Raw genomic sequence first — 55,170 nt, forward strand, 5'->3', positions numbered from 1 at the left:
ATAAAGGCCGTTGCGCGGGCCGGGTCATGGCGGCTGAGATCGCGGACCCACCAAGCGATGGCCTTTTGCATGATGCCGTTCTTGACGGGCAGGTAGCCTTCGGCCCAGCCAAGGACGCGTTCGCGGGCGGCGAGTTCTTCCGGTTTGGGGTGGTTTTGCTTGGTCCAGGGCAGGGTGGCCACAAGGGCCGCACGACGGGTCCACAGGTGGTCGGACTGGGTCCATGCTTCGACCACGTCCAGGCGATCGGGATCGGCGATCAGGCGTTTCTGCACGGCCATGCAGACATGATCCGCGATGGCCCAGCTGTCGAAGTCCGATACCCAGCTTTGCATCAGCTGCCATGCGGGTTCGTCATCGGGGCGCAGGCGTGCCTGGGTCAGCAATTTGGCAGCGGCGAGCCGTGCCTCGAAGATGTCGGTTTGCCAAAGGGCGTCGGCCAGGGTGACGCGATCCGCCAGATCAAGGTCGGTGCGCCAGGTCTTGGTCAGGTCGTTGATCTGCGGATTGGTCACGCCAAGATAGACACGGTCCATCTTGTGATAGTCCTGCATTTGCGGCACGCGGGCTGGGTCGCCGAGAGCGGTCAGCTGCGCGAGATAGGGATCAAGCATCGACGTCTCCTGTATCAGCGAGGATATGCGTTGGCATCCCGTCAATCGTGGCGCGATTGCGTTCGTCCCAATAGGTGGCGATGCCGGTTTCGCCCTTGTCTTCGGCCCATTTGCTTAGCACGTCGCGGTCTCCGGCATGATGATAGAAAGGGACGGCATAGCCGCAGCTGGTTTGCAGCATCTCGACGCGCATATCATAAATCTGCCGCGCGCCAAGGGCTGTCGGGAACAACGCGTTCAGCGCGGCAAACCCCGCATCGCGCGGGTGCAAGACCTGTGCATCGCCATAGGCGCGCATGATCATCGGCTGCTTTTCAAAGCCGCACCACATCAAGGTCATGCGGTTTAGCCGCGCCAGATGGCCTGCGGTTTCATTGCCCGATCCCGTCAGGTTCCGCCAGACGATCCGGTTCGGCCCCATGACGCGCAGGCTGTCCATTCCTTTGGGTGAAATGTTGACCCGTCCGTCAGGCGCGGCACTGCCGCAAAAGAACATGTGCTGCGCTTCAATGAAGCTGCGATGGCTGTCGTTGATCTGGTCGAATTGCTTCGCCACTATTCAACCGTCACGGATTTGGCGAGGTTGCGCGGCTGGTCCACATCGGTCCCCTTGGCAATCGCCGTATGATAGGCCAGCAGCTGCGCGGGGATCGCATAAAGGATCGGGGCCAGCGCATCGGCGACGGGTGGCATTTCGATCGTGGCCCATGTGCCCTCTGCTTCTTCTTTCAGGCCGGATCTGTCAGAGATCAGGATGACCTTGCCCTTGCGCGCCATGACTTCTTGCATGTTGCTCACCGTCTTGTCGAAGAGGTTGTCCTTGGGGGCCATCACAACCACCGGCACATTTTCATCGATCAGGGCGATAGGACCATGCTTAAGTTCGCCTGATGCATAAGCTTCGGCATGTATGTAGCTGATTTCTTTAAGTTTAAGCGCGCCTTCAAGGGCGAGGGGGAACATCGGGCCACGGCCCAGGAACAGCACGTCGCGGGCAGAGGCCAGCTTGTAGGCGGCGTCACGGATCGCTGTGTTCTGTTCAAGTGCGGTGTTGATCAGCGACGGCATCGCCCGCAGGCCCGAGATATGATCGGCAAGTTGGTCGTCGCTGATTACGCCACGGTCCTGCGCGGCCTTCAGCACCATCAGGAACAGCACGGTCAGCTGGCAGGTAAAGGCTTTGGTCGATGCCACGCCGACCTCTACGCCCGCATGGATCGGCAGGGCCAGATCGCTTTCGCGTGCAATCGATGATTCAGTGACATTGACAACCGATGCGATCTTGGCCGCCTTGCCTTCGCAGAAACGAAGTGCTGCAAGGGTATCGGCGGTTTCACCTGATTGACTGACGAACATCGCCAGGGTGCGCGCCGGAATCGGCGGTTCGCGGTAGCGGAATTCTGAGGCGAAATCTACCTCGACCGGCAGGCGCGCAATCTGTTCGAACCAGTATTTCGCGGTCAGACAGGCGTAGTAGGCCGTTCCGCAGGCAACCATGGTGATGCGGTCGACCGTGGAGAAATCCAAACCGGGGTCGGGCAGAGAAATCTCGCCTTTGGCACTGAGGTAGTGGGTGAGGGCTGCACCGATCACGCCGGGTTGTTCGGCGATCTCCTTGGCCATGAAATGCTTGTGGCCTGCCTTGTCGACGCGCGTATTGTCCAGACTGATGGTCTTGATTTCCCGGTTGGCGCGGTTGCCATCGGCATCGTAAATCTCGACCGAGCTGCGGGACAGAATGGCACGGTCGCCTTCTTCAAGATAGGTGATGCGGTCGGTCATGGGCGACAGGGCGATGGCATCGCTGCCCAGATAAACCTCGTTGTCGCCATACCCCACGGCGAGGGGGGCACCTTTGCGCGCGCCGATCATCAGATCTTCTTCGCCGTCGAACAGAAAGGCGAGGGCAAAGGCACCGTGCAAGCGCGACAACGTCTTGGTCGCGGCTTCAATGGGGCCAAGCCCTTCGGCCATGTGCTGCTGGGTCAGCAAGGCGACGGTCTCGGTGTCGGTTTCCGTGACGAATTCAACGCCTTTTGCGGTCAGTTCGGCACGCAATTCGCGAAAGTTTTCGATGATCCCGTTGTGCACAACGGCGACAGGTCCCGCCTGATGCGGATGCGCGTTGGTGACCGACGGCGCACCATGGGTGGCCCAGCGGGTGTGACCGATGCCCGATTTGCCGGCAAGCGGTTCATGTACCAGCAGATCGGACAGGTTGACCAATTTGCCCACAGCACGGCGGCGGGAAAGGTGACCGTTGTTGATCGTCGCGATCCCGGCGCTGTCATAGCCGCGATATTCAAGACGTTTCAGGGCCTCGACAAGGATCGGGGCGGCTTCGTGCTGCCCGAGTATTCCGACAATACCACACATACTCAGCTGCCTCTCTGCTGTTTCGCCTTTTTGGCTTTCAATATTTCAAACAATTTCCGCGCCATGCCGGGTTTTTCAACCTGTGGCGCGCGCGACAGGGCCAGGGCGTCTGCCTCGACGTCTGATGTGATGACGGACCCTGATCCGGTCATCGCCCCGTCGCCAATATGAACGGGGGCCACCAGCATGGTGTTGGACCCGATAAAGGCATTCGCGCCGATATGGGTATGGTGCTTCATCACACCGTCATAATTGCAGGTGATGGTGCCTGCGCCGATGTTGGCGCGGGCCCCGATTGCAGCGTCGCCGATATAGCTGAGGTGATTGACCTTGGCCCCTTCGGCGATCTGGGCATTCTTGATTTCAACAAAGTTGCCTATGCGCACATCTTCAGACAGTTCCGCACCGGGGCGCAGGCGCGCATAGGGGCCGATGATGCCGCCACGGGACACATGGCAGCCCTCAAGGTGGCTGAAAGCGCGGATCGTGGCACCGGATTCGACTGTGACACCGGGGCCGAAGACGACGTTGGGTTCAATCACCGTATCGCGCCCGATATAGGTGTCGCGGGCGAAATAGACCGTGTCCGGTGCCATCAGGGTGACGCCGGTTTCCAGCATCTGCGCGCGGGTGCGGGCCTGAAATGCCGCATCCGCAGCAGCCAGATCGGCGCGCGAATTGACGCCCATGGTTTCCGCCTCGATGCAGGTCACGGCAGTCGCTTTCAATCCGCGTGCGCGGGCGATGCCGATGATATCGGTAAGGTAATATTCCTCGGATGCGTTGTCGTTGCCTACCGCATCAATCAGATCGAACAGCAGTTCGGACTTGCACGCAACAACGCCGCTATTGCAAAGGGTTATGGCGCGTTCTTCATCTGTTGCGTCCTTGAATTCGACGATCCGGTCCAAGCTGTCGCCATCCATGACCAAACGGCCATAGCGCGCGGGAACAGCGGCCTCGAACCCCAGAACAACCACGTCGTTGTTGGTCAGGGCGGTGCACATTGCCTCGAGAGTTTCGGATTGGACGAAAGGCGTGTCGCCATAAAGAACGATGGCGGTCCCTTCGAACCCTGCCAGCGCATGGCGCGCCTGGGCGACGGCGTGGGCGGTGCCAAGTTGCTCGTCCTGCACCACGACGACGGCTTCTTCGTCAAATTCCTGCGCGGCGGCGCGCACCAGATCGGCCCCGTGGCCAGCGACCACGACAGTGCGCGCAGGCTCGAGCGCCGCGCCGGACGCCATTGCGTGTTCAAGCAAGGGGGCGTGGGCGATAGGGTGCAGAACCTTGGGCAGATCCGATTGCATCCGCGTGCCCTTGCCTGCGGCCAATAGGATCAGTGCAACTTCCATGGGTAATCTCTTTAATGAATTGATATCAGCTCTCTTTACCTTTTTCCCATTTATGCGCAAGGCTGCCAGCCATCAAAGAAGATTTCGACCTGCAACAACTCTCAGCAAAGGAACGCCGATGAAAACGGTAGTATTCGATCTCGACGGGACCTTGGCGGACACCAGCGGCGATTTGATCGCCGCGGCCAATGCGTGTTTTCGCGACATGGGCGCGGGCGATCTGTTGGAGGCGGGGCGCGATGCGGGCACGGCGCTGAAGGGCGGGCGCGCGATGCTGCGGCTGGGCATGGAACGGCTGGGCCGCGCTGATGACGTGGCGACGATTGACCGCTACTATCCTGTATTGCTCAAGGCCTATGCGCAGGACATTGATACGCATACGGTCCTCTATCCCGGCGCGATGGACGCGGTCGAGGCGTTGAAGGTCGCGGGGTACCGCGTGGCGATCTGCACCAACAAACCCGAAGGGCTGGCCGATACCTTGCTGACGCGGTTGGGCGTGCGCGATGCCTTTGGGGCGATGTTGGGGGCGGACAGTCTGGCCGTCAAGAAACCCGATCCGGAGCATCTCTACGAAACCGCGCGCCGTGCCGGGGGCGACCCTGCGCAATGCTGTCTGGTGGGGGACACCAATACTGACCGCAAGACAGCCGCAGCGGCCAATGTGCCTTGCATTCTGGTCACTTTCGGCCCCTCGGGCGAGGATATGGCCGCCCTGAACCCCGACGCGCTGCTTGAAGATTACGCGCATTTGCCCGCGCTGGTGCCGACGTTGATCGGGGCCATGTAACGTCATGGACGTGTTCAAAGGCAGCTTTACCCAACAAGAACCCATCCCCGAAGACGCGATAGAGGCAGCCGTAGCCGTGATGCGCCACGGACGGCTGCACCGGTATAACACCGCAGGCGACGAGATCGCCGAAGTGGCGATGCTTGAGCAGGAATTTGCCACGATGGTCGGCGCGCAATATTGCCTTGCCGTTGCGTCGGGCGGTTATGCGATTGCCACGGCCCTGCGCGCGGTCGGGGTGAAGCCGGGCGACACGGTGCTGTCGAATGCCTTTACACTGGCCCCGGTACCGGGGGCGATTGCCGCTGTCGGGGCCAAACCTGTGTTCGTCGGTGTGACAGAGGGTCTGGTGATTGATCTGGACGATCTGGCCGGCAAGTTGGACCAGGCACGCGTGTTGTTGCTGAGCCATATGCGCGGACATATCTGCGACATCGACGCGCTGATGGCGCTGTGCGACGGGGCAGGCGTGACGGTGGTCGAAGATTGCGCCCACACCATGGGGGCCGCGTGGCATGGCGTGCCATCTGGGCGTCACGGGGCCGTGGGGTGCTATTCCTGCCAGACCTACAAGCATGTCAATGCGGGCGAAGGCGGTTTGCTTGTCACCGATGATGCGGAAACAGCTGCCCGCGCGATCCTGCTGTCGGGATCTTACATGCTGTATGAAAAGCATCTGGCCGGTCCGCCGCCGGAAGCCTTTGACCGGATCAGGTACGAGACCCCCAATATATCGGGGCGGATGGACAACCTGCGTGCGGCGTTGCTGCGGCCACAACTGCGCAATCTTGATGCGCAGGTGGCGCGGTGGAACGAACGGTATTTCACGATCGAAGCAGGATTGCGCGACACCCCCGGCCTGACAGTGATCGACCGCGCGGCGGGCGAAAGCATCGTCGGATCATCCATCCAGTTTCTGCTGCAGGGCTGGGCCCCAGACAAGGTGCGCGATGTATTGGGCCGGTGTTTCGCCCGCGGGGTTGAACTGAAATGGTTCGGCGCGGCAGAGCCTTTGGGCTTTACCAGCCGCTATGACAGTTGGCGCTATGCCCCCTCTGCGCCGCTGCCCAAAAGCGATGCGGTGCTGGCCGGGCTTATCGACATGCGGGTGCCGCTGACGTTCAGTATTGATGATTGCACCCTGATCGCCCGCATCATCCGCGCGGAAGTCAACGCCGTCTTTCAGCAGGCGTAACGCATGAAAAAAGGGCGCTCGAAAGCGCCCTGATTTCCTTGGGGTTGCCGAAACGGTTTAGAACCGGACGGTGCCGTGCTGCCCCATGTCCGGCTTTTCATCAGTCAGGTGGGCCTTGGCGATTTCGTACAGGAACGACAGGCTGCCACCGGTTGCCCAGACTTCAGCCGTCGAAAGGTCCATGCGGACCAGTTGGACGTCGTCATCCTGACGGCCATCTTCAAACCACGCGCCAGCAATGGCGGACCACAGTTCGTCCAGCTTGGCGGGATCGGTCACGGCCTGCACTTTTCCATCAACACGGGCATAGAGATGTTCGTCATTGCTGATGATGACGTATTCAGCCGATGCGCCCGACTGTGCGGTTTTCGCCAGATCGGTGCCATTCGCCGTGATGAACCACAGCGCGTTCGCGTCCTTGTCAACGTAATGGCTCATCGGGACGGATCGCGCCTCGTCCGTGCCCAACATGCCGGTGCGGATGTCTTCGATCCGGTCCCAGAATTCTTCTTTCAATGACGTATTCATTTTCAACTCGTCCTTTCACACTCGTTCTATGTGCTAACAGCGGGGTGAGGGATCGGGTTCCATGCGACTTGGATTTGCTTGACCGAATCTTCTTAGGGTGTAAAGTAATGAACAACTGTTCAATAAACTCTGGGAGGGGTCCATGTTCAACGCCAGCATGAAATTCGATTTGGGCGACGATGTGAATGATCTGCGCGACATGGTGCACCGCTGGTCGCAAGAGCGGGTCAAGCCGATGGCCGCCGGTATCGATCAGAAAAACGAATTTCCGCCCGAGCTTTGGAAAGAGATGGGCGATCTTGGTCTGCTGGGCATGACCGTGGATGAAGAATACGGCGGTACCGGCATGGGGTATGTCGCCCACACCGTCGCGGTCGAGGAGATCGCACGGGCGTCGGCGTCTGTGTCCTTGTCCTACGGTGCGCATTCCAACCTCTGCGTCAATCAGATCAGCCTGAATGGCACCCCTGAACAGAAAGCAAAGTTCCTGCCGGGATTGTGTTCAGGCGCGCATGTCGGTGCACTTGCCATGTCCGAACCGTCCGCAGGCAGCGACGTGGTGTCGATGAAGCTGCGTGCCGAAAAGCGCAACGATCACTACCGTCTGTCCGGCAATAAATACTGGATCACCAACGGCCCCGATGCCGATACGCTGGTGGTCTACGCCAAGACCGACCCCGACGCGGGGTCCAAGGGGATCACGGCCTTTCTGATTGAGAAATCGATGAAGGGTTTCACCACCAGCCCGCATTTCGACAAGCTCGGCATGCGCGGGTCAAACACCGCCGAACTGATCTTTGAGGATGTCGAAGTCCCGTTCGAGAATGTCTTGGGCGAAGAGGGGCGCGGCGTACGTGTCCTGATGTCCGGTCTGGACTATGAACGCGTCGTTCTGGCGGGCATCGGTCTGGGGATCATGGCCGCGTGTCTGGACGAAATCATGCCCTACATGGCCGAGCGCAAACAGTTCGGGCAACCCATCGGCAGTTTCCAACTGATGCAGGGCAAGATGGCCGATATGTACACTGCGATGAATTCCGCCCGTGCCTATGTCTACGAGGTTGCCAAGGCTTGTGATCGCGGCGAGGTGACCCGCGCGGATGCCGCTGCCTGCTGTCTCTATGCCTCGGAAGAGGCGATGAAACAGGCGCATCAGGCGGTGCAGGCCATGGGCGGCGCAGGCTATCTGTCCGACAATCCCGTGGGCCGCATTTTCCGCGATGCCAAGCTGATGGAGATCGGGGCGGGCACCTCGGAAATCCGCCGCATGCTGGTGGGCCGCGAGATGATGGGAGCGATGGCGTGATCCGTCTGGTTGCCGCTGTGGCGCTGTTGGCCACGCCGGTCATGGCGCAAGAATTGCAGTACACCGACAGGGTGACACAAAACTGTCTGGAAGGGGCCGAAAGCTATGGCACCAAGATCGATTGCGCCGGTGCGTCGGCGGGGCAGTGCATGGACGACACGCCCGGCGGCAGCAGCACCGTTGGCATGGGCGGCTGCCTGGAGCGGGAATTGGCCTATTGGGACGGCTTGTTGAACAGCCACTACAAAGCGGCGATGGCGCAGGCGAAAAGCCTTGATGCCGACCGCCCGGCGTCGATGAAAGACCTGCCGGGAGCCGCGACAGCCCTGCGTGACATGCAGCGTGCCTGGATCCCGTTTCGCGACAAGGCCTGCGCCTACGAGGCGTCGCTTTGGTCCGGTGGCACAGGACAGGGGCCTGCGGCACTCAGCTGTCTTTTGCAGCAAACCGCCAAGCAGGCGCTGACGCTCGAGCCTTGGGGCTAGCCGATGGCTGAAGCTTTGCCCGGTCTGGATATGTCGGGTGCGTGGGACCTTCCTGCGCGGTTGAACATGGCGGCGCAATGTCTGGGGCAGGATGCAGGGCGCACGGCGATCATTGATCTGACGGGCGACGCACGGCGCGATGTAAGCTATGGCGCGCTGTCCGCGATGGCCGATGGCTTGGCGCGCAGCCTGCTGCCCCGCGTGCAGGCAGGTGACCGCGTCGGCGTCTTGCTCAGCCAAAGCCCGTGGTGTGCAGCGGCCCATCTGGCGATCTGGAAAATCGGTGCGATTTCAGTGCCTTTGTTCAAACTCTTCAAGCATGATGCCTTGAAGTCCCGCGTGCAGGATGCAGGCATCACGCTGGTTTTGACCGACGCGGAAGGGCGCGATCTGCTGGGCGATCTGGCTGAAGCCTGGATGGCAGAAACGGCGGGCATCTCGGGCGATCCTGTGCCCTTTGCCGATACCGGCCCCGACGATCCGGCGGTGCTGATTTACACTTCGGGTACCACGGGCAGCCCCAAGGGCGCGTTGCACGGCCACCGTGTGCTGACCGGCCATCTGCCCGGTGTGTCGCTGAGCCATGATGTGCTGGGCCGGCCCGGTGACTGCCTCTGGACCCCCGCGGATTGGGCGTGGATCGGCGGGCTTTTCGATGTGCTGATGCCCGCGCTGGCCTTGGGCGTTCCTGTGGTGGCAGCACGGCTCCCTAAGTTCTCGCCCGAGGACTGCGCGCGCATCATCGCCGATGGCGGCGTGCGAAACGTGTTTTTTCCCCCTACAGCCTTGCGCATGCTCAAAGCGGCGGGGGCGACGATCCCCGGTCTGCGGTCGGTCGCGTCGGGCGGCGAACCCTTGGGTGCGGAAATGCTGGCATGGGGGCAAACTGCCTTTGGCCTGACGATCAACGAATTCTACGGACAGACCGAATGCAACATGGTCGCGTCAAGCTGCGGCACATCATATCCTGCGCGCCCCGGATGCATCGGCAAGGCGGTGCCGGGCCACACGCTGGCGGTCTTGACCAAGGACGGTGTGCCAACCACCGACGAGGGCGATGTCGCGGTCCGGCGCGGATCTGCGGCGATGATGCTGGGCTATTGGCAGCGGCCCGACGCGACAGCAGAGAAATTCAAAGGCGATTGGATGATCACCGGAGACCGAGGCATCTGGGAAGGCGAATATTTGCGCTTTATCGGCCGCGAGGATGATGTGATCACCTCCTCCGGCTACCGCATCGGCCCGGCCGAAATCGAAGACTGCCTGCTGACGCATCCGGACGTTGCAACCTGCGGCGTCGTTGGTAAACCAGACGCCCTGCGGACCGAGATCGTCAAAGCCTATGTCGTGCGCAAACCCGGCAGCACCGTTGACGGTGCGACCCTGCAAGACTGGTGCAAATCCCGTCTGGCCAGCTATTCCTATCCCCGCGAAATCACCTTTCTGGACGCGCTGCCCATGACCGTAACGGGCAAGGTGATCCGCAAGGACCTCAAGGCGATCGCCATTGCCGAGCAAACCCCATGACCGCCGCCATACTGACCCACTCAAGGAGACCCACATGAAGCTGACCTCGCAGGCGCTGCCCTCATCGGCAGGCTTCAAAGCCAACGAAGCCGCCCATCTTGAAGCGTTGCAAACCGTGCGTGAAGCGGCCGAAGCGGCGGCATTCGGGGGCGGTGAAAAATCACGCGCCCGCCACGAAAGCCGGGGCAAGATGCTGCCGCGCGAACGCGTGGCGAACCTGCTGGACCCCGGATCGCCCTTCCTCGAGGTCGGCGGGCTGGCGGCGCATGGCCTCTATGGTGGCGCTGCCCCGTGTGCAGGCGTGATCGCCGGTGTGGGGCAGGTGCATGGCGTTGATTGCATGATCGTGTGCAATGACGCCACGGTGAAGGGCGGCACCTATTTCCCGATGAGCGTCAAGAAGCACCTGCGCGCCCAAGAAATCGCAGAGGAAAACCATCTGCCTTGCATCTATCTGGTCGACAGCGGCGGCGCGAACCTGCCCAATCAGGACGAGGTTTTTCCCGACCGCGACCACTTTGGCCGGATTTTCTATAACCAGGCCCGGATGAGCGGCAAGGGCATTCCGCAAATCGCGGTCGTGATGGGGTCGTGCACGGCCGGCGGGGCCTATGTGCCCGCCATGTCCGACGTGTCGATCATCGTCAAGGAACAGGGCACGATCTTTCTGGCAGGCCCGCCGCTGGTCAAGGCCGCGACCGGAGAGGTCGTCACTGCCGAGGATCTGGGCGGCGGCGACGTGCACACGCGCCTGTCCGGTGTGGCCGATTATCTGGCCGAGGATGACGCCCATGCGCTGGCCCTTGCGCGCCGCGCTGTCGCGGGGCTGAACCTTGCCAAGCCTGCGACCGTTCAGTGGCAGCCAAGCGAAGACCCCGCCTATGACCCCGCCGAAATGCTGGGCGTCGTCCCCGCCGACCTGCGCACGCCCTACGATATTCGCGAGGTGATCATGCGGCTGGTCGATGGCAGCCGCTTCGACGAATTCAAGGCGCGCTTTGGTGAAACGCTGGTCTGCGGCTTTGCCCACGTCAAAGGCTGCCCCGTCGGCATCATCGCTAACAACGGTGTGTTGTTTTCGGAATCTGCCCAGAAAGGCGCGCATTTCGTTGAGCTATGTTCGCAGCGCAAGATCCCGCTGGTGTTCCTGCAGAATATCACCGGTTTCATAGTGGGCCGCAAATACGAGAACGAAGGCATCGCGCGGCACGGGGCCAAGATGGTGACCGCCGTCGCCTCCACCAACGTGCCGAAAATCACCATGCTGGTGGGCGGATCATTCGGCGCGGGCAACTATGGCATGGCGGGGCGGGCCTATTCCCCGCGGTTCATGTGGACGTGGCCCAATTCGCGCATCTCGGTGATGGGGGGCGCGCAAGCGGCTGGGGTTCTGGCCACGGTCAAGCGCGACGCGATTGAACGGGCTGGCGAAAGCTGGAGCGCAGAGGACGAGGCCGCTTTCAAGCAGCCCACGATTGATATGTTCGAAGAACAGTCGCATCCTCTCTATGCCTCGGCGCGGTTGTGGGATGACGGGGTGATCGACCCGCGCAAAAGCCGCGATGTGTTGTCCCTGTCGCTGAGGGCAAGTTTGAATGCACCGATCGAGGATACACGCTTTGGCGTGTTCCGGATGTAAGGGGATCGTCATGACACGGACATTGCAGCAGATCGTCGATGCCAACCCGGACGCGGAAACATTCCGCTTTGGTGACAACCCGAAACTATGTGCCGAGATCATTGCATTGGTGCGTGCCGGCCGTAAAACTGCCACTTGCGAGGCCGCATCGGCCTATGGCCAAGGCGGCGATGCCTACCCCGAGATCGGCCGCCGCGACATCGCGCTGAACTGGGATGGCACGCCTGCCTTCATGATCGAAACGGTCGAGGTGTCGACCCGCCGGTTCAACGAAATGGACGCCGAATTCGTCGCCGCACAGGGTGAATTCCGCGATCTGGACCACTGGGGTGCCAGCTACGAAGCGTATTTCCGGCGCTCCGGCGGGTTCGCGCCAGACATGAAGTTGATGTGCGAACGCTTCACCCTAATCGAGGATTACGCCGATGTTTGACACCATATTGATTGCAAACCGGGGCGAGATCGCCTGCCGCGTGATGGAAACGGCGCAAACCATGGGCGTGCGCTGCGTGGCGGTTTATTCGGATGCGGACCGCGGGGCCAAGCATGTCGCGATGGCCGACGCCGCGGTGCATATTGGCGGGTCGGCCCCGGCGGAAAGCTATCTGCGCGGCGATGTGATCATTCAGGCGGCCTTGGATACGGGCGCGCAGGCGATCCATCCGGGCTATGGCTTTCTGTCCGAGAACCCTGATTTCGTCGAAGCGGTCGAGGCGGCGGGTCTGGTATTTATCGGACCATCTGCCAAGGCGATCCGCGCGATGGGATTGAAGGACGCGGCCAAGGCATTGATGATCCAAGCTGGTGTGCCGGTTGTTCCGGGCTACCACGGCGCGGATCAGGACGATGCGTTGCTGGCCGCCGAGGCTGCCAAGATCGGCTATCCGGTGTTGATCAAGGCCGTTGCAGGCGGCGGCGGCAAGGGCATGCGCCTGGTCGAGGCGGCGGATGGCTTTCAGGCGGCGCTGGACAGTGCGCGCTCCGAGGCGAAAACCGCCTTTGGAAATGCGGATGTGCTGGTCGAGAAATTCGTGACCAAGCCGCGCCACATCGAAGTGCAGGTTTTCGGTGACGGCACCAACGCGGTGCATCTGTTTGAACGCGATTGTTCACTTCAGCGGCGTCATCAAAAGGTGATCGAGGAAGCGCCAGCCCCCGGCATGACACCCGAAATGCGCGACGCCATGGGGCAGGCGGCGGTGACGGCGGCCGAAGCGATCGGCTATGCCGGTGCGGGCACGATCGAATTCATCGTTGACGGGTCCCACGGGCTGCGCCCTGACGGTTTCTTTTTCATGGAGATGAACACACGCTTGCAGGTCGAACATCCGGTGACCGAAGCCATCACCGGCGTCGATCTGGTCGAATGGCAGTTGCGGGTTGCCGCAGGAGAGGCCTTGCCCAAGCGGCAGGAGGCCTTGGGCATCCAGGGACATGCCTTTGAAGCGCGGCTTTATGCCGAAGACGTGCCGAAGGGGTTCTTGCCTGCCACGGGCACGCTGACCCATCTGGCGTTCAGCGACGGGTGCCGCGCGGATAGTGGCGTGCGGACGGGCGATACGATCAGCCCGTTTTACGACCCGATGATTGCAAAGGTCATCGTCCATGGGGCCACCCGCGCAGTGGCCTTGTCCAAGCTGCGCGCGGCGCTCAAGGGCTGCGACGTGGCGGGGACCGTGACGAACCTTGCGTTTCTGGGGGCGCTGGCAGGGCACAAGGGCTTTGGCGCGGGGGATGTGGATACCGGCCTGATCGGACGCGAGATTGACAGCCTGACCGTCGCCCCTGATGTGCAGCCGCGCCATGCGGTGCTGGCGGGAATGGCGGCGCTTGACCTGCTGGACCCTGCGGGGGGGGCGGGGTTCACCCTGTGGCAACCGCTGCAACGGCAGGTCGGGTTGCGCTGGAATGACGCGGATCACCTGCTGAAGGTTCAGGTGATGTCGGCGGATGCGCAGCTTTGGCAAGTGGACGGGGCAGAGATCGCGGCGCAACGCGTCGGCGGGCACTGGAAGATCGGCGGACATCTGGCCCCGAAGGCCCATGTTTCGGGTGACGACGTGACGGTCTGGGACGGCTACGGTCTGATCTTCAAGGTAATTGACCCGCTGGCGCGGGCGGCGGGCAGCCACGGGGACGGCAACCTGATCGAGGCACCGATGCCGGGACTGGTCCGCGCGGTTGACGCGCAGGTCGGTCAGGCCGTTGCCAAAGGGGACCGGTTGGCCGTGCTTGAGGCGATGAAGATGGAGCATAGTCTGCTGGCAACCCGTGACGGGATCGTGGCCGAGGTGCTGGCGGCTGCGGGGGACCAGGTCGAAGCAGGGGCCGCCCTGGTGCGGCTAGAAGCCGAAGCCGAGGAGGCTGCGGCATGATCACGCTGCACCACGTCCCGCAAAGCCGGTCGATGCGCACGCTTTGGTTGCTGCATGAGCTGGACGTGCCGTTTGAAGTGGTGCAGCACCCCTTCGACAAATCCCTGCGCGACCCGGCCTATCTGGCGCTTTCGCCTGCGGGTCGTGTGCCATCGCTTGAGATCGACGGCGAGGCGATGTTCGAAACCGGTGCTATTGCCGAATATCTGTGTGAACGGTTCAGCCCAGAGGGTCTGGGCCGTATGCCCGGCACGCCGGAGCGCAAGGACTGGCTGGTGTGGATGCATTTCGCCGAAACGGTCAGCCAGCATTGCGCCGCGTTGACCCAACAGCACGTCGCCCTGCGCGATGACACGATGCGCAGCCCCATCGTCATGAAACTTGAAGCCGCACGGATCATGAAATGCTATGATGCGCTTGAGGCGCGGCTGGAGGGGCAGGATTATCTGCTGTCCAGTGGTTTTACCGCCGCCGATATCGGAGTGGGGCAGGCGGTCTATATGGGACAGTTTTTCGCCAAGACGGATCAGCACCCGCGGGTGGCCGCATGGTTCGGGCGGATTTCGGGGCGCGAAGGCTTCGTGAAGGCGCTGCCTGCGGGCGTGTCCTTGTTTGAGCAGTCGTTTTTCGAACCCTGGCCGGTCATCTGAGGCAGACCTTGGGATTTTGAGTTTATTTGGCAAAATGAAGGGGAGGGACGGACATGGACAAGGGCTATTGCGAGATTTTCGAGGTGGGGCCGCGCGACGGGCTTCAGAACGAGGCGCGTGAAATTCCGGTGACCGAAAAGATTGCTTTGGTCGATTTGCTTAGCCGGGCCGGATTTTCCCGGATCGAGGTGGCAAGTTTCGTAAGTCAGAAATGGGTGCCGCAGATGGCGGGATCAGGCGCGGTTCTGGACGGGATCAAGCGGGCAGAGGGCGTGCGCTATGCCGCGCTGACGCCCAACCTGCGCGGTTATGCCGATGCGGTCTCGTCAAAGGCCGATGAGATTGCGATATTCGCCTCGGCCAGTGAAGGGTTCAGCCAAAAGAACATCAATGCAAGCATCGAAGAGGCGTTCGAGCGGTTTGCACCGATCCTCGAAGAGGCGCGCCATGTCGATATGCCGGTGCGCGGCTACGTGTCTTGCGTGGTCAAATGCCCCTATGACGGGGTGATCGCGCCTGACCAGGTTGCAAAAGTGGCGGACCGTTTGTTTTCGATGGGCTGCTATGAGGTGTCTTTGGGCGACACCATAGGGGCGGGTACGCCGGATACGATTGCCAAGATGTTGCTGGCCGTGCGCGATGTCGTGCCCGTTGGCCGTTTGGCGGGGCATTACCACGATACCAACGGGCGCGCGATGGACAACATCGATACGTCCTTGTCGATGGGCGTGCGGGTTTTCGACGCCGCTGTCGGGGGGCTGGGGGGCTGCCCCTTTGCGCCCGGTGCTGCGGGCAATGTGGCGACCGAGGCGGTGAATGCGCATCTGACGGCGCTTGGATATGTGACGGGGCTGGATCAGGCGCTGATCGAAGAGGCCGCCGCCATGGCGCAGCAGATGAGGGCCGGTTGATGTACGAGACGATTAAGGTCAGCACGGATGCACGCGGGGTGGCGGTTCTGACCCTTTCGCGGGAGGAGAAGCACAACGCCATGTCGGCGCTGATGATTGCCGAACTGACAGCCGCCGCCGCGCAGCTTGCGGGCGATGACGCCGTGAGGGTCGTGGTTCTGACCGGCGCGGGCAAGTCGTTTTGCGCGGGCGGTGACCTGGGGTGGATGCAGGCGCAGCGCGATATGGATGCCCCTACACGGTCCGCCGAGGCAGGCAAGCTGGCAGCGATGTTGGGGGCATTGAATACTTTGCCCAAGCCGCTGATCGGGCGGGTGCAGGGCAATGCCTTTGGCGGCGGTGTGGGCATGGCGGCTGTCTGCGATGTGGCCATCGGCGTGGAGACGTTGAAGATGGGCTTTACCGAAACGCGGCTGGGGATCATCCCGGCCACCATCGGCCCCTATGTGCTTGCGCGCATGGGCGAGGGGCGGGCGCGGCGGGTGTTCATGTCGGCGCGGCTGTTTGGTGCGGCCGAGGCGGTTGATCTGGGATTGCTGTCAAAGGTCGTGCCTGCGGATGGTCTGGATGCAGCGATCGAGGCCGAAGTCGTGCCCTATCTGTCCTGCGCGCCCGGTGCGGTGGCTGCGGCCAAACAATTGGCGCGCGATCTTGGCCCAAGGATTGATGCAGAAGTCGTGGATCACACCATTGCAGCCCTCGCCGCGCGGTGGGAAACAGAAGAAGCCGCCGAGGGAATCGGTGCGTTTTTCGACAAGCGCAAAGCGGCGTGGATGGCCTGATCGTAGGGCCAGCGGCTTTGAACACATATGGGGGATGTTATGCGTATTCTATTTACCGGCGGGACCGGCAAGGCCGGGCGGCATGTCATTCCCTATTTGCTGGCGCAGGGCCATCAGGTTCTTAACGTCGATCTGGTGCCGTTCGATCATCCGGGCGTCGATAACCGCATCGCCGATATCTCGGATGCGGGGCAGATGGCCGATGTGATGCAAAGCTATGCAAATTTGGCCGAACTTGACGCCGGTACCGGCATGCCCAGGTTCGATGCGGTCGTTCACTTTGCCGCGATCCCCCGCATTCTGCTGCGGTCTGACAATGAAGCGTTCCGGATCAACACGATCGGCACCTACAACGTGATTGATGCCGCGCTCAAGGCCGGCATCCGCAAGGTGATCTTTGCCTCGTCCGAGACGACCTACGGCATCTGTTTCGCCGATGGCGAGATCAAGCCAGACTATATCCCGATCGACGAAGACCACCCCACGGTGCCCCATGACAGCTATGCCATGTCAAAGGTCTGCAACGAGGTGACAGCCCGCAGCTTTCAGGCGCGCAGTGGTGCGGATGTTTACGGGCTTCGAATCAACAACGTCATCGAACCCGATGAATATGCGCAGATTTTTCCAGATTTCATCCATGATCCGGACCAGCGCCGCCGCAATATCTTTGCCTATATCGATGCGCGCGATCTGGGGCAGATGGTTGAATGCTGCTTGCAAAAAGACGGTTTGGGTTACGAGGTCTTCAATGTCGCGAATGATGATCATTCGGTTGATCTGACCACGTCCGATCTGATTGACCGCTATTATGCAGACGTCCCGAAAACCCGCGAAATGGGCGAAAACGAGACGTTTTTCAGCAACAAGAAGGCCCGTGATATGGTCGGCTTTGCGCCGCAGCACAGTTGGCGCGACCAGATCGGTGTGACCGGAAAATAGGCATTCGACCCTGCCGGAAACCCGCGTTCACGATGCCTTAAAACAGAACAGTTCAAATGTGGCGGGCTTGGTTGACCCTGACAAGACGGCGGAGTAAACCGAGAACCATCAAGTTCACAGCTTGATGGGCAAGGTGCGATGCCGCGCCACACACGCAAAGGAGCCTCCCCTTGGACGAGATGATGCGGGAATACCTTCCGATCCTTATTTTTCTGGCTGTGGCCGTTGGTCTGGGCCTGGTGCTGATACTCTCTGCGGTGGTGCTGGCCGTGCGCAACCCTGACCCTGAAAAGGTGTCGGCCTACGAATGCGGGTTCAACGCCTTCGACGATGCGCGGATGAAATTCGATGTGCGGTTCTACCTCGTGTCGATCCTGTTCATTATCTTCGACCTCGAAATTGCATTTCTCTTCCCTTGGGCCGTCGCGTTCCAGGATGTGAGCATGGCAGGGTTCTGGTCGATGATGGTCTTTCTGGCGGTGCTGACCGCCGGCTTTGCATATGAGTGGAAAAAGGGAGCATTGGAATGGCAGTAGCAGCCGCCGGGGCCAATGTGGCCGGGATGGACCGCGATGTGGCCACCCAGAACCTGAACAAGGAATTGCAGGACAAAGGGTTCCTGCTGACCTCTACCGAGGATATCATCAACTGGGCGCGGACCGGATCGCTGCACTGGATGACATTCGGTCTGGCCTGTTGCGCGGTCGAGATGATGCACACTTCGATGCCGCGCTACGACCTCGAGCGTTTCGGGACCGCACCGCGCGCATCCCCGCGCCAGTCCGACCTGATGATCGTTGCGGGGACGCTGACCAACAAGATGGCACCGGCTCTGCGCAAGGTTTATGACCAGATGCCGGAACCGCGCTACGTGATCTCTATGGGGTCCTGCGCCAATGGCGGTGGCTATTACCACTACAGCTATTCCGTCGTGCGCGGTTGTGACCGCATCGTGCCGGTCGATATTTATGTGCCCGGTTGCCCGCCCACGGCAGAAGCGTTGCTGTATGGTATTCTGCAATTGCAGCGCAAAATTCGCCGTACCGGCACAATTGTTCGCTAAGGGGCTGATATGTCAGAACAACTGAACGAACTGGGTGCCTATCTCGAAGCAAAGCGCCCCGATTGCATCCTCGGCTGGGACATTTCGCATGGCGAGCTGAATATGGATGTGACCAAGGCAAATCTGCCGGGTCTGGTGGATTTCATAAAAGGCGATGCGACCTGCAGGTTCTCGTCCTTGGTGGATATCACGGCGGTAGATTATCCTGGTCGGGCAAAACGCTTCGACGTGGTCTATCACTTCCTGTCGATGTACCAGAACCAGCGGATCCGCCTGCGCGTGGCCATCCGTGAAGAAGACATGGTTCCCTCGATCGTCGACATTCATCCGTCGGCCAACTGGTTCGAGCGCGAAGTCTTCGATATGTTCGGCATCCTGTTTTCGGGTCATCCCGATTTGCGGCGCTTGCTGACCGATTACGGGTTTCGCGGTCACCCGCTGCGCAAGGATTTCCCGACCACGGGCTATACCGAAGTTCGCTATGACGAGGCGGAAAAACGCGTTGTCTATGAACCGGTGTCGTTGGTTCAGGAATACCGCCAATTTGATTTCATGTCCCCTTGGGAAGGGGCCGAATACATCCTTCCCGGCGACGAGAAAGAGGCGGCCAAGTAATGGGCGGCATCTGGTGGTTCATCCTTTCGGCTCTGACGATCATTCCGATGGTGAAGATTCTGCCGTTTTTTGGCATTAACAAATACTGGTCCGTGGCCTGCGTGGTCCCCTTTGGCACGATTGCGTTGCTGTGGTGGGTGGGCCTCAAACTGACCGAGCTGGAGCGTAAATGATGGACGGCACCAAAGGTTTTGAAGACGCCCTGACCGGCGAACAGAAGATCCGCAATTTCAACATCAACTTTGGTCCGCAGCACCCTGCGGCCCACGGCGTTCTGCGTCTGGTTCTCGAACTGGACGGTGAAGTCGTTGAACGCTGCGATCCGCATATCGGCCTACTGCACCGTGGCACCGAAAAGCTGATGGAAAGCCGGACGTATCTGCAGAACCTGCCGTATTTCGACCGGCTGGATTATGTGGCACCGATGAACCAGGAACACGCCTGGTGTCTGGCCATCGAAAAGCTGACCGGCGTCGAAGTGCCCCGCCGCGCCTCGTTGATCCGGGTGCTTTATTCCGAAATCGGCCGCATCTTGTCCCACCTGCTGAACGTCACGACACAGGCGATGGACGTTGGCGCGCTGACCCCGCCGCTGTGGGGCTTTGAGGAACGCGAAGATCTTATGATCTTCTACGAGCGCGCCTGCGGTGCCCGTCTTCATGCGGCCTATTTCCGCCCCGGCGGTGTGCATCAGGATCTGCCGCCTGCCTTGCTGGATGATATCGAGGCGTGGTCGCATAAGTTCATGTCCGGTTTCATGGTCGATATCGACAAGCTTTTGACCGAAAATCGCATTTTTAAGCAGCGCAATGCCGACATTGGCATCGTCACAGAGCAAGACATTCAGGATTGGGGCTTTTCGGGCGTCATGGTCCGCGGCTCTGGCCTTGCATGGGATCTGCGCCGCGCGCAGCCATACGAATGCTACGATGAATTCGACTTTCAAATTCCGACCGGCGTGAACGGCGACTGCTATGACCGCTACCTCGTCCGGATGGAGGAGATGCGCCAGTCGATCTTTATCATCCAGCAGGCGATCACGAAGTTGCGTGAACCCGAAGGGCAGGGCGATATCCTTGCCCGTGGCAAGATCACGCCCCCGTCGCGCTCTGCTATGAAGACCGACATGGAAAGCCTGATCCACCACTTCAAACTCTATACCGAAGGGTTCCACGTGCCCGCCGGCGAAGTTTATTGTGCCGTGGAAGCGCCCAAAGGCGAATTCGGCGTCTATCTTGTGGCAGACGGGTCGAACAAACCCTATCGCGCCAAGATCCGGGCTCCGGGCTATCTGCACCTGCAAGCGATGGATTACATGGCCAAGGGCCACCAGTTGGCCGATGTCGCGGCCATCATCGGCACCATGGATATCGTCTTCGGAGAGGTCGACCGTTGATCCGGTCGCCGCTCTTCATTTTGCCAAATAAACTCCCGCCGGAGGCGCCAGCCGTTTCCGCAAGAACGAAAGCCTGATCTGATGCTGCGCCGTCTTCACCCCGACCAACCGACAAGCTTCGCCTTCACGCCCGCCAATCAGGCATGGGCCGAAGCGCAGATCACCAAATACCCCGAAGGCCGTCAGGCCAGCGCGATCATCCCGCTTTTGTGGCGTGCTCAGGAACAGGAAGGCTGGCTTAGCCGTCCGGCCATTGAACATGTCTCCGAAATGCTGGGGCTGGCTTATATTCGCGGGCTCGAGGTCGCGACTTTTTACTTCATGTTCCAGCTGCAGCCCGTGGGGTCGGTGGCGCATATTCAGGTTTGCGGCACCACGTCCTGCATGATCTGCGGTGCCGAAGACCTGATCGCGGTGTGCAAGGAAAAGATCGCAGCCAAAGCGCATCAGATAAGTGATGACGGCAAGTTTTCCTGGGAGGAGGTCGAATGCCTCGGGGCCTGTTCCAACGCGCCCATGGCCCAGATCGGCAAGGATTATTACGAGGATCTGACCACCGAAGGGTTCGCCGCGATGATCGACGACATGGCGGCTGGCAAGGTACCGGTGCCAGGCCCGCAGAACGGGCGCTATGCCTCTGAGCCCTTGTCCGGTCTGACCAGCCTGACCGATTATGACAGCGGCAAGACGCAGTACAACGCCAGCGTTCAGCTTGCCGTTGACATCGGTGACAGCATCAAGCGGATCGACGGGACCGAGGTGCCTTTGACCGCCCCTTGGCAGGGCAAGGACCAACCCGGTGCTGCCGCAAAGCGTGATGACCAGATGCCGCCCGCAGGGCCTGACGGCGCGCAAGGCGGACGCACGGCGGCAGAAGAGGCAGCCCCCCGTGACGTGGGCGACAGTTCCGACCAGCGGTCCGAAGCCCCCGGGGAAGCGAAAGGCGTAGACGCCATCGCGAAACCGGCCCAGGGCAGTGTCGCGCCACAGCCGAAATCGCCTACGCCAACCACAACCGTTGCAGCCTCGGCTGAAAAGAACGCCGAAACGACCGGGACAAAGCCCGCGACACTGGACGCGCCACGCGATACCGGTGCGGATAATTTGCAGCGGATCACGGGCATCGGACCAAAGCTTGAAAAGCTGGTCAACAGCTTGGGTTTCTACCATTTCGATCAGGTTGCCAGCTGGACAAGCGAAGAAAGCGCCTGGGTCGATCAGAACCTTGAAGGCTTCAAAGGCCGTGCCACCCGCGACGCGTGGGTCGAGCAAGCCAAGGTGCTGGCTTCGGGTGAGGCAACAGAATTCTCGTCTCGCGCTGAAAAAGATGATACTAACGAAAAGTAATGGATCACCTACGGGGCGGTAAAAAGAACGGTCATGAGCGATTTGACGCAAAAAGAACAGTGTAAGCGGGGCTGCGGTTTATTGGGGGCCGGCATTGGGCTGGCCGCAATCCTGATAATCTGGCTGATTACCGGTTCCGGATTTTTGCTGTCGGTTCTGCTTGGTCTTGTTCTTGGCGCGATTGCGTTTGGCGCATTTTCGTTTTTGTTTTGTGGCAAGGAAACGCCCGTTGAAGGGCTACCCCCGCAAGACGCGGGGCTTTCATCGCCCCAGGATACCGCTGTTTCTTCTTCGCTTTCCGATCCTGCGCCGTCTGCGGTTTCTCAGTCTGTGGCCAGCGGGGCCACATCGACTGGCGTCAGCGAGAAAACGGGGTTTTCCGGCATCAAGCCCAGCAAAGTGCTTCACGGTGAACAGGAGCTTGCTGAGCGTAAAGGTGTTTACAGATACGAAGCGCCAAAGGCACAGGCCGCTGTGGCCACGACCGCTGAACCAGCATGTGGGGCAGCGTCAGGTGCGGCCGAAGCTGTTGACGTCTTCGAAACGGCAGATGTCGGTGATGTCGCGGAACGCCAGCCGGAAACGCTGGCTGCGCCACGGGCAGGCGGTGCCGATGATCTCAAGCTGATCAGCGGAGTCGGGCCGAAACTGGAAGAGACGCTGAACAATCTCGGGATCTATCACTACGACCAGATCGCCAACTGGGGCCCGGCCGAAATTGCCTGGGTTGATGCACGGGTCCGGTTCAAGGGGCGTATCACGCGCGGAAACTGGATAGCGCAGGCGAAAGCCCTGGCCGAGGGCGGTGAAACCTGATTTTCGCCGCGCAAGAATACGTAAACCAAAAACCTGGATGGTACCTCACTGATGACCGAAGAAGAAAACAAAGCACTTGCCCGCAAGGGGCGAACTGTGGCGTTGGTCATTGCAGGCACCATGCTGTTGTGGATTGCCGCGCAATGGATCGCGCCGCAATTCGGCCTTCCGGGGCGCTATGCGCTGCTGTTTGACTTTGCAGCATTGGCCGCACTGGTCTGGGCGATGGTGAATATTTATCAGATGAGGCGGGCCCGCGTGGCCGGCCGTGACACATAAAAGGTTAGCTTCATGCTTCAGGACCAAGACCGCATCTTTACCAATATCTACGGTATGCACGATCGCACGCTCAAGGGCGCGCAAGCGCGTGGCCACTGGGATGGCACCGCCGGTATTTTGAAGAACGGGCGTGACTGGATCATCGACCAGATGAAGGCCTCCGGTCTGCGCGGTCGGGGCGGGGCGGGCTTCCCGACGGGTCTGAAATGGTCTTTCATGCCCAAGGAAAGCGATGGCCGTCCCAGCTATCTGGTTGTGAACGCGGACGAATCCGAACCGGGTACCTGCAAGGACCGCGAAATCATGCGCCACGATCCGCATACGCTGGTCGAAGGCTGTCTGATTGCCAGCTTCGCCATGCAGGCGAATGCGTGCTACATCTACATTCGCGGCGAATATATCCGTGAAAAAGAGGCGCTTCAGGCCGCCATCGACGAAGCCTATGATGCGGGGCTGGTGGGCAAGAACGCCTGCAAATCCGGCTATGATTTCGACATCTACCTGCACCACGGGGCAGGCGCATATATTTGCGGCGAGGAAACAGCATTGCTGGAAAGCCTTGAGGGTAAGAAGGGCATGCCCCGCATGAAGCCGCCGTTCCCGGCGGGTGCGGGCCTCTATGGTTGCCCGACCACGGTGAACAATGTCGAATCAATCGCCGTCGTGCCGACGATTCTGCGCCGTGGCCCCGAATGGTTCTCGTCTTTCGGGCGTCCGAACAACGCGGGCACCAAGCTGTTTGCGATCTCGGGCCATGTGAACAACCCGTGCGTCGTCGAAGAGGCGATGAGCATCTCGTTTGAAGAACTGATCGAAACACATTGCGGCGGCATCCGCGGCGGCTGGAGCAATCTGAAGGCCGTGATCCCCGGTGGATCGTCCGTGCCGATGATCCCCGGCGCGCAGATGAAAGACGCGATCATGGATTTCGACTATCTGCGCGAACAGCGGTCGGGTCTTGGGACAGCGGCGGTCATCGTGATGGATAATTCCACCGACGTGATCAAGGCGATTTGGCGTCTGGCCAAGTTCTACAAGCACGAATCCTGTGGCCAGTGTACACCCTGCCGCGAGGGGACAGGCTGGATGATGCGCGTGATGGACCGTCTGGTGACGGGCGACGCCAACCCGGAAGAGATTGACATGCTGCTGGATGTGACCAAGCAGGTCGAAGGCCACACAATTTGCGCCCTGGGTGATGCGGCGGCCTGGCCGATCCAGGGACTGATCCGGCATTTCCGTGACGAGATCGAAGATCGAATCAAACACAAACGTACGGGTCGTGTCAGCGCCGTGGCGGCGGAATAGATGGACGCTTTTGCAGCCTACAGCCACGCCCTCGCCTCGCTCGCGCTTTGGGGCGTGATGATCAGTGTACTGGGGGCTTTTTCGACGCGAGGGCGCAGTGCGGAAAATCGCTGCGATTGCGGCAAGCCCAAGCGGAACTACGATGACCCTGCCTACCGAAGCGAACGTGCATTCATGAATGCAGTCGAAAGCTCCGGTCCTTTCATCGCCGTGACGGTGGCGGCAGTCCTGCTCGGGGCCGCTCCGTTCTGGGTGAACGTGTTTGCATCGGTCTTCATCGTCGCGCGTCTGGCGATGGCCTTTGTCCACATCCGCACCACCAACCAGCCCATGCGCAGCGTGTTTTTTGGCGTCGGTTTGCTGTGCATCCTGGCGCTGGCGATCCTGGCGCTTGGCGCTGCATTCTAGACACGTCTTGGCGGGGCGTTCCGGTGTCCCGCTTTGACACAAGGTAACTGCGCCGGTGGTGTTTGGCATAAGTCCTGTTTGGCCGCTTTGAGACAGTGATCTGTGGGCTTTGCGGCGTCGGTCCAGGCCATTTCCCCACGGTGCAAGAAGGGCTGGCACCGCTGGACCATTTGCGCAAAAAGGACGACAGTGATCCTGCGTTTTGTTAAGCGCATTTAAGACAATCTACGTGACGGATGCCGGAACAGATCTGCGGAGTAACAAGATGAAGCAAATAATCCTATTTTGTGCGGCGGCCGCGATGCTGGCAGGGTGTACGGCAAGCGAAGACCGGATCGCTTTTGACGGCAAGTATTTCAGCACCAAGATCAGCAAGGTCGACGGCCAGCGTGACGTTTTTACGCTTCTGGTCAAAAACGCTTCGCAATCGATCGATGGGGCCCGCGAGGCCGCGCGTTACGAGGCGACCGTCTATTGCGTCAGCAACTACGGCAGTTCGGACATCGAATGGGTCGTCGGGCCGGACACGCCACCTGAGAATTTACGTCTAGTTGAGAACAGTTTGACGTTTCAGGGGTCTTGCCCTTCGTGACGGATTGCGCGACATACCGGGTGCAAAAGACTGATTTCGGGGTGTTATTGCATAACAACGGTATCAGTTCCCATGTGTGGACGGGGCACTCCGCCCCCTGCATGAGGAGAGTAAGATGCGTAAGGTAATGATCGCCTTGATAAGTTTGGGCATGTTGGCCACCCCTGTCGCCGCCAAACCGCCGCTGCGTGACGTGGCGGCCGTGGATGACGCGCTGCTGGATCTGGGTCTGGCCGACAGGATTCGCAAGGAATGCCCGGATATTTCGGCGCGGATGTTTCGCGCGATCGGATATTTGAACGATATTCAGAATACAGCAAAATCTTTGGGCTATTCGGATGCCGAGATTGATGCCTATCGGAAAAGCGATGCTGAAAAATCACGCATGAAAAAACGCGGGGCTGCATATTTAAAGGCAAATGGGGTCGATACTTCCGATCCACAAAGCTATTGTGCACTAGGCCGCGCAGAAATCCAAAAATCGAGCCGTATCGGTTCGTTACTGAGAGCGAAATAAGCATATGAGCGATATCCGCAAGATCATCATTGACGGTAAAGAGGTCGAAGTCGAAGGGGCGATGACGCTCATTCAGGCTTGCGAGGAAGCGGGCGTGGAAATTCCACGCTTCTGCTACCACGAGCGCCTGTCGATTGCCGGTAACTGCCGGATGTGTCTTGTGGAAGTCGTGGGCGGCCCGCCCAAGCCGGCGGCAAGCTGCGCGATGCAGGTGCGCGATTTGCGCCCCGGTCCCGAAGGCCAACCGCCGGTCGTGAAAACCAATTCGCCCATGGTTAAAAAGGCCCGTGAAGGCGTGATGGAATTCCTGCTGATAAACCACCCGCTGGATTGCCCGATTTGCGATCAGGGCGGCGAATGCGACCTGCAGGATCAGGCGATGGCCTACGGCGTCGATTTCAGCCGCTACCGTGAACCCAAGCGCGCGACCGAAGATCTTGATCTGGGGCCGCTGGTGGAAACCCACATGACGCGCTGCATTTCCTGCACCCGCTGCGTGCGCTTCACCACCGAAGTTGCGGGCATTCACCAGATGGGCCAGACCGGTCGCGGTGAAGATGCCGAGATTACTGCCTATTTGGGCCAGACACTCGATTCCAATCTTCAGGGCAACATCATCGACTTGTGTCCGGTGGGGGCCTTGGTGTCCAAGCCCTACGCCTTTACGGCGCGGCCATGGGAATTGTCCAAGACCGAATCCATCGACGTGATGGACGCGCTTGGGTCTAACATCCGTGTCGATACCAAGGGTCGCGAAGTCATGCGTTTCCTGCCGCGCAACCATGATGGCGTGAACGAGGAATGGATTTCCGACAAAACACGTTTCGTCTGGGACGGCCTGCGCCGCCAACGTCTGGACACGCCTTATATTCGCGAGAACGGCAAGCTGCGCAAAGCCGACTGGCCCGAAGCACTGGCCGCTGCGGCTGCTGCGATGAAGGACAAGAAAGTTGCTGGCCTGATCGGTGATCTGGTCCCGGTCGAGGCGGCTTTTGCACTGCAGCAGCTGGTCAAGGGGCAGGGCGGTGTCGTTGAATGTCGCACGGACGGGGCAAAGCTGCCCGCCGGTAACCGGTCTGGCTATGTCGGAACTGCGACGGTCGAAGATATCGATAGCGCCAAGGCGATCATGTTGATCGGTACCAATCCCGCCGTTGAAGCTCCGGTTCTGAATGCGCGAATCCGCAAGGCTTGGGCGCGCGGCGCAGACATCGGCCACGTCGGCCCTGCGGCTGACCTGACCTATGACCACGAGCATCTAGGCGATGGTCCTTCTGTTCTGACAGATCTGCTGAAACGTGATCATTCCGAAATGACCGAAAAGCCATCGCTGATCATCGTCGGCATGGGCGCATTGGCCCGCGAAGACGGTGCTGCGGTTCTGGCGTCTGCGATGGCATTGGCCGATGCGACGAAATCCGGGTTCATGGTTCTGCACACGGCTGCGGGCCGCGTCGGCGCGATGGACATCGGTGCCACGGCCGAAGGTGGAATCGTGGATGTGCTGGCTGCCGACGTGATCTACAACCTCGGTGCGGATGAGGGCGATATTCCCGCCGGACCTTTCGTGATTTACCAAGGCTCGCATGGCGATCGCGGGGCACACCGCGCCGATATCATCCTGCCGGGTGCCGCCTATACAGAAGAAGCAGGGCTGTTCGTGAACACCGAAGGGCGTCCACAACTTGCCGCCCGTGCCAGCTTTGCCCCCGGTCAGGCCAAGGAAAACTGGGCGATCCTGCGCGCGTTGAGCGCCGAAATGGGCGCGACCCTGCCTTTTGATTCGCTTGCCGCGCTGCGCAAGGCGCTGGTTGCCGAGGTTCCCCATTTGGGCAACGTCGATCAGGTTGCAGAAAACGACTGGCAGGCGGCGGCGCAATCCAAGATGGACGATGCGGCGTTCCAGCCGGCAATCGCGGATTTCTACCTGTCCAACCCCATCGCCCGTGCCAGCCAGCTGATGGCAGAGCTTTCGCAGAATGCCAAAGCCCGCCAAGAAAAACCACTGGCGGCGGAGTGAGAGTCTTGGGGATGATGCTTCCTCTGATCTTGGCGGGATGCGAAACGCGCGCCCCCTTGGCAGATGATTTCATTCCCGACTATCAAGGCGTAGAAACCAAGCTGCTGGACGGGGATCTTGTCCAGTTTGATGTGGCCATGACCAACGCACTTTCTTCTGAAAATGTGGCGGATTATGCTGAATGTGCGGCGGCGCGCTATACTTTGATCCGAGGCTTCGGATTTGCCCGTCACGTGCGCACAAATGTTGAGATCGTGGGTGGCGTCTGGCGCGCAGATGCTGTTTACACCATCTCGCCAAGCCTGCCACGGGGCTTGAAGACAATTGATGCCGAAGTGACCGTGCAAAACTGCATGGAACGTGGCATTCCGACGGTGTGAGGACCTATGGCTGAATTCTTTAACACTCCTGGCGGCATTGCCGTTCTGATCTTGGCGCAGACCCTCGCGGTCGTTGCCTTTGTGATGATCTCGCTGCTGTTTCTGGTCTACGGCGACCGTAAAATCTGGGCTGCGGTTCAGCTACGGCGCGGTCCGAACGTGGTCGGGACATTCGGCCTGCTGCAAACCGTGGCCGACGCGCTGAAATACGTCGTCAAGGAAGTGGTCATTCCCGCTGGTGCCGATCGCACTGTCTTCATGCTGGCACCTCTGACCTCTTTTGTTCTGGCGATGCTGGCCTGGGCCGTGATCCCCTTCAATGACGGTTGGGTCCTCAGCAACATCAACGTCGCGATCCTGTTTGTCTTCGCCGTTTCCTCGCTTGAGGTGTATGGCGTGATTATGGGCGGGTGGGCGTCGAACTCCAAATACCCTTTCCTTGGGTCGTTGCGGTCCGCCGCGCAGATGATTTCTTATGAAGTGTCCTTGGGTCTGATCATCATCGGTGTGATCATCTCCTCCGGCTCGTTGAACTTCAGCGGTATCGTTGCTGCGCAGTCCGGGCCTTACGGTTTCTTCAGCTGGTACTGGCTGCCCCATTTCCCGATGGTTTTCCTGTTCTTCATCTCGGCCTTGGCTGAAACCAACCGTCCGCCCTTTGACCTTCCGGAAGCGGAATCAGAATTGGTTGCCGGCTATCAGGTCGAATACTCGGCCACGCCGTTCCTGTTGTTCATGGCAGGCGAATACATCGCGATCTTCCTGATGTGCGCGCTGATGTCCCTGATGTTCTTTGGTGGCTGGCTGTCGCCAATCCCCGGCCTGCCTGATGGCGTGCTTTGGATGGTTGGCAAGATGGCGATTTTCTTCTTCCTCTTCGCGATGGTCAAGGCTATCACGCCGCGCTACCGCTACGACCAACTGATGCGTCTGGGCTGGAAAGTCTTCCTTCCATTCTCGCTGGTGTGGGTGGTCTTCGTGGCCTTCGCGGCAAAATTCGACTGGTTCTGGGGCGCGTATGCCCGCTGGGGCATGGGAGGCTGATATGGCTAACATCGACTATACCCGTCACGCTAAGTACTTCCTTTTGCAGGATTTTTACCAAGGCATGAAGCTGGGGTTCAAATACTTCTTTGCCCCCAAGGCGACGTTGAACTATCCCCACGAAAAGGGGCCTTTGTCGCCCCGCTTTCGCGGTGAACACGCACTGCGCCGCTATGCCAATGGAGAAGAGCGCTGTATTGCTTGCAAGCTCTGCGAAGCGGTTTGCCCCGCTCAGGCGATCACCATTGACGCGGAACCGCGTGATGATGGCAGCCGCCGCACGACGCGTTATGATATCGACATGACCAAGTGCATCTACTGCGGGTTCTGCCAAGAAGCTTGCCCCGTGGATGCCATCGTCGAGGGCCCGAATTTCGAATTTTCGACCGAGACCCGCGAAGAGCTGTATTACGATAAAGCCAAGCTTCTCGAAAACGGTGACCGCTGGGAAGCCGAGATCGCGCGAAATCTTGAACTGGATGCACCTTACAGATGACCGATACGCCAAACCCCTTTGAAGAAATGATGCGGCAGATGCAGGAAGCGGCCAAGGCCTTTCCGGCGATGGGTGCTTTTTCGCCAAAAGGGTTCGAGGCGATGATGGGCAAGATGCCTAAGGACATCATGGAAACGCTGTTTGGCAACACGATGAACCCCAACGGGTTGGATGCCAAGACGCGGTTGCTGCTTACGATTGCGGGGCTGACGATGCAGGGCGCACAAAACGAAGTGGCGCTGCGGCAGGCTGTGATCCACGCGGTCGAAGCGGGCGCGCACAAGCAGCAAGTGATTGAAACGATCGGGCAGATGGCGGTTTTTGCCGGTATTCCCGCGATGACCCTCGCGATGCAGATCGCGCAGGGCGTGTTGGATGACAAGGAAGGTGACGCATGAGCGTTTTCGCATTTTACCTGTTCGCGACGTGTTTGATCGCGGGTGGGCTTTTCACCGTAATCAGCCGCAATCCGGTGCATTCGGTGCTTTGGCTTATTCTTGCGTTCCTCAGCGCGGCCGGTCTGTTCGTGATGCTGAACGCCGAATTCGTCGCCATGCTGTTGATCATCGTTTATGTGGGCGCGGTCGCGGTCTTGTTCCTGTTTGTCGTCATGATGCTGGACGTTGATTTCGCCGAGCTTAAGGCCGAGATGGCCCGTTACATGCCGCTGGCCTTGCTGATCGGGCTTATTATCCTGATGCAATTCGTCATGGCCTTTGGTGCATGGGATGCGAACGTTGCTGCCGAAGGATTGCGCGCACATGTCGTGACCGACGATGTGCAGAATACGGCCGCTTTGGGTCTGATCCTGTATGACGAGTATTTCTTGTTGTTCCAGTTGTCAGGTCTGATCCTGCTGGTGGCGATGATCGGGGCCATCGTGCTGACCCTGCGCCATCGCCCTGATGTCAAACGTCAGGATGTGGTGGCCCAGATGATGCGCGATCCGAAACTGGCGATGAAGTTGAACGATGTGAAGCCGGGGCAGGGCCTTTAAAGGTCTCTTCGGATATCAAGGATAGCCTCTTGGCAAGGGGACATGGGGCGCGCGGTGGCGGGCAACAACTTTGCACAAGACGCGGGATCGGGGTGGAAACCTTGGGTGCCAAAGACTAAAGAACGCCTGAAACGGGCACAGAACCGAGGGACGACATGATCGGCATTGAACATTACCTGACGGTGGCGGCGACGCTGTTTGTCATTGGCATTTTCGGGCTATTCCTGAACCGCAAGAACATCATCATCATGTTGATGTCGATTGAACTGATGCTCTTGGCGGTGAACATCAACTTCGTCGCATTCTCGCATTTCCTCGGGGATCTGGTGGGCCAGGTGTTCACCTTGTTCGTTCTGACTGTTGCCGCGGCCGAGGCTGCCATCGGTCTGGCCATTCTGGTCTGCTTCTTCCGCAATCGGGGTACGATTGCAGTTGAAGATGTCAACGTGATGAAGGGCTAGGATCATGGAAAGCATCATTCTGTTCGCGCCACTTGTCGGCGCATTGATCAGTGGTTTTGGCTGGAAGCTGATCGGCGAAAGGCCTGCCCAATATTTTGCCACGGGCATGCTGTTTCTGTCCGCGTTCCTCAGCTGGATCGTGTTTATCACGTTTGACGGCGTGACCGAGCATATCCAGCTTTTGCGCTGGATCGAAAGCGGCAGCCTGTCGACGGATTGGGCCATCCGCATGGATCGCCTGACGGCGATCATGCTGATCGTGATCACCACCGTGTCCAGCCTCGTGCACCTGTATTCCTTCGGCTACATGGCCCATGACGAAAATTTCAAGGACAGCGAACCTTATCGCGCCCGGTTCTTTGCCTATCTGTCGTTCTTCACTTTTGCGATGTTGATGCTGGTGACCGCCGATAACCTGGTCCAGATGTTCTTTGGCTGGGAAGGTGTGGGCGTCGCGTCCTATCTTCTGATCGGCTTTTACTACAAGAAGCCATCGGCCAATGCGGCCGCGATCAAGGCGTTTGTCGTCAACCGCGTGGGTGACTTCGGCTTTGCCCTTGGTATATTCGCGCTGTTCTACCTGACCGACAGTATCAAGTTCGACGACGTCTTTGCTGCTGTGCCCGATCTGGCCGATACCACGCTTCATTTCCTGTGGGCTGATTGGAACGCAGCCAACCTGATCGCATTGCTCTTGTTTGTGGGGGCCATGGGCAAGTCAGCTCAGCTGTTCCTGCACACATGGTTGCCCGACGCGATGGAAGGTCCGACCCCTGTGTCGGCGCTGATTCATGCCGCGACGATGGTAACCGCCGGTGTTTTCCTTGTGTGCCGCATGTCCCCGCTTATGGAATTTGCGCCCGAAGCGATGATGTTCGTGACATTCCTTGGCGCGACGACCGCATTTGTCGCCGCCACCATCGGTCTGGTCCAGAACGACATCAAACGGGTCATCGCCTATTCGACCATGTCCCAGTTGGGTTATATGTTCGTCGCCGCCGGCGTCGGCATGTACTCGGCCGCGATGTTCCACCTGCTGACGCACGCCTTCTTCAAGGCGATGCTGTTTCTTGGGGCCGGATCAGTTATCCACGCAATGCACCACGAGCAGGACATGACCAATTACGGCGGTCTGCGCAAAAAGATCCCCTATACATTCTGGGCGATGATGATCGGCACGCTGGCCATCACGGGCGTCGGTATTCCGCTGACCCATTTCGGTTTTGCAGGCTTCCTGTCCAAGGACGCGATCATCGAGAGCGCTTGGGCGGGTGGGTCCACCTACGGGTTCTGGATGCTGGTAATTGCCGCCGCGATGACCAGTTTCTACAGCTGGCGCTTGATGTTCATGACTTTCTTCGGGACAGCGCGCGGCGACAAGCATACGCATGATCACGCACATGAAAGCCCTATGGTCATGCTGGTGCCGCTTGGCGTTCTTGCCCTGGGTGCGGTGTTCTCGGGCATGGTGTTTTACAACAGCTTCTTTGGCCACGCCGAGGATGTCGGTGAATTCTACGGCATTCCGATGACGGAAATGGCTGCTGCAGGGGATGCCAAGGTCGAGGGCGCTGAAGACAGTCACAGTGCTGCCGCATCTGGCGAAGATCAAAGTGCAGCCGCTGCTGACGCGGATCACAGCGCTGCAGATTCCGACGCTGCGCATGGGGATGATGCTCATCACGGCCCCAGCTTTGGTGGCAAGCCCGGTGAAGGCGCAATTTACTTCGGTCCCGACAATACGGTCCTTGAAGACGCCCATGCGGTGCATTGGCTGGTCAAGGTCAGCCCGTTCATCGCGATGGTCGGCGGTCTGCTGATGGCGCTTTGGTTCTACGTCTGGAATCCGACATTGCCGGCCCGCCTCGCGGCAAACCAGCGCCCGTTGTATCTCTTCTTGTTGAACAAGTGGTACTTTGACGAGATCTATAACGTGATCTTCGTCAAACCCGCTTCGGCCATCGGTCGTTTCTTCTGGAAGCGCGGCGACGGGAATGTCATCGACGGCACGCTCAACGGCATCGCCATGGGCATCATTCCGTTCCTGACGCGCCTCGCGGGGCGTGCGCAATCGGGCTACATCTTTACCTATGCCTTCGCCATGGTGATCGGAATCGCAATTCTGGTGACTTGGATGACGATGAGCGGAGGGGCTAACTAATGGACCATCACTTGCTTTCCATCATCACCTTTATGCCGAGCTTTGCGGCACTGATCCTGGCCGTCTTCCTGCGCGGGGACGACGCAGCAGCGGCGCGCAATGCAAAATGGCTGGCGCTGATCTCCACTTCGGTGACGTTCCTGATTTCGCTGTTCATCCTGTTTGACTTTGATCCGGCCGACACGGGCTTCCAGTTCGTCGATGAAGCGACCTGGATCATGGGCCTTCAGTACCGCATGGGTGTGGACGGTATTTCGATCCTGTTCGTGATGCTGACCACCTTCATGATGCCGCTTGTGATCGCGGCGAGTTGGAACGTGGACACGCGGGTCAAGGAATACATGATCGCATTCCTGCTGCTTGAAACCCTGATGCTGGGCGTGTTCATGGCGCTTGATCTGGTGCTGTTCTATCTCTTCTTCGAGGCTGGCCTGATCCCGATGTTCCTGATCATCGGCATCTGGGGCGGGGCGAACCGGATCTACGCAAGCTTCAAGTTCTTCCTTTACACGTTCCTCGGATCGGTCCTGATGCTGGTTGCCATGGTCGCAATGTACGCGGATGCCGGCACCACCTGTATCGGCGGCTGCGAGGTCAGTCTTTTGACCAACACATTCGCGTCCGAGACATTCACGGTTGCGGGGATCTCAGTCGTCGGCGGTATGCAGACGCTGATGTTCCTCGCCTTCTTCGCCAGCTTTGCGGTTAAAATGCCGATGTGGCCGGTTCACACCTGGTTGCCTGATGCCCACGTCCAGGCTCCGACGGCGGGGTCGGTCGTGCTGGCTGCTATCTTGCTGAAAATGGGTGGCTATGGCTTCTTGCGCTTTTCGCTGCCGATGTTCCCGGTCGGGTCCGATGTTATTGCACCATGGGTGTTGTGGATGTCGGCGATTGCGATCGTCTATACATCGCTGGTCGCTCTGGTGCAGCAGGACATGAAAAAGCTGATCGCCTATTCGTCGGTGGCCCACATGGGTTTCGTGACCATGGGTATCTTTACCTTCAATCAACAAGGGCTGGATGGCGCGATTTTCCAGATGGTCAGCCACGGCTTTATCTCGGCTGCGCTGTTCCTGTGTGTTGGCGTGATCTATGACCGGATGCACACCCGCGAGATTGATGCTTATGGCGGATTGGTAAACCGGATGCCGGCATATGCCCTGGTGTTCATGTTCTTTACCATGGCCAATGTGGGCCTGCCCGGCACGTCTGGTTTTGTGGGGGAATTCCTGACCTTGATGGCTATCTTCCAGGTCAACACCTGGGTCGCAGCCGTTGCCACCACCGGTGTTATATTCTCGGCTGCCTATGCCTTGTGGCTCTACCGCCGCGTCGTGATGGGCGATCTGATCAAGGAAAGCCTGAAGACGATCACCGACATGTCCGGCCGCGAACGTTGGATTTTTGCGCCGTTGGTTGTGATGACCCTGCTTTTGGGCATCTACCCTGCCTTGGTTCTCGATATTATTGGGCCGTCAGTGACCGCCCTTGTTGCAAGCTATGATACGGCCCTGGAGGCGGCAGGTGCCGCAGTCCAGATGGCCTCAGAATAAAGGACCGCGCGATGATTTCCGCTGATCTGAATGTCATCCTGCCAGAAATCGTTCTGTCGCTGTTTGCGATATTTACGCTACTGGTCGCGGTTTATACGTCCAAGGATGGACTGGCTGGAGCTTTGGTCTGGGCCACCTCGGCCGTTATGGTCCTGTTGGCGATCTGGATTGGCATGGCGGGCCCGGCAACTACGCGGATCGCGTTTAACGGTTTGTTTATAGAAGACGGCTTTGCCCGTTTTGCCAAGGTCACCATCTTATTGAGCGCCGCGGCGGTTCTTATGATGTCCGAGGCCTATATGAAGTCGCGCGGCCTGCTGCGGTTTGAATATCCGGTTCTGGTCGCGCTTAGCGTTGTCGGCATGATGATGATGGTTAGCGCGGGCGATCTGATGTCGCTTTACATGGGACTTGAGCTGCAATCCCTGGCGCTATACGTCGTCGCATCCTTGCGCCGTGACAGTGTGAAATCGACCGAAGCCGGCCTGAAGTATTTCGTGCTGGGAGCGTTGTCCTCGGGTTTGCTGCTGTACGGCGCGTCGCTGGTCTATGGCTATGCGGGCACAACCCAGTTTGCAGGGATCATGACGGTTGCGAAGTCTGGCGAAACATCGATCGGCCTGCTGTTCGGGATTGTCTTCCTGGTTTCGGGTCTTGCGTTCAAGGTGTCTGCGGTCCCGTTCCACATGTGGACCCCGGATGTGTACGAAGGGTCCCCCACGCCAGTAACGGCTTTTTTCGCGACTGCGCCGAAAGTTGCGGCCATGGGTCTGTTCGCCCGCGTGCTGCATGATGCCTTCGGCAATGCCGTGGGAGATTGGAGCCAGGTTGTCGCGTTGCTGTCTGTCCTGTCGATGTTCCTGGGTGCGATTGCGGCCATTGGCCAGACCAACATCAAACGCCTGATGGCCTATTCGTCGATTGCCCATATGGGCTATGGGTTGATCGGTCTGGCTGCTGGTACGGCCCTTGGGGTCAAGGCGATGCTGATCTACATGGCGATATACGTGACCATGAACATCGGGACATTCGCCTTTATCCTGAGCATGCAGAAGGACGGTCAACCGGTGACCGACATTTCCGCGCTGAACATGTATTCCAAACGGGCACCGGGGAAAGCGTTGGCGATGCTGGTGCTGCTTTTCTCGCTTGCCGGCGTGCCACCGATGCTGGGCTTCTTCGCCAAGTTTGGCGTGTGGCAGGCGGGTGTGGATGCAGGGCTGGTGTGGCTGGTGGCTGCAAGTGCCGTCGCGTCGGCCATTGGTGCCTACTATTATCTGCGGATCGTATTTCTGATGTACTTTGGGGCAGAGGGTAAGGACAGTCTGGACAGCAGCAAGGGTGGTTTGCTGACTGCGTTTTTGGTTGCCTCAGCGGTGATCATGGTGGTCGGCGTTGCGACATTGTTCGGCGTCGAAGGTGCTGCGACTTCTGCAGCGGCGGCGCTGGTGAACTGATCAGATGGTGGACCCCGTGAGCGAGGGAGCCTCCGGCGGGGATAGTTTTAAGCCAGAGAAGCAAGGGGCGTCGTGGCCGGAAGGTTACGAGCGACTTTTTTTCGGGACAGTTGATTCCACGTTGAGTGAGGCGGCGCGGCGTGCGCCCGACTTGACCGGACCGGTCTGGATTCTGGCTGATGAGCAGACAGCAGCCCGCGGCCGCCGCGGGCGGTCCTGGGCCACGCCAAAGGGGAATTTCGCAGCGACACTGATGATGCGCCGGGCGGAGGCTCCGGGGGTAGCAGCGTTGCGAAGTTTCATCGCGTCGTTGGCGTTGCGGCGCGCTTTCGTACGGGTGACCGGAGACGACGGGGCCTTTGCATTGAAGTGGCCGAATGACGTTTTGCTGAATGGTGGCAAGGTTGCAGGCATCCTGCTTGAGACGACCGGGGACCATTTGGCGATCGGGATCGGCGTGAACCTGGCCCATGCGCCGGGTGCGGATCAGGTGGAGGCGGGAGCCCTGCGGCCTGTTTCGCTGGTTGGTGAAACTGGTATCTCGGTATCTACTTCAGCATTTCTGGATGCTTTGGCATCTGAATATGCGCCATTGGAAGCCCAGTTTCAGACCTTTGGTTTCGCCCCGATCCGCACCGCTTGGCTGGTCCATGCCGCGCGGTTGGGGGAAGAAATCGTTGCAAGAACGATGCGCGAGGAAACCCGTGGGATCTTTGAGGACGTTGATGAAAGCGGCAGTTTGATCCTGCGTACGCCCAAGGGACGGGTGCCGATCACTGCGGCAGATGTTTTTTTCTAAAGCCTGAGGGAGGGCCGTTCCATGCTTTTGGCGATTGATTGCGGGAATACGAATACTGTTTTTTCCATTTGGGACGGGACGCAATTTATCGGGACGTGGCGGACGTCAACCGAATGGCAGCGCACGGCGGACCAGTATTACGTCTGGCTGAGCACGCTGATGCGGTTCCAGAAGGTCGAGGCGGACATCACCGATGTTATTATCAGTTCGACCGTGCCGCGGGTGGTGTTCAACCTGCGTGTTCTTGCGGACAGGTATTTCAACACGCGACCCATTGTGGTGGGCAAGCCGGAGTGTAAATTGCCGGTTGATGTGCGCGTGGATGCTGGCACGGCCGTGGGGCCGGACCGGTTGGTGAATACGGTGGCCGGATTTGACCTTTTTGGCGGCGACCTGATCGTGGTGGATTTCGGGACCGCGACGACGTTTGATGTCGTGGCATCCGACGGGGCCTATATTGGCGGCGTGATCGCGCCCGGCGTGAATTTGAGCCTTGAGGCATTGCATAATGCCGCTGCGGCCTTACCTCATGTTGATATTTCGAAACCGCAGGCTGTTATCGGCACAAATACCGTGGCCTGCATACAATCGGGTATTTTTTGGGGTTATGTCGGGCTCGTTCGTGAGATATGTGCGCGGATAAAGGCGGAGCGTGAACGCGATATGCGTGTGATCGCCACCGGCGGGCTGGCCCCGTTGTTTCAACAGGCAGTGGACCTGTTCGATGCCTACCAAGATGATCTGACAATGCACGGTTTGACCGTGATTTATAATTATAACAAGGACACCGCTTAATCATATGAGCAGCGAAAGATTGATCTATCTGCCCCTCGGGGGGGCAGGTGAAATTGGCATGAATGCCTATGTTTATGGCTATGGGAAGCCCGGCAAGGAACGACTGATTGTTGTCGACCTTGGCGTGGCTTTTCCTGACATGGACACCAGCCCGGGCGTGGATTTGATCATCCCCGATATCGCCTGGCTGGAAGAGCGTCGCAACCAGATCGAAGCGATCTTTATCACGCACGCCCACGAAGACCACGTGGGTGCGATTGCACATACCTATGACCGTTTGCGCGCGCCGATCTATACGCGGAAATTTACCGCCAACATCTGCAAGCGCAAGATGTCCGAGCACGGGCATCCCGATGACGCGGTCACGACCGTTGCACCATGGCCGACTCAAACGACCGTTGGTCCGTTTACGGTGGGCTTCTTGCCGATGTCCCATTCGATCCCTGAATCGTCTTCCCTGGTGATCGACGTTGCGGGTGACCGGTTGATCCACTCGGGTGATTTCAAGATCGACATGACGCCGGGCGTAGGCGAAGCCTATGACCCTGACCTCTGGGCCGATGTGTCCAAGGATGGCGTCAAGGCGCTGATCTGTGACAGTACCAATGTGTTTTCGTTGAACGCCGGCCGGTCAGAGGCGACCGTTGGGCCAGAGATCGAGAAACTGCTTGGAACGGCCCAAGGCATGGTTGTCGCAACGACATTTGCGTCGAACGTGGCGCGGGTCAAAACACTTGCTGATGCGGGCGAGCGGGCGGGGAGGTCTGTCGTCCTGCTGGGACGTGCGATGAAGCGGATGGTCGAAGCCTCGCTTGAATCGGGCGTCATGAAAGACTTTCCACCCGTCATCAGCCCCGAAGATGCCCGCGGCGTACCACGGGAAAACCTGATGTTGCTGGTGACCGGATCGCAGGGCGAACGCCGTGCCGCATCGGCCCAACTGGCGCGCGGCAAGTATATGGGGCTTGAGATGAAGGAAGGGGACATGTTCCTGTTCTCGTCCAAGACCATCCCCGGCAACGAGCGTGGCGTGATCAAGGTGATGAACGCGTTTTCCGAGATGGGCGTTGATATCGTCGATGACAGCTCGGGTCTTTACCACGTGTCAGGCCACGCGAACCGTCCCGATCTTGAGACATTGCATGATGTGGTTAAGCCGCAGATCCTGATCCCGATGCACGGCGAGCACCGTCACCTGCGCGAGCATGTGAAGATCGCGAATGGCAAGGGGATGAAGGGCGTTCTGGCCGTGAACGGCATGATGATCGACCTGTCCGGCAATGAACCCAAGGTCGCGGAATATGTCGAAAGCGGGCGCACTTATCTTGACGGCTCGACACAGATCGGCGCGATGGATGGGGTCGTGCGCGACCGGATTCGCATGGCGCTGAACGGGCACGTGACCGTGACGGTGATTATGGATGAAAATGACGAAGCCTTGGGTGATCCTTGGGTGGATGCCATGGGCCTGCCCGAACAGGGCCGGTCAAAGTCGTCCCTGGTCGACATTTTGGAAGCGGATTTAGGCCAGTTCCTTGGCCGCGCCAACGCCAAGACCTTGCGCGATGATGACAAGCTGCACGAGGGCCTCAAGCGCACTGTGCGCCAGTCGGCCAATGACGAGATCGGCAAAAAGCCGGAAGTCACCATCGTGGTCAGCCGGCTGAGCTAAGCGTCGGTCGTTTCAATGCATGAGTTTGCGCGCCGTCCTGAAAAGGGCGGCGCGTTTTGCATTTCTGGGGTGCAACTGTCTTGCCTACCGGGATGGCGCGCATGAAAAAGGGCGCTGAACCTGCGTTCCGCACCCTTTTTCGCGTTTATCAGATTGGTTGATCAGTCGCGCCGCTCTTCAAAGCTGAGGCCGATGAATTCCGGCGTGTGATCCCCAAGGCCGACGACCCTGTTATCGTTCCGGTTGTCATTGCGATTGTTGCCGCGCTTGTTATCGGAGCGGTTGTTATCGTTGCGACCACCGCGACCGCCACGTTCATTCCGGCGGTTGTGCTGGGGCTGATCGTCCTGTGCCTTGGCCTCGGGGGCCTTTGGCTCTTCGGCTGCGGGCTTGGCATCTGGCTGCTGCGCCGCTTTGGCCTGAGGGGTCTCGGCCTTTGCTTCTGGTTCAACCGCGTCCACCTTGGGCGTTTCGTCCTTGGGGGCGTCATCCTTTTTGCGGCTACGGGTCCGGCTGCGCTTGGGCTTTTCGGTCTTGGGCGCGTCCTCGGCCTTGGGGGCGTCCTCGGCCTTGGGGGCGTCGGCCTCTTTTGTGGTTTCAGCGGGCGCGTCGCCGCCCAAAGGATTGTCCAGACGCGGAATTTCGCGCTGAACCAGACGTTCCACGTCTTCGAGGTTCTTTTCGTCGCGCGGCACGCAGATCATGATCGCCTTGCCATCGCGTCCGGCGCGGCCTGTGCGGCCAATGCGGTGAACGTAGTCTTCGGCATGGCTGGGCACGTCGAAGTTATAGACATGGCTGACCGATGGCACATCAAGGCCCCGTGCCGCGACATCCGACGCCACAAGGAAGCGCAGATCGCCGTTGCGGAACCCTTCAAGGGTCTTGGTCCGCTGGCTTTGGTCCAGATCACCGTGGATGGGGGCCGCATCATAGCCGTATTTCTTCAGAGACTTGGCCACCGTGTCGACATCCATCTTGCGGTTGCAAAAGATGATCGCGTTGGTGCATTTGTCGCCTTCGGCATCGATTAGCGCCCGCAGAACCTTGCGTTTTTCGGTCGCTTCGCGGTCCTTGCGGGACGCTTTGAACATCAACACGCCTTGCTCGATATTCTCGCCCGTTGTGGCCTGCCGCGCGACTTCGATGCGCACAGGGTTGGACAGGAAGGTGTTGGTGATCCGTTCGATCTCGGGGGCCATGGTCGCCGAGAAGAACAGCGTCTGACGGGTGAAGGGCGTCATCTGGAAGATGCGTTCGATATCGGGGATAAAGCCCATGTCCAGCATCCGGTCGGCTTCGTCCACGACCATGATCTTGACGTCGGACAGGATCAGTTTGCCCCGCTCGAAATGGTCAATCAAACGGCCGGGGGTCGCGATCAGAACATCGACGCCTTTATCGATCAGCTTGTCTTGTTCACCAAAGGACACGCCGCCGATCAGCAACGCCTTGGTCAGGTTGAGGTGCTTTGTATAAGTGTCGAAGTTTTCGGCAACCTGTGCCGCCAGTTCCCGTGTCGGGCAAAGGACCAAGCTGCGCGGCATGCGCGCACGGGCGCGGCCACGGGCCAGCATAGTGATCATCGGAAGGGTAAAGCTGGCGGTTTTGCCGGTACCGGTCTGGGCGATTCCCAAGACGTCTTTGCCTTCGAGGGCAGGGGGGATTGCCCCCGCCTGGATTGGTGTCGGGGTCTCGTACCCGGCCTCTTCGATGGCCTTAAGTACTTTAGGATTCAGATTAAGATCAGAAAATTTTATCATGTGTGTCCGGTCATAGCGGACATATCATTGGCCCGCGGCAGCATTCATGTCGGCCCGCATGGCCCAAGGGGCGGACGTTGTCCGCGACACGTTCTGCACCCATTAACAAGAACTCCGCCTCAGGTCAAATGGATGCGCTAACGCCCTGTGAATTCGGGGAAATGCTTGTCCAGATGTGACGTTAGGGCCAGATCGGCGTGGTGGAGCAATCCGTGCGCTTGCAGGCGCGTGCGCAAGGTCGGTGTATTGGCGCAGACTTCGTCGAAAAATGCGCGCAATCCGGCTTCGCCCGCGTCGCTTTCGATCATTTGGAACAGGTCGTGCATGGACAATCCGCCCTTTTCATAGGGCTTGTTGGGGCCAAGTTCGGGGCGATAGCTGCCTTTGGTCACGCGGTAGCGGTAGGCGGCGATCCAGTCCTCCCAGGATTTGGCATGGGCATGGGCAAGGTCGATTTCGGCTTGACGGTCGTGACAGGGCAGCATTTCGCCGTTCTGAAAGACGTTGTGAATCCGGACGTGAATTTTCGGCAGCCCGGTGCGGACAAAGACCTTGCCTGCCAGATGGCTTAGAAACCCACCCTTAAGGTATTCACCATATGTCGGATACAACTCGGCGATGATGCGCGCGCGGTCGGGGCCATTGGGCACGAACCCCTTGAAGGCGGTCGGCGTGCCGGACAGTTGTTCCATCGGTCGGATGCGCGTGGCAGGGGGTTCGGCGGGCCGCTCAGCCAAGATGTCGGCGATCGGACGCCCCGCGACCAGAAATTCGTCGGCGTCCATGTGGATCAGCCAATCCACCTCGGCGCGGCGGTTATAGGCGTGGGTGGCATTGGCGGTCTGGCGCACCTGGTGCGTTTCGGGGCGGTCACGTTTGCGCTGTTTCCAATATTTGGCGTCGCAGGTCGTGACGCGGATTTTCGGGTGCGCGTCCAGATGCTCAAACGCCTGCGCATTCGGGGCATCCAGATAGATGTAGATGCGGTGCGCGCCCGCCTCCAGATGGTAGGCGGCGAACTGGAGGATGTCGCGCGCGGGCGCAAGGATGGTCGAGGTGATACCCCATGTCACGTCAGTCATGGGGCAAGTTTGCGGTGTCCAACGGCGGCTGGCAAGCCAAAGCTAGACCATCATTTCCTTGGTCGCGGTCAGGCGCACATCGGGATAGTCACGGTCCACGCGGTCGATGTCCCATTGCAGGCGCGTCAGATACACGATGTCGCCATCATGGTCATGCGCGATGTGCTGCTTGTTGGCTTCGGTGAACTTGTCAACGGCTTGGCGGTCACCGTTCACCCAGCGGGCCGAGGTGAATTGCGACGGCTCGAACCGGACGGGCAGGCCGTATTCCAGTTCAATCCGGCTGGCCAGAACCTCGAATTGCAGCTGCCCAACGACGCCCACGACGAAACCCGACCCGATGGCGGGTTTGAAGACTTTGGCGGCCCCTTCTTCGGCGAATTGCATCAGCGCCTTTTCTAGGTGCTTGGATTTCATCGGATCGCCTGCGCGCACGCCCTGCAACAGTTCCGGCGCAAAGGACGGGATGCCGCTGACACGGATTGCCTCGCCCTCGGTCAGGGTGTCCCCGATGCGCAGTTGGCCATGGTTGGGAATGCCGATAATATCGCCGGCCCATGCTTCTTCGGCCAACTCGCGGTCGGCGGCCAGAAACATCACGGGGCTGGCAATCGTCATCACCTTTTTGGTGCGAACATGGGTCAGCTTCATGCCCCGCTCGAAATGCCCCGAAGCCAGCCGCACAAAGGCCACGCGGTCGCGGTGCTTGGGGTCCATGTTCGCCTGCACCTTGAAGACAAAGCCTGAAACCTTGGCTTCTTCCGGCAAGATCTTGCGCGGCTCGGCGGACTGGATCTGCGGTTCCGGCCCGTAGGTGGCGATGCCGTCCATCAATTCCTTGACGCCGAACGAATTGATCGCAGAGCCGAACCAGATCGGGGTCAGTGACCCTTCGGCCATCAAGGCGGCGTCCAGCGGCGGCATCAATTCGCGGACCATCTCAAGGTCCTCGCGCAGCTTTTCCAGCAGGTTCGCAGGCACATGTTCCGCCAGTTTCGGATCGTCCAGCCCTTCGATGGCGATGCTTTCCGCAACCTTGTTGCGGTCGGCGCGGTCCATCAGTTCCAGCCGGTCGCGCAGGATATCATAGCAGCCGATAAAATCGCGGCCCACGCCGATGGGCCAGCTTGCCGGGGTCACGTCGATGGCCAGATTTTGCTGGATTTCGTCGATGATCTCGAACACATCGCGGCTTTCGCGGTCCATCTTGTTACAAAAGGTCAGGATCGGCAGGTCGCGCATGCGGCAGACTTCGAACAGCTTTTGCGTCTGGCTTTCCACACCCTTCGCGCCATCAATCACCATCACGGCGGCGTCCACGGCTGTCAGCGTGCGATAGGTATCTTCCGAGAAATCCGAGTGGCCGGGCGTATCGACCAGATTGAACCGGTAATTCGTACCCTTGTTCTGGAAATCAAAGGACATGGCGGAGGCAGATACCGAAATACCGCGGTCTTTTTCCATCGCCATGAAATCCGACCGCGTGCGCCGCGCTTCGCCCTTGGCGCGCACTTGGCCCGCCATCTGGATCGCCCCGCCGAACAGCAGGAATTTTTCCGTCAGCGTGGTTTTGCCCGCATCGGGGTGACTGATGATCGCAAAGGTGCGACGCCGGGCGATTTCGGCGGGCAATGCGGGGCGGTTTGAGGGGGTATCTAACATGGATTGGCATATATCCACGCCCATGGACGCGCGCAAGTGTAGGCAAGGCGGCGGGCACCCATATTGTCAGTTGGGTTTTGCGTCATGCTGTATAGGCTGATGGCAATATCATATGCAGGGAGGTATCGGAATGGACCTGAAAGAGATTGCAAATGCGCTGGTTGCAGGTTGTCGCGACGGGCGCGAGGTTGAAAATCTGGACAAGCTTTATGCAAGCGACGCCGTGTCCGTCGAGGGCACGGATCACGGAAGTGGCCGCGAGACCAAAGGCTTGGACGGCATCAAGGGCAAACACGCCTGGTGGGACAGCGCGATGGAGGTGACCCGTCAGGAGGTCAGCGACCCGATGCTGCATGGGGACGACCGTTTTGCCGTGATCTTTGACGTGGCAGCACGCGAAAAGGAAAGCGGCAAGACCATGCAGATGAAAGAGGTCGCTATTTATCACGTCGCAGACGGCAAGATCGTACGCGAGGAGTTTTTTGGCTGATCAGCGTGCCTTGGTCAGCGCATGCTGGCCTTGCGCAACAACTCTGCCGCGTCGGGGCGATCAAGCAGGGGTTCGCTGACGTCCAGACCCGCGTGCGGCAGGTCGGAATGGCCCGGGATGATGTCGCCCATGGCGTCGGACAGTTCTTGCGGCAGTACCGCCTTAGTGCGGCTGTCGATCAGCATGGATTCCGCGGCAATTCCTTCGGCATAGATGATCTGGTGACCGTCAAACAGAAGCTGGAAGTAATCGACGAAACCGCCGTCCTGGATGCGTACCGTATCGCCGTTGACCAGATGGCGCACCTTGACCAGCAGTTCCGAGCGGCCCGCGCCAAGCCGGTCTTCGCGTTGATAGATGAACAGGCGGTGGTCGGGGCTGACGATCAGGTCGTGATCGTTGTTCAGGGTTCCGGCGCTGATGCAGATCGGGGCGAAATCACCGACGGCGCGCACGGTGCTGTGGCCGATCCAGCGGATCGCCTGCACCCCGTCATCACGGGTCAGGATACGGTCGCCGATCTGCAAATCCTCGATCACGCGCTGTTCGCCCGAGGCCATGGTGATGTGCGTGCCCCGCGTGAAGGAAACGCAAGCCACCTGCGCGAACTTCTGATGCGCCGATGTCGTATCGATCCCCACCAGCCGGTATTCAAGGCTCGAGGTGTAGCCGCTTAGCGGGACGACAAAGATGTCTTCCGCATTGCCGTCTGTGTCCACTTCGACCAGCAGGATCGCATCGCTGGTCTGCCCGTCCGGTGTCATGAAGGTCAGCGCGCAATCCAGATGCAGGGTGGCCCCCGCCGTACCGATTTCCGTATCCGGCGCGATCTTGAATTTGCCGGGCGCGGGCGTCAGGATCGACAGGCGATGCAGGTCCGACAGGTATTTCAGTTCGTACACATCATCCAGCAGCAGTTCCGAGGCAAACGAAAGTGTATCGCCCATGTTCGCGCCGTCGGTCGCCTTGAAATGTGCGGCGCGGTAAACCGGGACGCTTTGAGGCGGAGCAGGGCGGGAAAACGTCATGTGCTTGAAACCCTCGGGGAAATGCGAAAATCAATACTGGTAAGAATGGGATAGGAATGTGACAGGTTCGGGTCAAGCTTTGGGTCTTTTGCTGGCACAATGCCGCCCTGTGATGCTACGACATGTCCAACATATGAGGGAGAATGACAATGGATCTGGGAATCAAAGGTAAACGCGCACTGGTTTGCGCATCGTCCAAGGGGCTGGGACTGGGGTGCGCCGAAGCCTTGGCCGAAGCCGGGGTTGATCTGGTGATGAACGCACGGGGCGCAGAAGCGCTTGAGGCTGCAGCAGAACGGATCCGCCAGGAATACGGCGTGAATGTGGTCACGGTCGTTGCAGATATTGCGACCGAAGCGGGCCAGAAGGCCGTGCTGGATGCTGTCGGCCAGATCGACATTCTTGTGAACAACGCGGGCGGGCCGCCTCCTGGTATGTGGCATGACTGGGACCGCGACGATTTCATCAAGGCGCTGGATGCCAACATGCTGGCCCCCATCGCGATGATCAAGGCGCTGGTACCCGCGATGATGGAACGGGGCTGGGGCCGCGTGGTGAACATCACCTCGCAATCCGTGCGCGCGCCGATCGGCGTTCTGGGCCTTAGCAATTCGGCCCGAACCGGTCTGACCGGCTATGTCGCGGGCACATCGCGTCAGGTGGCGGGCAAGGGCGTGACCATCAACAATCTGCTGCCCGGCATCCACGCCACCGACCGCGCCGATGCGCTGGACGGCAATGTGGTCAAGCAAAAGGGCATCACGCTGGAAGAGGCCCGGACCGAGCGCGCAGCGGGCATCCCCGCGGGCCGCTATGGCACCCGCGAGGAATTTGGTGCCGCCTGCGCCTTCCTGTGCTCGCAGCATGCCGGTTTCATTGTGGGTCAGAACCTGCTGCTGGACGGTGGTGCGACCAATTTGACGATGTAGGCGGGCTTCGCCTTTCGTAACCCATCGTATCAACACGATACCGCGCAAGGCAGCGCTGGTGCGACATGCACCGGCGCTGCTTTGCATTTGGTTGGCGTCAAGGTGGGGCCTGAGCGCACCAACTGACACGTTGATCACATTTTCGACAGGCGGCAGGCACCAGCATGGCGCAGGGGGCATCCGGCGGCTACGAGTTTGAACAATCTCTTCACGAAAAGGCAGCCTGCGCATGAACCCTCTTATTCTAATGGCCGTTTTCGGGGCCATCATCATCGCCAGCCTGTGGGTCGCACCACGCCGGGCCAGCATCGACGGGTTCTTCGGCGGCATGACCGAAACGGGGCAGGCTCCGGGGCTGTGGACCTTGGTTCTAAGCCAGGTGACGACGTGGATCTTTGCGCGGTCCCTGATGAACGCGGCCATATTGGGATATTATTACGGGATCGCAGGCACCTTGGCCTATGCGGCGTATTACGGGTCTTTCCTGACCGGCGGGTTCATCGTCGGGCGGTTGCGCGAAACCGGATCGGTGTCGGTTCAGGACTGGCTTGGCACGCGGTTCGGCGCGGCCGGAAACGGGTGCTATAACCTTGTGATCGCCCTGCGGCTGCTGTCCGAGGTGTTTGCCAATCTGCTGGTGGTGGGTCTGATCTTCAACGCGGTGCTGGCGGGCAGCGGTACAGCTGCGATCTTGATCGTGGCCGTCATCGGGCTGGCTTATTCGGCATGGGGTGGCCTGAGTGCCGCGTTGCGCACGGACGTGTTGCAGATGGCGGTGTTTCTTGTGGTCTTCGGTCTTGCCTTCGTGGCGCTGATCGTGTCACCGGGCTTTGACCTCGCGGGGATCGTCACAGCACCGGGCACGGCGGGCAGCTATAATGGCTGGGTCTTGCTGGTGGTGGCGCTGTTGCAGGTGTTTTCGTACCCCGCGCATGATCCGGTGATGATGGACCGCGGCTTTATCGCTGATCCGGCAACGACGCGGAAATCATTCTTGCACGCCTTCTGGCTGTCGACCTTGTGCATCATCGGCTTTGGCTTTTTCGGCATTCAGGCCAGCCTTGCGGGCGCGGCCTACGAGGGCGAGCTGATTGGCACATGGTCCACCATGTTTCCTGCGTGGGTTTTCGGTGCGCTGATGATCTCGCTGCTGGTGTCGGCGCTTAGCACACTGGATTCGGCGCTGGCCTCTGCCGCGCGGCTCGTGGTCGAGGAACTGAAACTGGCCCCCCGCAGCCTGAACGGCGGGCGCATTGTGATGCTGGGCTTTATGGTCGCAGGTACCGTGCTGACGCTTTTGGGGAATGCGACGCTGTTTGATGCGGTGGCGGTGTCCGGCACCGCGTCGATGTTTCTGACGCCTGTGCTGCTTGTGGGGCTGGTGATGGGGCGGAAAATCGCGGTCTGGTCCTATTTTGCTGCCTTCGGGGCTGCACTGCTGGGCGCGCTGGCCTATTTCGGGCGGGCATGGTCGGTGTTCGCCGCGCTTTTGCCTGACGGGCATAAATACGAGCAGCTCCTGGCCATCTGCGTCGTCGTTTTGATCGCCGGGTTTGCGGCGGTGCTTGCGGGCGCGCGGCGGGGCTGATAGCGGTTGTACCCGAGTGAATTAATCGGATAAGACCCCATCCCATGACACAAATCCAGCCCCGGCTTGAAATCAAACACCTCAAGCGCGCCTACGGTGGCCGCGCTGTGGTCGATGACGTCAGCTTGAAGATCATGCCGGGGCAGGTGACCTGTTTGCTGGGGCCATCGGGCTGCGGCAAATCCACGACTTTGCGGATGATCGCAGGGGTCGAGATGCAGGACAGCGGCACGATCCATGTCGATGGCAACCTGATCTGCGATACCGTTTTCCGGATTCCGCCCGAGCGGCGCGAGATTGGCCTGATGTTTCAGGACTTTGCCCTGTTTCCGCACCTTAGCGTCGCCGACAACGTGGGCTTTGGTCTGAAAACGGGCACCAAGGCCGAACGGCGTGCGCGGGTTGAAGAACTGCTGGCGCGGGTCGATCTGCTGCGTTTCATCGACGGCTATCCGCATCAGCTATCGGGCGGTGAACAACAGCGGGTGGCGCTGGCGCGTGCCCTGGCACCCCGGCCCAAGATCATGTTGATGGACGAACCGTTTTCGGGCCTAGATAACCGCCTGCGCGATGACATCCGGGACGAGACGCTGGGGATCTTGAAGGAAGAAGGCACCGCCGTCCTGCTGGTCACCCACGAGCCGGAAGAGGCAATGCGCATGGCCGACGAGATCGCGTTGATGCGCAACGGAAAGATCGTGCAGCAGGGCGCGCCGTACAACGTCTATACGCGCCCGATCGACCGTGCGTCTGTTGCGTTTTTCTCGGATGCGAATGTGCTGCGGGCCGAGGTGTCAGGTGCGCTGGCCCATACCCCGTTCGGGCGTTTTCTGGCCCCCGGTGTTCCGGATGGCACGCAGGTTGATATCGTTTTTCGTCCGCAACATGTGCGGATCGATTTCGACCGGGGCGGCAAGGGGCCGCTGCCCACGGCGACCGACGGCACTGCTGCCCGCGCCGTCGTGTCGCGGGCACGGTTCATGGGCAATGAAAGCCTTGTGGAATTCGTTATGGACCACGATGGCAGCAGCCTGCGCGCCACGGTGCCCAACGTGTTTTTGCCGCAACCCGGTGCGGTGATGTGGCTGACGATCCGGCGCGACCGGTGTTTCGTGTTTCCGGCAACCTGAAGGGTGACGCTATGCAGACATTGATGGTCGAATTCGGCATGGGGTCTTCGCTGCGCCGCGCCGATTATACCCAAGCCGCCGAACGCGCCGTGCGCGATGCGCTTTGGCATAATTCGATCAATCTGGCAGAGCTGTTCGGTTTCGATAAATCCGAGATGAAGATCACGCTGGACGTCGGCGTGCAGCAGCCCGATCAGGTGGATGCCGACGTGCTGCGTGCGGTTTTTCCCTATGGCGATATTACGGTGAACGTCCAGCGCGGCGGCTTGGACGTGCCGCGCCCAGATGGGGACGGCAACCCGACGATCATGGCCAATGTCGCCCTGTCCGTGGCTTTTGACATGGAGCGCGCGAATGACTGAACAACGGATCATCATCGAGATGGGCATGGGCAATGACCTGCACGGCATGGACTATACCAAGGCCTGCGCCCGCGCGATCGACGACGCCTTGCGCCATTCGTCGCTGCCGCTGTTTGGCGTGCTGGAATTGGCGCATGACGCGATGCGTGTGCAGGTGACCGTTGCGGTGCAAGCGCCCGAATTGGTGGATATCGACGCGCTGGTGGCCAAACTGCCACGGGGAAGGGCGCAGGTGCGCGCGGTTTTCGGCGGTCTGAATGTGCCTAGCGGTGACGAAGTGATTGTTGTCGCACAGGCCAGTGTCGAAGCGTTCTTGCCAAAGCAGGACGGGTGGCGATTGCGAGACTCCTCGTAAAAGAGATTTTATGCCTTCGGCGAGGATTTTTTTCCATTTGGAATTAAAGTCTTGGGGTAAAGAGCTCCGGCAGGGCGTCGGCGGCTTCAATCAGATCAAGGCGCAGGGCAATATCCGTGCCTGTGGTCTCGCTCCATCCCTTCAGGATCCAGCTGCGGGCCTGATGGTGCAGGGAAACGGGGTGCAGGATGAGGCTGTGCAGCGTTTTGTCTGGCCTGTTGTAGACGATCTTCAGCTTTTGGCGCGCCCGGATCGCGGCGCGCAGGACGGGCAGGTGGCCCAGACCGCGGGCGGCGTTGGCAAAGGGGTGTTCGATATGTTGCCAATCGGTGGCCTGCCGCGCCCCCTCGAGCGGGAGGCTTTGGTCGATCTTGGACGCGAGGGTCGTGGCGGCTGATTTCAGATCGGGGTCGGTTGTTTCCAGCACGATGGCCAGCGCGAGCTGCAGTGCCTCGATCTCGGGGTCGGTCAAGGTGAGGGGCGGCAATGTCGTTGCCCGGTCAAGCCGGTAGCCCGCACCGCGCGTTCCTGTCACAGGCACGCCCGACGATTGTAAACGTCCGATATCGCGGTAAAGCGTGCGCAAGGAAACGTTCTGCGCGGCGGCGAGGTCTTCGGCGCGGTGCAGAGTGTGGTCGCCCAGGGTTGAGAGCAGGGCAAAAAGGCGGTCAGAGCGGCGCATGGGCCTGTTTGGCATGGCCGCCGGAGAAAATCAACGCTCATGCCAAAAAGCTGTCAGGTGTTGGTGGGGCAGTAGAGCGGCAACAAGAAACTGGCCGTGGCGATGGGTTTTCGCGCGCTTTGCGCTTCAAGCTGATGCGGGGCGGGCGTAGAACGACTGGGAATGGGGCGCATGAATGGCGTCCGTGGTTTTGGATGTGGAGAAACTTATGCTTAACAATATTGGCCTTCCCGGTCTTCTGCTAATCGCCGTCGTTGTGCTGGTCCTGTTCGGACGCGGCAAGATTTCCAGCCTGATGGGTGAAGTCGGCAAGGGCATCACCAGCTTTAAGAAGGGCATCAGCGAAGGCGAAGAAGATCAGAAGAACGCCGGCAAGGATGATACGCCAGAGCTGTCGAACGACGCGGCTGCGGTGACAGACGTCAAGACCGACAAGGACCGGGTGTAACCGAACATGTTTGATCTGGGGTGGTCCGAGTTATTGATCATTGGCGTCGTCGCGTTGATCGTGGTGGGGCCGAAAGATCTGCCGATCTTGTTTCGCAAGGTGGGGCAGTTCGTGGGCAAGGCCAAGGGCATGGCGCGCGAGTTTTCCAATGCGATGAACGATGCGGCGGATGACACGGGCATGCGCGAAATATCGTCCGGGCTGAACAAGTCGCTGAAGGCCGCGACAAACCCGCTTGGCACCGCGATGGATGGTGTGAAATCTGCGACCAAGTCGCTGGCCGACATCAACCCCGACAGTGAGACAGGCAAACTGGCTGCGGAACGCGCCGAAAACGCGGCGAAGATGAAGGCCGTGCGCGATCGTAACATCGCCGAGCGCAAGGAGCGCGAAGCGGCCGAGGCGGTCAAGGCGGCCGATACCGGCACGGCTAAACCCGATGCGTCTGCGACGGAAAAGGCACCGGCAAAGAAGCCTGCCGAGCCCAAACCTGCTGTTGCCAAGAAGGCCCCCGCCAAGAAAGCTCCGGCCAAGACGCCAGCGGCGGCCAAATCTGCTGCGGCCAAGAAACCGGCAGTGAAAAAACCTGCGGCCAAAAAGCCGGCAGCAAAGAAAAGTGACACATGAGCACCAGTGACGAGATAGACGACAGCGCCGCCCCGCTGATCGAGCATTTGGCAGAGCTGCGCACGCGGCTGATCCATTCCGTGATTGCGTTCATCATCGGCATGGTGATCTGCTTTACGGTCTGGAACCCGATCTTCAACTTTCTGACCCATCCGCTGTGTTCGGCCATGGCCGAGCGGGGGCAAGAGGATTGCGGACTGATCCTTATCAAGCTGCAAGAAGGTTTCTTCGTTGCGATCTCGATCTCGCTTTTGGGCGGGTTGGTGTTGGGTTTTCCCTACATCAGCTACCAGCTGTGGCGGTTCGTTGCTCCGGGGTTGTACAAGAACGAAAAGGGCGCGTTTCTGCCGTTCCTGATTTCCAGCCCGCTGATGTTTTTCCTGGGCGCTTCGTTTGCTTTTTATGTGGTCACGCCCCTTGCCTTTGACTTCTTCCTTGGCTTCCAGCAGGCGGGCACGCTTGTGGGCGACGGGGACGGGGCGAACGGGATCGCCGCCATCGCCTTTCAGGGGTCTGCGCAGGAGTATCTGAGCCTGACGATCAAGTTCATCGTCGCTTTCGGGCTGTGTTTCCAGCTTCCTGTCTTGCTGACGTTGATGGGCAAGGCCGGACTGGTCAGTTCCGAAGGCCTTGGCAACGTGCGTAAATATGCTGTCGTGGGTATTCTGATTCTTGCCGCCCTGGTGACGCCGCCCGATGTGATTACGCAGGTGATCCTGTTCGTGGTGGTCTACGGGCTATACGAGATTTCGATATTTCTGGTCCGCCGCGTAGAACGCAAACGTGAGGCACAGCTGCGCGAAGACGGATATTACGACGACGAGGATGAAGATCCGATGATGGCGGAATTCGACGAGGACGACCTCAAGTGATCGACGACCCCATGGACCGCATCGCAGCGGCGCTCGAGAGAATATCTCCTCCGCCGCTGCAAGCCCCTGACTTTGACGCCGCCGGGGCTTTCGTCTGGCACACCGGGCCCGACCATCTGGCACCCGTGCATAAGGTCAGCAAGGTTGATCTGGAATTGCTGATAGGGGTGGACCGCGCCCGCGATACGTTGCTGGCCAATACCACGCAATTTGCGGCGGGCCTGCCTGCGAACAACGCGCTGCTTTGGGGTGCGCGGGGGATGGGAAAATCTAGCCTTGTCAAAGCGATACATGCCCATGTTCATGCGTCGCATGAGAATTTGCGGATTGTCGAATTGCAGCGCGAAGACCTGCCATCGGTCGGGCGTTTGCTGGGCCTGTTACGCGATGCGCCGCAGCGGTTCATCCTGTTTTGCGACGACCTGAGCTTTGGCCATGATGATGCGCATTACAAGTCGCTCAAGGCGGTGCTGGACGGCGGAATCGAGGGGCGGCCTGACAATGTCGTTCTGTATGCCACATCAAACCGCCGTCATCTGATGCCCCGCGACATGATCGAAAATGAACGCGGATCGGCGATCAATCCTGCCGAAGCGGTCGAGGAGAAAGTGTCGCTGTCCGACCGGTTCGGCCTGTGGCTGGGCTTTCACCCCTGCGACCAGCAGCAATACCTCGAGATGATCCGGGGCTATTGCGATGCCCACGGTGTCAGCATTGACGACCATACCCTGCACGCCGAGGCGATCGAATGGCAAGCCACGCGCGGTTCCCGGTCGGGGCGCGTGGCATGGCAGTATTTCGTTGATCTGGCAGGACGCCAAGGCGTCACGCTGTAATCCGGACCTGGCTTGTTTCAGGCCCGGATCACATCAGTCGGCTATCAATTGAGGTAGGGTGTGGGATCGACGCTGTCGAACCCGTTGCGTACTTCGAAATGCACGAATGAATCGTCGCCGCCGCGCAACTTGGCGATGGATGCGCCCTTGGCCACGCTGTCGCCCTTGGCCACGCTCACGTTGCTGACGTTGGCATAGACCGTCAGCAGGTTGTCAGGGTGACGGATCACGACGATCGGGATGCCATCGGCGCTTTTGGTGATTGCCGCGACCGTGCCGCTGTCCGCCGCTTTGACGGCGGCCCCTGGTGTGCCCTTGATGTTGATGCCTTCGTTTTTGCCCTTGGAGTAGGCACGAATGATGCTGCCCTGCACAGGCGGCGTCATGCGGCCGTTGGACGTCGGCTTGGTTGTCTTGCCGACATCGGCCACGGGTTTGGCAGGAACAGGTGTCGCGGCCGTTTTGGCCGGCGCGGGTGTCGTGTCAACCGGCGGCAGCGGCTTGGCGGCACTGGGCGGTGTAGGTGTTGGCGATCCGGCACCGGGCAACGTGGCTGTCTGGGGTACGGGGGCCGTGCGCGCCGGAGCGGCCTGTTGCGGTACGGGGATCAGCAGGTACTGCCCTTCGCGGATCGAGAAATCAGCCCCCAGCCCATTCCATTCGGCCAGCGTCGCCACGGGCACCGAATAAAGCCGCGCGATGGTAAAGGCGGTTTCGCCCCGCTCGACCCGGTGGCGGATCGGTTCGCGGCCGGTTTGCTTTTGCGGATTTGGTCGCGTCGCTGTCTGGGCAGAGGGCAACGCGCTGGTCTGGACGCCCGGCGTCTGGGGCGCACGGTTGATGGCGTTGCCTGCCATGGACTGGATATCGACCGCTGCAGTGGTGATAGGCCCGGTACCAGAGGCCCCCGTAGCCGGCGACGGTTCTGCCACGCGGGTGGGCAGTGCGATGATTTCATCCTTGCGCAGGGGGACGGTCGGGTCGATGCCGTTATAACGGGCGAGGCTCGCCACATCGGTGCCGACGCGGTTGGCGACATCTGTCAGCGTGTCGCCACGGCGCGCAACGGCGACCTGATAATTGGGATACGAGATTACACCGCGATTGTCCGGCAGGGGCCGGTTGGCAAGCGCGCTTGTCGCGGCATCGGCGGTAGAGAACCCGTCGCCGAACCCGCCGCGCATGTCTAGATCAAGGGGAGTGTCGCAGGCCGCCAATAAGACTGCGCTGCCGCCTGCCAGAACCGTCAATCTGAAGGTCCTCAGTGCCGCTGTGTGGATCATCTGCTTGTCCTCGTTTTCGGTGCCGCTTTTGGTATCGGGTCTCCGTTCCGTCCGGAGTTCCCATAAGCCTTACAGCATTTAGCTGTCTTTGCCCAACCCTTCAAGCAAGGGAACAAACCGGACCTTGCGCAGTTCGTCATATTCCAGGCCGGTTTCGGTCTTTCGCACCCTGATCAGGTGTTGCACGGCGTCGGATTGGCCAACCGGCACCACCATGATGCCGCCGACCTTGAGCTGGGCCAGCAGGGGGCCGGGCGGATCTTCGGCGGCGGCAGTCACGATGATGCGATCAAACGGGGCCTGTTCGGGCAGGCCAAAGCTGCCGTCGGCCGTGATCGCGGTGATGTTGGTCAGGTCAAGCGCATCGAAAATCTCGCGGGCT

59 protein-coding genes (1 of these 59 running past the window's edge) are annotated in these 55,170 nt (G+C 59.8%); 47 read left to right on the plus strand and 12 right to left on the minus strand.

What is annotated here, in order from left to right; all coding sequences use genetic code 11:
* The 4 genes from RGAI101_RS00920 to glmU all read right to left on the minus strand — a co-directional run.
* A partial coding sequence (locus RGAI101_RS00920) for a DNA alkylation repair protein (protein WP_037228850.1) occupies nucleotides 1–614 on the minus strand: 614 nt, incomplete at its 3' end.
* On the minus strand, nucleotides 607–1,170 hold the full coding sequence (locus tag RGAI101_RS00925; RefSeq protein WP_008226210.1) for a pyridoxamine 5'-phosphate oxidase family protein: 564 nt from the start codon (nucleotides 1,168–1,170) through the stop codon (nucleotides 607–609). The genes RGAI101_RS00925 and RGAI101_RS00920, both read right to left, overlap by 8 nt.
* Complete coding sequence (gene glmS, locus RGAI101_RS00930; RefSeq protein ID WP_008227641.1) at nucleotides 1,170–2,990, minus strand: glutamine--fructose-6-phosphate transaminase (isomerizing); 1,821 nt, start codon at nucleotides 2,988–2,990, stop codon at nucleotides 1,170–1,172. The genes RGAI101_RS00925 and glmS overlap by 1 nt, the downstream gene beginning before the upstream one ends.
* Nucleotides 2,991–2,992: 2 nt before the next feature.
* Nucleotides 2,993–4,345 (minus strand): bifunctional UDP-N-acetylglucosamine diphosphorylase/glucosamine-1-phosphate N-acetyltransferase GlmU, encoded by a 1,353-nt coding sequence (gene glmU / locus RGAI101_RS00935; protein WP_008226640.1) that lies wholly within the window; start codon nucleotides 4,343–4,345, stop codon nucleotides 2,993–2,995.
* Nucleotides 4,346–4,463: 118 nt separating this feature from the next.
* On the opposite strand from glmU, the gene RGAI101_RS00940 reads away from it, so the two are divergent.
* Nucleotides 4,464–5,135, plus strand: coding sequence for an HAD-IA family hydrolase (locus RGAI101_RS00940; protein ID WP_008225476.1), 672 nt, complete (start codon nucleotides 4,464–4,466; stop codon nucleotides 5,133–5,135).
* Nucleotides 5,136–5,139: 4 nt separating this feature from the next.
* Nucleotides 5,140–6,330 carry a DegT/DnrJ/EryC1/StrS family aminotransferase gene (locus tag RGAI101_RS00945; protein ID WP_008227555.1) on the plus strand — a complete coding sequence of 397 codons (1,191 nt, stop codon included), beginning with the start codon at nucleotides 5,140–5,142 and terminating at the stop codon, nucleotides 6,328–6,330.
* A gap of 57 nt (nucleotides 6,331–6,387) precedes the next feature.
* Here the strand turns inward: RGAI101_RS00945 and RGAI101_RS00950 are convergent, their stop codons facing one another.
* Nucleotides 6,388–6,858, minus strand: coding sequence for a pyridoxamine 5'-phosphate oxidase family protein (locus RGAI101_RS00950; RefSeq protein ID WP_008228828.1), 471 nt, complete (start codon nucleotides 6,856–6,858; stop codon nucleotides 6,388–6,390).
* 142 nt (nucleotides 6,859–7,000) lie between these two features.
* Between RGAI101_RS00950 and RGAI101_RS00955 the strand changes: the two genes are divergently transcribed.
* The 35 genes from RGAI101_RS00955 to RGAI101_RS01125 all read left to right on the plus strand — a co-directional run bounded on the left by RGAI101_RS00955 (nucleotide 7,001) and on the right by RGAI101_RS01125 (nucleotide 39,651).
* Nucleotides 7,001–8,164 (plus strand): isovaleryl-CoA dehydrogenase, encoded by a 1,164-nt coding sequence (locus RGAI101_RS00955; RefSeq protein WP_008227712.1) that lies wholly within the window; start codon nucleotides 7,001–7,003, stop codon nucleotides 8,162–8,164.
* Nucleotides 8,161–8,649, plus strand: coding sequence for a lysozyme inhibitor LprI family protein (locus tag RGAI101_RS00960; protein ID WP_008227369.1), 489 nt, complete (start codon nucleotides 8,161–8,163; stop codon nucleotides 8,647–8,649). The genes RGAI101_RS00955 and RGAI101_RS00960 overlap by 4 nt, the downstream gene beginning before the upstream one ends.
* Before the next feature lie 3 nt (nucleotides 8,650–8,652).
* Nucleotides 8,653–10,176, plus strand: coding sequence for an AMP-binding protein (locus RGAI101_RS00965; protein ID WP_008229337.1), 1,524 nt, complete (start codon nucleotides 8,653–8,655; stop codon nucleotides 10,174–10,176).
* Nucleotides 10,177–10,210: 34 nt separating this feature from the next.
* A complete protein-coding gene (locus RGAI101_RS00970) occupies nucleotides 10,211–11,815 on the plus strand; it encodes a carboxyl transferase domain-containing protein (protein WP_008226830.1) in 1,605 nt (534 codons plus the stop codon).
* Between the two features lie 10 nt (nucleotides 11,816–11,825).
* Nucleotides 11,826–12,248, plus strand: coding sequence for an ASCH domain-containing protein (locus RGAI101_RS00975; protein ID WP_008228549.1), 423 nt, complete (start codon nucleotides 11,826–11,828; stop codon nucleotides 12,246–12,248).
* Nucleotides 12,241–14,190, plus strand: coding sequence for an acetyl/propionyl/methylcrotonyl-CoA carboxylase subunit alpha (locus tag RGAI101_RS00980; protein ID WP_008226538.1), 1,950 nt, complete (start codon nucleotides 12,241–12,243; stop codon nucleotides 14,188–14,190). Before RGAI101_RS00975 ends, RGAI101_RS00980 begins: the two co-directional genes overlap by 8 nt.
* Complete coding sequence (locus tag RGAI101_RS00985; RefSeq protein ID WP_008227905.1) at nucleotides 14,187–14,840, plus strand: glutathione S-transferase family protein; 654 nt, start codon at nucleotides 14,187–14,189, stop codon at nucleotides 14,838–14,840. Before RGAI101_RS00980 ends, RGAI101_RS00985 begins: the two co-directional genes overlap by 4 nt.
* 53 nt (nucleotides 14,841–14,893) lie before the next feature.
* Nucleotides 14,894–15,751: a hydroxymethylglutaryl-CoA lyase gene (locus RGAI101_RS00990; RefSeq protein WP_008229359.1), complete on the plus strand. Its 858-nt coding sequence runs from the start codon at nucleotides 14,894–14,896 to the stop codon at nucleotides 15,749–15,751.
* Nucleotides 15,751–16,533 (plus strand): crotonase/enoyl-CoA hydratase family protein, encoded by a 783-nt coding sequence (locus RGAI101_RS00995; RefSeq protein ID WP_008229013.1) that lies wholly within the window; start codon nucleotides 15,751–15,753, stop codon nucleotides 16,531–16,533. Before RGAI101_RS00990 ends, RGAI101_RS00995 begins: the two co-directional genes overlap by 1 nt.
* A gap of 39 nt (nucleotides 16,534–16,572) precedes the next feature.
* Nucleotides 16,573–17,472: an NAD-dependent epimerase/dehydratase family protein gene (locus tag RGAI101_RS01000; RefSeq protein ID WP_008229274.1), complete on the plus strand. Its 900-nt coding sequence runs from the start codon at nucleotides 16,573–16,575 to the stop codon at nucleotides 17,470–17,472.
* A 170-nt stretch (nucleotides 17,473–17,642) separates the two neighbouring features.
* Entirely contained in the window at nucleotides 17,643–18,008 is a 366-nt protein-coding gene (locus tag RGAI101_RS01005) for an NADH-quinone oxidoreductase subunit A (RefSeq protein WP_008227902.1), read from the plus strand.
* Complete coding sequence (locus tag RGAI101_RS01010) at nucleotides 17,999–18,535, plus strand: NuoB/complex I 20 kDa subunit family protein (protein WP_008226036.1); 537 nt, start codon at nucleotides 17,999–18,001, stop codon at nucleotides 18,533–18,535. Before RGAI101_RS01005 ends, RGAI101_RS01010 begins: the two co-directional genes overlap by 10 nt.
* 9 nt (nucleotides 18,536–18,544) lie before the next feature.
* On the plus strand, nucleotides 18,545–19,150 hold the full coding sequence (locus RGAI101_RS01015; protein WP_008225479.1) for an NADH-quinone oxidoreductase subunit C: 606 nt from the start codon (nucleotides 18,545–18,547) through the stop codon (nucleotides 19,148–19,150).
* On the plus strand, nucleotides 19,150–19,323 hold the full coding sequence (locus RGAI101_RS22065; protein ID WP_037227038.1) for a hypothetical protein: 174 nt from the start codon (nucleotides 19,150–19,152) through the stop codon (nucleotides 19,321–19,323). The genes RGAI101_RS01015 and RGAI101_RS22065 overlap by 1 nt, the downstream gene beginning before the upstream one ends.
* The gene (locus RGAI101_RS01025; protein ID WP_008227014.1) at nucleotides 19,320–20,546 is read left to right on the plus strand and encodes an NADH-quinone oxidoreductase subunit D; all 1,227 of its coding nucleotides are present in this window, start codon (nucleotides 19,320–19,322) and stop codon (nucleotides 20,544–20,546) included. The genes RGAI101_RS22065 and RGAI101_RS01025 overlap by 4 nt, the downstream gene beginning before the upstream one ends.
* An 81-nt stretch (nucleotides 20,547–20,627) precedes the next feature.
* Nucleotides 20,628–21,893 carry an NADH-quinone oxidoreductase subunit E gene (locus RGAI101_RS01030; RefSeq protein WP_008226963.1) on the plus strand — a complete coding sequence of 422 codons (1,266 nt, stop codon included), beginning with the start codon at nucleotides 20,628–20,630 and terminating at the stop codon, nucleotides 21,891–21,893.
* 33 nt (nucleotides 21,894–21,926) lie between these two features.
* The gene (locus tag RGAI101_RS01035) at nucleotides 21,927–22,709 is read left to right on the plus strand and encodes an NADH:ubiquinone oxidoreductase 41 kd complex i subunit (RefSeq protein ID WP_008225640.1); all 783 of its coding nucleotides are present in this window, start codon (nucleotides 21,927–21,929) and stop codon (nucleotides 22,707–22,709) included.
* A gap of 51 nt (nucleotides 22,710–22,760) precedes the next feature.
* Nucleotides 22,761–22,988 (plus strand): DUF5337 domain-containing protein, encoded by a 228-nt coding sequence (locus RGAI101_RS01040; protein WP_008228618.1) that lies wholly within the window; start codon nucleotides 22,761–22,763, stop codon nucleotides 22,986–22,988.
* Nucleotides 22,989–23,000: 12 nt separating this feature from the next.
* The gene (gene nuoF, locus RGAI101_RS01045) at nucleotides 23,001–24,296 is read left to right on the plus strand and encodes an NADH-quinone oxidoreductase subunit NuoF (protein ID WP_008226057.1); all 1,296 of its coding nucleotides are present in this window, start codon (nucleotides 23,001–23,003) and stop codon (nucleotides 24,294–24,296) included.
* Complete coding sequence (locus RGAI101_RS01050) at nucleotides 24,297–24,704, plus strand: MAPEG family protein (RefSeq protein ID WP_037227041.1); 408 nt, start codon at nucleotides 24,297–24,299, stop codon at nucleotides 24,702–24,704.
* A gap of 265 nt (nucleotides 24,705–24,969) precedes the next feature.
* On the plus strand, nucleotides 24,970–25,296 hold the full coding sequence (locus tag RGAI101_RS01055) for a hypothetical protein (protein WP_037227043.1): 327 nt from the start codon (nucleotides 24,970–24,972) through the stop codon (nucleotides 25,294–25,296).
* Nucleotides 25,297–25,411: 115 nt separating this feature from the next.
* The gene (locus RGAI101_RS01060) at nucleotides 25,412–25,813 is read left to right on the plus strand and encodes a DUF5333 domain-containing protein (protein WP_037227046.1); all 402 of its coding nucleotides are present in this window, start codon (nucleotides 25,412–25,414) and stop codon (nucleotides 25,811–25,813) included.
* A gap of 4 nt (nucleotides 25,814–25,817) precedes the next feature.
* The gene (nuoG, locus tag RGAI101_RS01065) at nucleotides 25,818–27,833 is read left to right on the plus strand and encodes an NADH-quinone oxidoreductase subunit NuoG (protein ID WP_008226596.1); all 2,016 of its coding nucleotides are present in this window, start codon (nucleotides 25,818–25,820) and stop codon (nucleotides 27,831–27,833) included.
* A gap of 11 nt (nucleotides 27,834–27,844) precedes the next feature.
* Nucleotides 27,845–28,213: a hypothetical protein gene (locus RGAI101_RS01070; RefSeq protein WP_008227686.1), complete on the plus strand. Its 369-nt coding sequence runs from the start codon at nucleotides 27,845–27,847 to the stop codon at nucleotides 28,211–28,213.
* A gap of 6 nt (nucleotides 28,214–28,219) precedes the next feature.
* Nucleotides 28,220–29,257, plus strand: a complete 1,038-nt coding sequence (nuoH, locus tag RGAI101_RS01075) for an NADH-quinone oxidoreductase subunit NuoH (RefSeq protein WP_008227949.1) — start codon at nucleotides 28,220–28,222, stop codon at nucleotides 29,255–29,257.
* Between the two features lies 1 nt (nucleotide 29,258).
* Entirely contained in the window at nucleotides 29,259–29,753 is a 495-nt protein-coding gene (nuoI, locus tag RGAI101_RS01080; RefSeq protein ID WP_008228434.1) for an NADH-quinone oxidoreductase subunit NuoI, read from the plus strand.
* Nucleotides 29,750–30,151, plus strand: coding sequence for a carboxymuconolactone decarboxylase family protein (locus RGAI101_RS01085; protein WP_008226614.1), 402 nt, complete (start codon nucleotides 29,750–29,752; stop codon nucleotides 30,149–30,151). Before nuoI ends, RGAI101_RS01085 begins: the two co-directional genes overlap by 4 nt.
* A complete protein-coding gene (locus RGAI101_RS01090; protein ID WP_008226733.1) occupies nucleotides 30,148–30,750 on the plus strand; it encodes an NADH-quinone oxidoreductase subunit J in 603 nt (200 codons plus the stop codon). Before RGAI101_RS01085 ends, RGAI101_RS01090 begins: the two co-directional genes overlap by 4 nt.
* Before the next feature lie 155 nt (nucleotides 30,751–30,905).
* Nucleotides 30,906–31,211 (plus strand): NADH-quinone oxidoreductase subunit NuoK, encoded by a 306-nt coding sequence (gene nuoK / locus RGAI101_RS01095; protein ID WP_008228949.1) that lies wholly within the window; start codon nucleotides 30,906–30,908, stop codon nucleotides 31,209–31,211.
* 4 nt (nucleotides 31,212–31,215) lie between these two features.
* The gene (gene nuoL, locus RGAI101_RS01100; protein WP_008225697.1) at nucleotides 31,216–33,372 is read left to right on the plus strand and encodes an NADH-quinone oxidoreductase subunit L; all 2,157 of its coding nucleotides are present in this window, start codon (nucleotides 31,216–31,218) and stop codon (nucleotides 33,370–33,372) included.
* Entirely contained in the window at nucleotides 33,372–34,928 is a 1,557-nt protein-coding gene (locus tag RGAI101_RS01105) for an NADH-quinone oxidoreductase subunit M (protein ID WP_008226925.1), read from the plus strand. The genes nuoL and RGAI101_RS01105 overlap by 1 nt, the downstream gene beginning before the upstream one ends.
* An 11-nt stretch (nucleotides 34,929–34,939) precedes the next feature.
* Nucleotides 34,940–36,385, plus strand: coding sequence for an NADH-quinone oxidoreductase subunit NuoN (gene nuoN, locus RGAI101_RS01110; protein WP_008225852.1), 1,446 nt, complete (start codon nucleotides 34,940–34,942; stop codon nucleotides 36,383–36,385).
* 4 nt (nucleotides 36,386–36,389) lie between these two features.
* Nucleotides 36,390–37,184 (plus strand): biotin--[acetyl-CoA-carboxylase] ligase, encoded by a 795-nt coding sequence (locus tag RGAI101_RS01115; RefSeq protein WP_037227049.1) that lies wholly within the window; start codon nucleotides 36,390–36,392, stop codon nucleotides 37,182–37,184.
* Between the two features lie 21 nt (nucleotides 37,185–37,205).
* Nucleotides 37,206–37,979 carry a type III pantothenate kinase gene (locus RGAI101_RS01120; RefSeq protein ID WP_008225706.1) on the plus strand — a complete coding sequence of 258 codons (774 nt, stop codon included), beginning with the start codon at nucleotides 37,206–37,208 and terminating at the stop codon, nucleotides 37,977–37,979.
* A gap of 4 nt (nucleotides 37,980–37,983) precedes the next feature.
* Nucleotides 37,984–39,651: a ribonuclease J gene (locus RGAI101_RS01125; RefSeq protein ID WP_008228901.1), complete on the plus strand. Its 1,668-nt coding sequence runs from the start codon at nucleotides 37,984–37,986 to the stop codon at nucleotides 39,649–39,651.
* 161 nt (nucleotides 39,652–39,812) lie between these two features.
* On the opposite strand, the gene RGAI101_RS01130 is transcribed toward RGAI101_RS01125, so the two are convergent.
* From RGAI101_RS01130 to RGAI101_RS01140, 3 genes are all read right to left on the minus strand, one after another.
* Nucleotides 39,813–41,414, minus strand: coding sequence for a DEAD/DEAH box helicase (locus RGAI101_RS01130; RefSeq protein WP_008227596.1), 1,602 nt, complete (start codon nucleotides 41,412–41,414; stop codon nucleotides 39,813–39,815).
* 137 nt (nucleotides 41,415–41,551) lie between these two features.
* Nucleotides 41,552–42,496, minus strand: a complete 945-nt coding sequence (locus RGAI101_RS01135; protein WP_008225766.1) for a glycosyltransferase family 2 protein — start codon at nucleotides 42,494–42,496, stop codon at nucleotides 41,552–41,554.
* A gap of 42 nt (nucleotides 42,497–42,538) precedes the next feature.
* Nucleotides 42,539–44,158 carry a peptide chain release factor 3 gene (locus RGAI101_RS01140; protein ID WP_037227051.1) on the minus strand — a complete coding sequence of 540 codons (1,620 nt, stop codon included), beginning with the start codon at nucleotides 44,156–44,158 and terminating at the stop codon, nucleotides 42,539–42,541.
* A gap of 130 nt (nucleotides 44,159–44,288) precedes the next feature.
* On the opposite strand from RGAI101_RS01140, the gene RGAI101_RS01145 reads away from it, so the two are divergent.
* Complete coding sequence (locus tag RGAI101_RS01145; RefSeq protein WP_008226186.1) at nucleotides 44,289–44,648, plus strand: nuclear transport factor 2 family protein; 360 nt, start codon at nucleotides 44,289–44,291, stop codon at nucleotides 44,646–44,648.
* Between the two features lie 14 nt (nucleotides 44,649–44,662).
* On the opposite strand, the gene RGAI101_RS01150 is transcribed toward RGAI101_RS01145, so the two are convergent.
* Nucleotides 44,663–45,676 carry a Hint domain-containing protein gene (locus RGAI101_RS01150; protein ID WP_008229051.1) on the minus strand — a complete coding sequence of 338 codons (1,014 nt, stop codon included), beginning with the start codon at nucleotides 45,674–45,676 and terminating at the stop codon, nucleotides 44,663–44,665.
* A gap of 149 nt (nucleotides 45,677–45,825) precedes the next feature.
* Here RGAI101_RS01150 and RGAI101_RS01155 point away from each other — a divergent pair, with 149 nt between their 5' ends.
* The 5 genes from RGAI101_RS01155 to RGAI101_RS01175 all read left to right on the plus strand — a co-directional run bounded on the left by RGAI101_RS01155 (nucleotide 45,826) and on the right by RGAI101_RS01175 (nucleotide 50,040).
* Complete coding sequence (locus tag RGAI101_RS01155) at nucleotides 45,826–46,605, plus strand: SDR family oxidoreductase (protein WP_008228880.1); 780 nt, start codon at nucleotides 45,826–45,828, stop codon at nucleotides 46,603–46,605.
* Between the two features lie 229 nt (nucleotides 46,606–46,834).
* A complete protein-coding gene (locus RGAI101_RS01160; protein WP_037227054.1) occupies nucleotides 46,835–48,193 on the plus strand; it encodes a sodium:proline symporter in 1,359 nt (452 codons plus the stop codon).
* A 44-nt stretch (nucleotides 48,194–48,237) separates the two neighbouring features.
* The gene (locus RGAI101_RS01165) at nucleotides 48,238–49,323 is read left to right on the plus strand and encodes an ABC transporter ATP-binding protein (protein WP_008227860.1); all 1,086 of its coding nucleotides are present in this window, start codon (nucleotides 48,238–48,240) and stop codon (nucleotides 49,321–49,323) included.
* An 11-nt stretch (nucleotides 49,324–49,334) separates the two neighbouring features.
* A complete protein-coding gene (locus RGAI101_RS01170; protein ID WP_008225946.1) occupies nucleotides 49,335–49,685 on the plus strand; it encodes a Lin0512 family protein in 351 nt (116 codons plus the stop codon).
* Complete coding sequence (locus RGAI101_RS01175; protein WP_008228059.1) at nucleotides 49,678–50,040, plus strand: Lin0512 family protein; 363 nt, start codon at nucleotides 49,678–49,680, stop codon at nucleotides 50,038–50,040. Before RGAI101_RS01170 ends, RGAI101_RS01175 begins: the two co-directional genes overlap by 8 nt.
* Nucleotides 50,041–50,083: 43 nt before the next feature.
* Here the strand turns inward: RGAI101_RS01175 and RGAI101_RS01180 are convergent, their stop codons facing one another.
* On the minus strand, nucleotides 50,084–50,722 hold the full coding sequence (locus RGAI101_RS01180) for a helix-turn-helix transcriptional regulator (protein WP_008227081.1): 639 nt from the start codon (nucleotides 50,720–50,722) through the stop codon (nucleotides 50,084–50,086).
* Nucleotides 50,723–50,930: 208 nt separating this feature from the next.
* On the opposite strand from RGAI101_RS01180, the gene RGAI101_RS01185 reads away from it, so the two are divergent.
* Genes RGAI101_RS01185 through RGAI101_RS01200 form a run of 4 tightly spaced genes read left to right on the plus strand, consistent with a single transcriptional unit; the run spans nucleotide 50,931 to nucleotide 53,505 of the window.
* On the plus strand, nucleotides 50,931–51,170 hold the full coding sequence (locus RGAI101_RS01185; protein ID WP_037228856.1) for a twin-arginine translocase TatA/TatE family subunit: 240 nt from the start codon (nucleotides 50,931–50,933) through the stop codon (nucleotides 51,168–51,170).
* A gap of 6 nt (nucleotides 51,171–51,176) precedes the next feature.
* Nucleotides 51,177–51,797 (plus strand): Sec-independent protein translocase protein TatB, encoded by a 621-nt coding sequence (gene tatB / locus RGAI101_RS01190; RefSeq protein WP_008225881.1) that lies wholly within the window; start codon nucleotides 51,177–51,179, stop codon nucleotides 51,795–51,797.
* Nucleotides 51,794–52,669, plus strand: coding sequence for a twin-arginine translocase subunit TatC (gene tatC / locus RGAI101_RS01195; protein WP_008226396.1), 876 nt, complete (start codon nucleotides 51,794–51,796; stop codon nucleotides 52,667–52,669). Before tatB ends, tatC begins: the two co-directional genes overlap by 4 nt.
* Nucleotides 52,666–53,505 carry an ATP-binding protein gene (locus RGAI101_RS01200; protein WP_008226968.1) on the plus strand — a complete coding sequence of 280 codons (840 nt, stop codon included), beginning with the start codon at nucleotides 52,666–52,668 and terminating at the stop codon, nucleotides 53,503–53,505. Before tatC ends, RGAI101_RS01200 begins: the two co-directional genes overlap by 4 nt.
* Nucleotides 53,506–53,549: 44 nt before the next feature.
* Here RGAI101_RS01200 and RGAI101_RS01205 read toward each other — a convergent pair whose 3' ends face one another.
* Together RGAI101_RS01205 and RGAI101_RS01210 are read right to left on the minus strand one after the other, a co-directional pair.
* Nucleotides 53,550–54,788: a LysM peptidoglycan-binding domain-containing protein gene (locus RGAI101_RS01205; RefSeq protein WP_008225740.1), complete on the minus strand. Its 1,239-nt coding sequence runs from the start codon at nucleotides 54,786–54,788 to the stop codon at nucleotides 53,550–53,552.
* Nucleotides 54,789–54,866: 78 nt separating this feature from the next.
* On the minus strand, nucleotides 54,867–55,170 hold the 3' portion of the coding sequence (locus RGAI101_RS01210; RefSeq protein ID WP_008229405.1) for a protein-L-isoaspartate(D-aspartate) O-methyltransferase. 356 nt of this gene lie beyond the right edge of the window; 304 of the gene's 660 nt are visible here — the last part of the coding sequence; the start codon falls outside the window, past its right edge; the stop codon is at nucleotides 54,867–54,869.

Source organism: Roseobacter sp. GAI101 (assembly GCF_000156335.1).
Lineage (GTDB): Bacteria > Pseudomonadota > Alphaproteobacteria > Rhodobacterales > Rhodobacteraceae > Sulfitobacter.

Bases quoted from the DNA above. Each gene is read 5' to 3' on its own strand.
- glmS (WP_008227641.1), bottom strand. From the start codon at position 2,990: ATGTGTGGTATTGTCGGAATACTCGGGCAGCACGAAGCCGCCCCGATC.
- glmU (WP_008226640.1), bottom strand. From the start codon at position 4,345: ATGGAAGTTGCACTGATCCTATTGGCCGCAGGCAAGGGCACGCGGATG.
- RGAI101_RS00940 (WP_008225476.1), top strand. From the start codon at position 4,464: ATGAAAACGGTAGTATTCGATCTCGACGGGACCTTGGCGGACACCAGC.
- RGAI101_RS00945 (WP_008227555.1), top strand. From the start codon at position 5,140: ATGGACGTGTTCAAAGGCAGCTTTACCCAACAAGAACCCATCCCCGAA.
- RGAI101_RS00950 (WP_008228828.1), bottom strand. From the start codon at position 6,858: ATGAATACGTCATTGAAAGAAGAATTCTGGGACCGGATCGAAGACATC.
- RGAI101_RS00955 (WP_008227712.1), top strand. From the start codon at position 7,001: ATGTTCAACGCCAGCATGAAATTCGATTTGGGCGACGATGTGAATGAT.
- RGAI101_RS00965 (WP_008229337.1), top strand. From the start codon at position 8,653: ATGGCTGAAGCTTTGCCCGGTCTGGATATGTCGGGTGCGTGGGACCTT.
- RGAI101_RS00970 (WP_008226830.1), top strand. From the start codon at position 10,211: ATGAAGCTGACCTCGCAGGCGCTGCCCTCATCGGCAGGCTTCAAAGCC.
- RGAI101_RS00975 (WP_008228549.1), top strand. From the start codon at position 11,826: ATGACACGGACATTGCAGCAGATCGTCGATGCCAACCCGGACGCGGAA.
- RGAI101_RS00980 (WP_008226538.1), top strand. From the start codon at position 12,241: ATGTTTGACACCATATTGATTGCAAACCGGGGCGAGATCGCCTGCCGC.
- RGAI101_RS00985 (WP_008227905.1), top strand. From the start codon at position 14,187: ATGATCACGCTGCACCACGTCCCGCAAAGCCGGTCGATGCGCACGCTT.
- RGAI101_RS00990 (WP_008229359.1), top strand. From the start codon at position 14,894: ATGGACAAGGGCTATTGCGAGATTTTCGAGGTGGGGCCGCGCGACGGG.
- RGAI101_RS00995 (WP_008229013.1), top strand. From the start codon at position 15,751: ATGTACGAGACGATTAAGGTCAGCACGGATGCACGCGGGGTGGCGGTT.
- RGAI101_RS01000 (WP_008229274.1), top strand. From the start codon at position 16,573: ATGCGTATTCTATTTACCGGCGGGACCGGCAAGGCCGGGCGGCATGTC.
- RGAI101_RS01010 (WP_008226036.1), top strand. From the start codon at position 17,999: ATGGCAGTAGCAGCCGCCGGGGCCAATGTGGCCGGGATGGACCGCGAT.
- RGAI101_RS01015 (WP_008225479.1), top strand. From the start codon at position 18,545: ATGTCAGAACAACTGAACGAACTGGGTGCCTATCTCGAAGCAAAGCGC.
- RGAI101_RS22065 (WP_037227038.1), top strand. From the start codon at position 19,150: ATGGGCGGCATCTGGTGGTTCATCCTTTCGGCTCTGACGATCATTCCG.
- RGAI101_RS01025 (WP_008227014.1), top strand. From the start codon at position 19,320: ATGATGGACGGCACCAAAGGTTTTGAAGACGCCCTGACCGGCGAACAG.
- RGAI101_RS01030 (WP_008226963.1), top strand. From the start codon at position 20,628: ATGCTGCGCCGTCTTCACCCCGACCAACCGACAAGCTTCGCCTTCACG.
- RGAI101_RS01035 (WP_008225640.1), top strand. From the start codon at position 21,927: ATGAGCGATTTGACGCAAAAAGAACAGTGTAAGCGGGGCTGCGGTTTA.
- RGAI101_RS01040 (WP_008228618.1), top strand. From the start codon at position 22,761: ATGACCGAAGAAGAAAACAAAGCACTTGCCCGCAAGGGGCGAACTGTG.
- nuoF (WP_008226057.1), top strand. From the start codon at position 23,001: ATGCTTCAGGACCAAGACCGCATCTTTACCAATATCTACGGTATGCAC.
- RGAI101_RS01050 (WP_037227041.1), top strand. From the start codon at position 24,297: ATGGACGCTTTTGCAGCCTACAGCCACGCCCTCGCCTCGCTCGCGCTT.
- RGAI101_RS01055 (WP_037227043.1), top strand. From the start codon at position 24,970: ATGAAGCAAATAATCCTATTTTGTGCGGCGGCCGCGATGCTGGCAGGG.
- RGAI101_RS01060 (WP_037227046.1), top strand. From the start codon at position 25,412: ATGCGTAAGGTAATGATCGCCTTGATAAGTTTGGGCATGTTGGCCACC.
- nuoG (WP_008226596.1), top strand. From the start codon at position 25,818: ATGAGCGATATCCGCAAGATCATCATTGACGGTAAAGAGGTCGAAGTC.
- RGAI101_RS01070 (WP_008227686.1), top strand. From the start codon at position 27,845: ATGATGCTTCCTCTGATCTTGGCGGGATGCGAAACGCGCGCCCCCTTG.
- nuoH (WP_008227949.1), top strand. From the start codon at position 28,220: ATGGCTGAATTCTTTAACACTCCTGGCGGCATTGCCGTTCTGATCTTG.
- nuoI (WP_008228434.1), top strand. From the start codon at position 29,259: ATGGCTAACATCGACTATACCCGTCACGCTAAGTACTTCCTTTTGCAG.
- RGAI101_RS01085 (WP_008226614.1), top strand. From the start codon at position 29,750: ATGACCGATACGCCAAACCCCTTTGAAGAAATGATGCGGCAGATGCAG.
- RGAI101_RS01090 (WP_008226733.1), top strand. From the start codon at position 30,148: ATGAGCGTTTTCGCATTTTACCTGTTCGCGACGTGTTTGATCGCGGGT.
- nuoK (WP_008228949.1), top strand. From the start codon at position 30,906: ATGATCGGCATTGAACATTACCTGACGGTGGCGGCGACGCTGTTTGTC.
- nuoL (WP_008225697.1), top strand. From the start codon at position 31,216: ATGGAAAGCATCATTCTGTTCGCGCCACTTGTCGGCGCATTGATCAGT.
- RGAI101_RS01105 (WP_008226925.1), top strand. From the start codon at position 33,372: ATGGACCATCACTTGCTTTCCATCATCACCTTTATGCCGAGCTTTGCG.
- nuoN (WP_008225852.1), top strand. From the start codon at position 34,940: ATGATTTCCGCTGATCTGAATGTCATCCTGCCAGAAATCGTTCTGTCG.
- RGAI101_RS01115 (WP_037227049.1), top strand. From the start codon at position 36,390: ATGGTGGACCCCGTGAGCGAGGGAGCCTCCGGCGGGGATAGTTTTAAG.
- RGAI101_RS01120 (WP_008225706.1), top strand. From the start codon at position 37,206: ATGCTTTTGGCGATTGATTGCGGGAATACGAATACTGTTTTTTCCATT.
- RGAI101_RS01125 (WP_008228901.1), top strand. From the start codon at position 37,984: ATGAGCAGCGAAAGATTGATCTATCTGCCCCTCGGGGGGGCAGGTGAA.
- RGAI101_RS01130 (WP_008227596.1), bottom strand. From the start codon at position 41,414: ATGATAAAATTTTCTGATCTTAATCTGAATCCTAAAGTACTTAAGGCC.
- RGAI101_RS01135 (WP_008225766.1), bottom strand. From the start codon at position 42,496: ATGACTGACGTGACATGGGGTATCACCTCGACCATCCTTGCGCCCGCG.
- RGAI101_RS01140 (WP_037227051.1), bottom strand. From the start codon at position 44,158: ATGTTAGATACCCCCTCAAACCGCCCCGCATTGCCCGCCGAAATCGCC.
- RGAI101_RS01145 (WP_008226186.1), top strand. From the start codon at position 44,289: ATGGACCTGAAAGAGATTGCAAATGCGCTGGTTGCAGGTTGTCGCGAC.
- RGAI101_RS01150 (WP_008229051.1), bottom strand. From the start codon at position 45,676: ATGACGTTTTCCCGCCCTGCTCCGCCTCAAAGCGTCCCGGTTTACCGC.
- RGAI101_RS01155 (WP_008228880.1), top strand. From the start codon at position 45,826: ATGGATCTGGGAATCAAAGGTAAACGCGCACTGGTTTGCGCATCGTCC.
- RGAI101_RS01160 (WP_037227054.1), top strand. From the start codon at position 46,835: ATGAACCCTCTTATTCTAATGGCCGTTTTCGGGGCCATCATCATCGCC.
- RGAI101_RS01165 (WP_008227860.1), top strand. From the start codon at position 48,238: ATGACACAAATCCAGCCCCGGCTTGAAATCAAACACCTCAAGCGCGCC.
- RGAI101_RS01170 (WP_008225946.1), top strand. From the start codon at position 49,335: ATGCAGACATTGATGGTCGAATTCGGCATGGGGTCTTCGCTGCGCCGC.
- RGAI101_RS01175 (WP_008228059.1), top strand. From the start codon at position 49,678: ATGACTGAACAACGGATCATCATCGAGATGGGCATGGGCAATGACCTG.
- RGAI101_RS01180 (WP_008227081.1), bottom strand. From the start codon at position 50,722: ATGCGCCGCTCTGACCGCCTTTTTGCCCTGCTCTCAACCCTGGGCGAC.
- RGAI101_RS01185 (WP_037228856.1), top strand. From the start codon at position 50,931: ATGCTTAACAATATTGGCCTTCCCGGTCTTCTGCTAATCGCCGTCGTT.
- tatB (WP_008225881.1), top strand. From the start codon at position 51,177: ATGTTTGATCTGGGGTGGTCCGAGTTATTGATCATTGGCGTCGTCGCG.
- tatC (WP_008226396.1), top strand. From the start codon at position 51,794: ATGAGCACCAGTGACGAGATAGACGACAGCGCCGCCCCGCTGATCGAG.
- RGAI101_RS01205 (WP_008225740.1), bottom strand. From the start codon at position 54,788: ATGATCCACACAGCGGCACTGAGGACCTTCAGATTGACGGTTCTGGCA.